This window comes from uncultured Martelella sp. (genome assembly GCF_963677965.2).
In the GTDB taxonomy this organism is placed as follows: domain Bacteria; phylum Pseudomonadota; class Alphaproteobacteria; order Rhizobiales; family Rhizobiaceae; genus Martelella; species Martelella mangrovi.
The window spans coordinates 224,143-281,813 of record NZ_CAXXFM010000002.1; the positions used below are offsets into that span (position 1 = coordinate 224,143).

Consider the following 57,671-nt stretch of genomic DNA (forward strand, 5'->3'; position numbering starts at 1 on the left):
CAAAAAGGTTTCGCCCGAGGTCGTCGGTGCTGCCGGCCAGATCGAGGACTATTCGAAGCTTGCCGACACGGTTGCCTCGCATCTTGCGATCAAGCTGACGGAAAAGCAGGAAATGCTGGAGACCACCAGCGTGAAGGAACGCCTCGAAAAGGCGCTCGGCTTCATGGAAGGCGAGATTTCCGTCCTGCAGGTCGAAAAGCGTATCCGCACCCGCGTCAAGCGGCAGATGGAGAAGACCCAGCGCGAGTATTATCTGAATGAGCAGATGAAGGCCATTCAGAAGGAACTCGGCGAGGGCGAGGACGGCCGTGACGAAATGGCCGAACTGGAAGACCGCATCAAGAAGACCAAGTTCACCAAGGAAGCACGCGAAAAGGCCGATGCGGAGATGAAGAAGCTCCGCAACATGAGCCCGATGTCGGCGGAAGCGACCGTGGTGCGCAACTATCTTGACTGGCTCACCGGCCTGCCGTGGAACGCGAAGTCGAAGATCAAGCGTGACCTGAAGCATGCCGAGAAGGTGCTCGAGGAAGACCATTTCGGCCTCGAAAAGGTCAAGGAGCGGGTCGTCGAGTATCTTGCCGTGCAGGCGCGCGCCAAGAAGCTCAAGGGGCCTATCCTCTGCCTCGTCGGCCCGCCCGGCGTCGGCAAGACCTCGCTTGCGCAGTCGATCGCCAAGGCGACGGGGCGTGAATATGTGCGCATGGCGCTTGGCGGTGTCCGTGACGAATCGGAAATCCGTGGTCATCGGCGCACCTATATCGGCTCCATGCCCGGCAAGATCGTTCAGTCGATGAAGAAGGTCGGCAAGAGCAATCCGCTGTTCCTGCTCGACGAGATCGACAAGATGGGCGCCGATTTCCGCGGCGATCCGTCCTCGGCCCTGCTCGAAGTGCTGGACCCGGAACAGAACTCGACCTTCATGGATCACTATCTGGAAGTCGAATATGATCTGTCCAACGTGATGTTCATCACCACGGCCAACACGCTCGACATTCCCGGCCCGCTGATGGACCGTATGGAGATCATTCGCATTGCCGGCTACACCGAACAGGAAAAGCTGGAAATCGCGAAGCGTCACCTGCTGCCCAAGGCAATCCGTGAACACGCGCTCAAGCCCGAGGAATTCTCGGTCGACGACGGCGCGCTGGAACGCACGATCCAGCAGTACACCCGCGAGGCGGGCGTGCGCAGCCTGGAGCGTGAGCTGATGAAGCTGGCCCGCAAGGCCGTGACCGAGATCGTCAAGGGCGACAAGACCGCGGTGCATGTCACGGCGGATAACCTTGAGGATTATCTCGGCGTCCAGCGCTTCCGCCATGGCGAGGCGGAAGGTGACGACCAGGTCGGTGTCGTGACCGGTCTGGCGTGGACGGAAGTCGGTGGCGAGCTTCTGACGATCGAAGGTGTGATGATGCCCGGCAAGGGCCGCATGACAGTCACCGGCAATCTGCGCGATGTCATGAAGGAATCGATTTCTGCGGCGGCATCCTATGTTCGCTCGCGTGCGGTCGATTTCGGCATCAAGCCGCCTATGTTCGACAAGACTGACATTCACGTCCATGTTCCCGAAGGAGCAACGCCGAAGGACGGACCGTCTGCCGGTGTCGCCATGGCAACGGCGATCGTTTCGGTGATGACCGGTATTCCGGTGAACAAGAACGTGGCCATGACAGGCGAGATCACGCTGCGCGGCCGGGTTCTGCCGATCGGCGGTCTGAAGGAAAAACTTCTGGCAGCACTTCGCGGTGGCATCACCAAGGTGCTGATCCCCGAAGAGAACGCCAAGGACCTTCCGGAGATCCCGGACAACGTGAAGAACGGTCTGGAAATCATTCCCGTGTCACGCATGGGCGAGGTGCTGCAGCATGCGCTGGTCGAGGCGCCGCAGCCCATCGAGTGGGATCCGGAGACTGATCCGGTCTCGATTCCCGCTGATGAATCAGACGGTGACTCGAACAAAACAGTGGCGCATTAACGCCGAATTCTCGCCATTTTTCAGGGGCTCCTGTGGAAAAGGGGCCCCTGAGGTCGTCCTTTGGTCGTCCTTTTCCCCACAAATTGCCGTAAGCCTATTGCAATTCCTTGAAACGCAAGGCTTTTGGATGTCAGCGGGTAGCGGTGTAAGCCTTGCCGAGGCCCCTGGGAAAAAATTGATCCGTTTCGAACCATTTGAGAAAGGGTGGAAACATGAACAAGAGTGAACTCGTAGCTTCCGTTGCCGAAAAGGCCGGTCTGTCCAAAACCGATGCGGCTTCCGCAGTCGACGCCGTGTTCGACGCCGTACAGGGTGAACTGAAGAACGGCGGCGAAGTTCGCCTCGCCGGTTTCGGTGCCTTCACCGTGTCGCACAGCGCTGCGCGCAAGGGCCGCAACCCGTCGACGGGTGCAGAGGTCGATATCCCGGCCCGCAACGTTCCGAAGTTCACGGCTGGCAAGGGCCTCAAGGAAGCTTGCAACTCCTAAGTTCCGCCTTCTCATGAATGGCACGAAACCCGGGGCCCTGGCCCCGGGTTTTTTGTTGCCTGTTTCGTTGACGCTCAGTTACCGACGTCCCCGTCAGAATTGACTTGCCGCGGACCGGCGATGTCACTACTTGTTGCACAACAAACCATGCCGGAGACAGAACTCTGCCGACGGCACATTCTCGGGGCGGGGTGAAATACCCCACCGGCGGTAAGCGTCTTTCACGCAAGCCCGCGAGCGCCTTTCCGGTCAGTCTCGGAAAGGGTCAGCAGATCCGGTTGAAATCCGGAGCCGACGGTTACAGTCCGGAAGAAAGAGAATGCGGGTTGCCGGATGTCTCGGCTTTTGCCGATTGCCGCCGGCGCCATGCGTCGTCCGTCCCCTTATTGCATGCGCCCCGGGCGCCATGAAGGATCGAGACAGGCATGAGCAAGGCAATCTATCGTTCTCCCGCGTTGACCGGTGCATTCTGGATGGTGCTCGCCGGTGTGGTTTATGCCGCCGGCAATGTGCTGATCCAGCAGCTCACCATGAAGATGGGTTTTGCGGCCTCGTCCATTGCCTTCTGGCAATATGGCATCGCCTTTCTGTTTGCCATTCCCTATCTCTGGCGCACCGGGCTTGCGGTGATGCGCACCGCCTATCCGTGGCAGCATATCGCGCGTGTTGCGCTCTCCGCGCTTGGCGTTCAGGCCTGGGCCATCGGTCTTGCCTCCGTTCCGCTCAGCCAGGCGATTGCGTTGGTGATGACGTCACCCTTCTTTATCATTGTCGGCGCCAGGATCTTTCTGGGCGAGCGTGTCGGGCCGTCGCGGTGGATTGCCACGGCTGTCGGCTTTACCGGCGCTGTGCTGATCCTGCAGCCATGGTCGTCGGGTTTCACCTGGGCGGCGCTGCTGCCGGTGCTGTCTGCGCTTTTGTGGGGCGGTACATCGCTGATCACCAAGAAGCTGACGGCGCACGAAAAGCCGGAATCGATCACCGTCTGGCTGCTGATGCTGCTGACGCCGATCAATGCCGTGGTGGCGATCGGTGGCGGTTTCGCCGTGCCCACGGGCGATGCCGTGTGGATCATGCTGGCGCTGGGGCTGATGACCGTGCTGGCGCAGTATTTTCTCACGCTGGCCTATTCCAGCGCCGATGCCGCCTATGTCCAGCCGTTCGACGACCTGAAACTGCCGCTCAATGTTCTCGGCGGCTGGCTGGTGTTCGGCTATGCGCCCGATATGCTGTTTTGGCTCGGAGGTATGATGATCGTGGCGGCCTCCTTGTCGATCCTGCTGATCGAGCGGCGGCGTGAGCGATGACGGCGATGGTGTCACACCGGCGTCATCGGGACGTAATCATCCTGTCACAGCCGTGACGCACAACCCTCCGGTGTTTCAACCTCAGGAGGGAAACCTATGAAACTCCGTCTTACCGGCGCGGCGCTGTCTGCCGCACTTCTGGCTTCAGCCGCGATCCCCGCGTCCGCAGAGCCGGTCTTCAACCGCATCGCCGTTTTCAACGTCGCCGAAAACCTTCCGTCAGATATGGACGTCATGAGCGCCACGTCCGCGGAAATCATCACGGCAACCGAAGACGGCAATATGCTGGTCTATTCCGACAGCCCGCTTGAAGCCGTCGGTTTCGTCGATATCACCGACCCGCGCGCACCGAAGGCCGCCGGTACCGTCAAGCTCGACGGCGAACCGACCTCGGTGGCTGTTTCCGGCGCGAAAGCCTATGTCGGCGTCAACACGTCCGAAAGCTTCACCGCGCCCTTCGGCTTCCTCGGCGTGATCGACATTGCATCGCAAACGCTTGAGGCAAAATGCGATCTCGGCGGCCAGCCCGACTCGGTTGCCGTATCGCCCGATGGCGCGATCGTGGCCATTGCCATCGAAAACGAGCGCGACGAAGACCTGAATGACGGTGAAATTCCGCAGATGCCCGCCGGCGATCTGGTGATCATCGCGCTGAACGACGGCGGCGCCGACTGTGCAACGACGAAACATGTTGCCATGACCGGTTTTGACGAGATGACCGCGCCGAGCGATCCGGAACCGGAATTTGTCGACATCAACGATGACAACGAGATTGTCGTCACGCTGCAGGAAAACAACGGTATCGTCATCGTCGACGGCAATACCGGCGAGGTGAAGAACCACTTTGCCGCCGGCACGGTCGATCTTGCCGGCATTGATACCGAACGCGACGGTCGCCTCGATTTCACCGGTTCGCTGACCGGTATTCCGCGCGAGCCCGACACCGTAAAATGGCTCGACAACGATCGCTTCGTGATCGCCAATGAGGGCGACTACAAGGGCGGTTCGCGTGGCTTCTCGATCTTTTCCGATACCGGCGAGCTGCTGTATGAGGCCGGTGCCTCGTTCGAACGTGCCGTCGCCTCCATCGGTCACTTCCCGGACAAGCGTGCCGGCAAGAAGGGCGTTGAGCCGGAAGGGCTGATCACCGGCCGGTTCGGCGACAACAACTATCTTTTCGTCATGTCCGAGCGCGGTTCCGTTGTCGGCGTCTACAATGACGATGTCCAGGACGCTCCGGAGCTGATGCAGCTTCTGCCCTCGGGTATCGCACCGGAAAGCGGCGTTGCCATTCCCGCCCGCAACCTGCTGGTGACGGCCAATGAGGAAGACCTCGGGCCCGATGGCGGCGTGCGTGCGCATGTGATGCTCTATGCCTATGAAGAGGGCGAGGCCGATTATCCGCAGATCGCCTCTGATGTGAACCATGATCCGCTGATCGGGTTTGGTGCGCTTTCCGGTCTTGCCGCCGACCCGGAAGACGCCAGCAGGCTCTACGCGGTCAATGACAGCTTCTATTCGGCGCAGCCGTCCGTCTTCATCATCGACGCTTCCAGAAAGCCGGCGCTGATCACCGACGCCATCCGCGTGACGCGCGATGGACAGCCGGCGGAAAAGCTCGATCTCGAAGGCGTTGCCGTGGACGGCAATGGCGGCTTCTGGCTGGCTTCCGAAGGTCATCCCGACAAAGAAGTGCCGCACAGGGTTCTGCACATCGACGGGACCGGTGAAATCACCGAAACCATCAACCTGCCGGATGAACTGCTCGCCAACCAGACGCGTTTCGGCATGGAAGGCATCACCACGGTGGGCGAGGGCGATGATCTGACGCTGTGGATGGCTGTCCAGCGCGAATGGGGCGACGACGAGAAGGGCTTCGTCAAGCTTCTGGCCTACACGCCGGCGACCGGTGAGTGGGGCGCAGTCTCCTATCCGCTGGAAACCCCGGAGAAGGGCTGGATCGGCCTTTCCGAAATTTCCGTCAATGGCGACAATGCCTACATCATCGAGCGCGACAACCAGATCGGCGAAGCCGCAAAGGTCAAGAAGCTCTACAAGGTTGCGCTTTCGGACATGAAGCCGGCGCCGATCGGCGCGGAGCTGCCGGTTGTGCAGAAGGAAGAAGTCACCGATCTGCTGCCGCTGATGAAGTCGGCCACCAATGGCTATGTTGTCGACAAGATCGAAGGCTTCACCATCGCCGCCGATGGCACGGCCTATGCCGTGACCGACAATGACGGCGTGGACGACAGCTCCGGCGAAACGCTGTTTTTCAAGGTTCCGATGACGCAGTAACGCATAACAAGTCCGGGCGGCAGGAATGCTGCCCGGGGAGATGTCCTGGAGAGGCCGCGGTGCAAAATGCACTGCGGCCTTTTTATATCGCCGGTATTTCTCCACCTGCGCCATGCTCGGGGCGAGCTATCGGGACAATAATGGCCTGCAAATAAAAAAATTGGCCGGTCTAAGGACCGGCCTGTCTCAGACTGCTGACAAACCCGAAGACGTAGGGTTGTTGCCTCCACCAGCCGTTCCCACAGGTTTCATGCTCGGACGTGATCCGAGCATCCATTCAACTCAACCCTTTGATAAAAAAGGGTTTAAAGTGAGCGTATATCGTTTGGCCCTGGATCCTCGGGGCGAGCCCGAGGATGACCCCAGAGTGAGGGGCTGCTTTGTCTACAAATCGAGACAGGCCGGTCTGACGACCGGCCTGTCTTTTCAACGTTTCGAACTGTGTATTGACCGATCAGCGGTCGGCAACGGCGACGAAGTCGCGTTCGGCAGCGCCTGTGTAAAGCTGACGCGGGCGACCGATGCGCTGTTCCGGATCTTCGATCATCTCGTTCCACTGGGCGATCCAGCCGACCGTACGGGCGAGCGCGAACAGCACCGTGAACATGGTGGTGGGGAAGCCCAGCGCCTTCAGCGTGATACCGGAATAGAAGTCGATGTTCGGATAAAGCTTCTTCTCGATGAAGTATTCGTCCGTCAGCGCAATTCTTTCCAGTTCCATGGCGACATCGAGAAGCGGATCGTCCTTGATGCCGAGCTCGCCAAGAACCTCGTGGCAGGTCTTCTGCATGATCTTGGCGCGCGGATCGTAGTTCTTGTAGACGCGGTGGCCAAAGCCCATCAGGCGGAAGGGATCATCACGGTCCTTCGCACGGGCGATGTATTCCGGAATCCGGTCAACCGAACCGATTTCCTGCAGCATGTTGAGCGCGGCCTCGTTGGCGCCGCCATGCGCCGGGCCCCACAGGCAGGCAATGCCGGCGGCAATGCAGGCGAACGGATTGGCGCCCGAAGAACCGGCAAGACGCACCGTCGAAGTCGAGGCGTTCTGCTCGTGGTCTGCATGCAGGATGAAGATGCGGTCGAGCGCGCGCGACAGGATCGGGTTGACCTTGTATTCCTCGCACGGCGTGGCAAAGCACATATGCAGGAAATTGGCCGCATAACCGAGATCGTTGCGCGGATACACGAAGGGTTCGCCGACATGGTACTTATAAGCCATTGCCGCGATCGTCGGGATCTTGGCGATCATGCGGACGCTGGCGATCTCGCGCTTGTAGGGATCGGAGATGTCGATCGAGTCGTGGTAGAAGGCCGACATGGCGCCGACAGCGCCACAGATGATGGCCATCGGGTGAGCATCACGGCGGAAACCGGTGAAAAGCCGTGTCATCTGCTCGTGAATCATCGTGTGATGGGTGACGCGGAAGTCGAAATCCTTCTTCTGCGTTGCCGTCGGCAGTTCACCGAACAGCAGCAGGTAGCAGATTTCGAGGAAGTCGGCATTTTCGGCCAGCTGGTCGATCGGATAACCGCGGTGCAGCAGAATACCGTTGTCGCCATCGATGTAGGTAATTGCCGATTTGCACGATGCCGTCGAGGTGAAGCCGGGATCGTATGTGAACATGCCTGACTGTTTGTACAGGCTGTTGATGTCGAGCACTTTTGGACCGAAGGTGCCTGCTTCGACGTTCAGTTCCAGTTCCTGTCCGTCCAAGGTGAGTTTGCCAGTTTCCGTCATGCTATCCTCCAAATCTTCCAGCGCGGGACGCGTGATAAACACGATCAAAGGTACCAACTAGGTATAGGATCGATGCGCCGCTGCCAAGCCGCTGAATGGTTCATGTTGCGGTGCGGGTGATGATTTATAATTTGCGTTTAGCAAGTTTTTTGAGCTTCTGAAAAGGAAATTTTTCCGCAAGCTGCGTTCTGCAACGTTGCTTTTTGCTCCAGGTAACCACACGATACCTTAGGTTGTGGCGGGGCGGTTTTGATGGGAGAGGGCGAGAAACAGGTTACGGAACGTCCAAAGCGGCACGGGGGCGGCGCCGTTCGTGGCCGCTTGCGCAGATGGCGAACGAAAGCCGCTTCCGGCAGCGATACGGTCTGGAATCCGCCAACTTCTGCGGGGCAGCCGGAGGGCAGGGACGTCGGCACGCTTTTTTCCGAAGAACTTGCCTATGGACGCAGCTTTCTGTTTGCGCCGTTTGTGATGGCTCTGGGGGCCGCGTGGTGGTTTTTTCGGCCCGCAGCGCCGTTTTCGTGGGGGCTGTGGCTCTATTGGGCGGTCGCCCTTGTTGCCGCCGTTTCGTTGCGCAATGCCGGTCCGGTGAAACGGCTGGGCGCCGGTCTGGTTGCGCTCTTTCTCAGCGGCGCATTTCTGGCGCAGCTTGAGACGGGCCGGCTTGCCACGGTGATGCTCGACTCACCGGTGACAACCCACGTTACCGGCGTGGTGGACGCGCGAGAGCCGACCGAAAATGGCTGGCGTTATGTGGTGCGCGTCATCGCCACCGACGATCCGGTGATCCACCGTCCACCTGAGCGTGTCACCCTTGTTGCCCGCGGCAAATCGCCGCCGGTCGATATCGGCGGTGCTTTCACCGGCCTTGCCCGGCTTTCACCGCCCTCCGGACCGGCGCTGCCGGGCCTCGTCGATTTCGGATTTCTTTCCTATTTCGACGGGATCGGCGCGGTGGGGTTCTTCTATGGCGCGCCGGAAGCGCTTGCCGGTGATCTTCACGCGCCTGGAAAAAGCCACCTTCAGTCCATCGGCCTGTTCATGCGCCACAGGGTCGAAAGCCTGCGCGACACGATTGCCGGGCGCATTCGCGCTGTCCTGCCAGACGAATCGGGGGCTTTCGCGAATGCGATCATCACCGGGCAGCGTCGCGCCATGAATGATGACACGCTGGACGCGTTGCGCAATGCCGGCCTTGCCCATGTCATTGCCATTTCGGGGCTGCACATGGCGCTCGCCGCCGGTATCTTCTTTTCAAGCCTGCGTCTTTTCCTGTCGTTTTCTCCAAAGGCGGCAGAAGCGATTGCCACCAAGAAGCTCGCTGCTGTGGCCGCGATCGGGGCTGCCGGGTTCTATCTTGCGATTTCGGGCATGCAGGTCTCGGCGCAGCGCGCTTTCATCATGCTGGCGATCATGCTGCTTGCCGCCGTCGCCGACCGTCCGGCCATCAGCATGCGCAATGTCGCTCTTGCGGGGCTCGTCATCCTCGTCGTTTCGCCGTCGGAAGCAGTCGGCCCCGGCATGCAGATGTCGTTTGCCGCAACACTGGCGCTTATTGCGGGCTACAGCTTCTGGCAGCGTCGCGAATATGCTCGCCCGGCGTCGATGCCGGTCGGCACAGTGGTCCGCATCGTCATGCTGGGGGCTTTCGGTATTCTGTTGACCGCACTTATCGGCGGGCTTTCGACAGCGCCGATTGCCATGGCGCATTTTCAGCGGATTGCCGGCTACGGTCTGCTTGGCAATCTGCTCGCCATGCCGATTGTCACCTTTCTGGTGATGCCCTCCGGGCTGCTGGCCATGCTGGCCATGCCGCTCAATCTGCACGGCCCCTTTCTTTTGGCCATGGGCTGGGGGCTCGACCGGGTGATTGCCATTGCGGAATGGGTCAATGGTCTTGGCGGCGCGCTCGATACCGGTGCGATGCCCCGCGGATTTCTGCTGCTTTTCCTTGTCGGGTTCATGCTGCTGGTTCTGCTGCGCACCCGCCTCAGGCTTGTCGGACTGGTGCCGATGGCAATTGCCTTTGCCTTGCCCGCCTTTTCTCAAGGCGACCGGTCGCCGCTTCTGCTTGTCTCCGAAGACGGCGCGCTGGTTGCGATTGTCACCGGTGATACGGCCGCGCTCAGCAAGCGCCGTCCGCCTTCCTTCATCTTCGATCAGTGGCAGAGCGCACTTGCCATCAACGCCACACGACCGCCGAGCGAAACCGAAAACAACGCTGCGATACTGAAAGACACGGACCGGTTCGACCGCCTGGATGCTGGACAAATCACCAATGCAAGCACCGCCCTTGCCGAGGATATAAAGGCCGCGCGGACGCAATCCGGTGTATTCATTTGTGAAAAGGGCGAATGGTGTGTGGCATCGCTTCCCGGAAGCGGTCTGACCGTAGCACAGATATTCCGGCCCGCGCTCGTAGGCCCTGCCTGCGATCACGCCGACATCATCATCAGCGTCTACCGGCCCGGTTTTCAGACATGCCGTTCGCCTGGTTTTCTCATCACACCAGCACTGCGCCGCCAAAACGGCACCTTGCAGTTTACCGTCCAAGATACCGATGGTTCAAAATCAAGAAACGGAAACACCACGTCCTCAGAGCCTAACCCGACCGGTTCCTGTGTGAGAACCCACGTTTCCGTCACGCCTGCCATCACGGCAGTAAAGCGTCAGTGGAACCAACACCGCCTCTATAGTTGGCGTTCCGATTCGTATGCTGATCCTGTCAGCCTGCCGAAAACCCTCGATTTCTTCAGTGGTAGCGGCGGATCAGGCCGACAAGCTTGCCCTGAACCTTGACCTGATCGGCCGCGAATATCCGGGTTTCATAGGCCGGGTTGGCGGCTTCCAGTGCAATCGATGCGCCCTTGCGGCGGAAACGTTTCAGCGTTGCTTCCTCGTCATTCACCAGCGCCACGACAATATCGCCCGGGGCGGCTGTGTTGATATTGCGGATGACCACCGTGTCACCGTCGAATATCCCGGCTTCGATCATCGAATCGCCCTTAACTTCCAGCGCATAATGTTCGCCGGTTCCCAGCATTTCGGCCGGAACGGCAATTGCGTGGGTGTTTTCCTGTATGGCCGAGATCGGAACGCCGGCTGCAATCCGCCCCATGACGGGGATATCGGTCGAGCCGCTGTCATTTCCGGCAGCCGGTGTCTTGCTTTCGGCAGGCGTCTTGCCGAGGCTGCCTTCAATCACGCTCGGTGAAAAGCCGCGGCGTGGCGGCTGAGAACCAAGGCTTTCCGGCATGCGCAGAATTTCAAGCGCGCGCGCCCTGTTGGGAAGCCGGCGAATGAAACCCCGTTCCTCCAGCGCCGTGATCAACCGGTGAATGCCCGATTTGGACGCCAGATCCAGGGCTTCCTTCATTTCATCGAAAGACGGGGGAATGCCTGTCTCCTTCATCCGTTCATGGATGAAATACAGCAGTTCCTGTTGTTTACGAGTCAGCATTTGCAGCCCCTTGCCTTCGAAACAAATACAGAACGTTTATATCTGTTCTATCTGTGTTCCGCAAGCTGGAAATAGCAGAGCGGCCTCGATTGCGGTCAATGGAGGCATGAAGGCGGGTGCAAAGGGGTGCGTTAGAAAGTGTTGTTTCAATTTCGAAAGGAGAAAAATTCTCGGCAAACAATGGTGAGCGCGCAGGGGTTCGAACCCTGGACCTACTGATTAAAAGTCAGTTGCTCTACCAGCTGAGCTACGCGCTCCCGAGGCCGGCGCCTGTTGAAGGGCCGGCGGAAAGTGGGCGGAACATAGAAAGGGTCTTGCAGAAGGTCAACCCGGAAATTCGGCTCCGAGGCGACAATTTGATGTTGGGGGCGATGCGCGGAAAGGTGATTGGAATTCAACGCCGCTGTGGTTTAAGGAACCGGCAGTTTACGGTCCGCCGTTCAGGCGGTTATCTGCTGGTGCCGGACGCGCTTTCGCCAACGGCCGAGTGACAAGAGGATTTCAGGTGTCGATCGGTGATATTTCCCTGTTGACGGCGCTTCTTGCCGGTGCGCTTTCGTTTCTCTCACCCTGCGTTTTGCCGCTGGTGCCGCCTTATCTTTGCTACATGGCGGGCATTTCGATCGATCAGTTCAGGGGGGACACGACCGTCCGGCCGGCGCGGGTGTTGTTGCCGGCGCTGTTCTTTACGCTCGGCTTTGCGACGATTTTCGTGGCGCTCGGGGCAGGGGCCTCGTCCATCGGTCAGCTTTTGCGTCAATATATCGATATTCTGGCCAAGGTCGGCGGCGTGATCATCATCATCATGGGGCTGAACTTTCTTGGTGTGCTGAAAATCCCCTTCCTGTCGCGCGAGGCGCGGTTTCATGGCGGCGGCAAGCCGGCGAGCATGTCCGGCGCCTATGTGATGGGGCTGGCCTTTGCTTTCGGCTGGACGCCCTGCATCGGGCCGGTTCTGGGGGCCATTCTCGCTGTCGCAGCCACACGCGATACGGTTTCCAACGGGGCGGTGCTGCTGGCGATCTATTCGCTCGGCCTTGCCGTGCCGTTCTGGATTGCGGCGCTTTTTTCCGGCGCCTTCATGCGCTTCCTGTCGCGGTTCCGCAAACATCTTGGCACGATTGAAAAAATCATGGGCGTGCTGCTGATTCTCACCGGCCTTGCCTTTCTTTTCGGCTTCATTGCCGATATGGCGATCTGGTTCCAGCAGACCTTCCCCGTTCTGTCGCAGATCGGCTAGGGCCTGCGAACCCCGGGTTTTGCGCCATGTCAGATATTCTAGGGCTTCTCTTTCCGTTCTTCGGGTTGATTGCCGTCGGCTTCATCGCCGCCAGGCTCATCCGGCAGCCGGAATCCGGTCTTGTCTGGCTCAATGTATTCATCGTCTATGCCGCATTGCCGGCCTTGTTCTTCAAGCTGGTTTCGAACACGCCTTTCGACCAGCTGACCCGGCTTGATTTCATCTCTGTCGATCTGCTGGCGACCTATGCCGTGTTTTCGCTGCTGTTTGCCGCCGGCTATTTCTGGAAACGCAACGGCGTGCGCGAGAGCACGATCCAGGCCTTTGCGGGCGCTTACGGCAATATCGGCTATATGGGGCCGGGTCTTGCCATTCTGGCGCTTGGCGAGGCGGCAGCCGTTCCCGTCGCCTTGATCGTTTGCTTTGAAAATGCGCTGCATTTCATCGTCGCACCGTCGATAATGGCGGTGGCGGATGGCGGGGCGGTGCGCAAGGCATCACTTGCCCGCCAGGTGCTGACAAAGGCGCTGCTGCACCCCTTCATCATTGCAACCGCTCTGGGGTTTGCCGTTGCCGCGAGCGGTGTTCAGCCGCCCGATGCGTTCAACCGGCTGGTGGACTATCTGGCACAGGCTGCCGCGCCATGCGCGCTTTTTGCCATGGGGGTGACGCTTGCTCTGCGCCCGGTAAAGCGCGTGCCGGTAGAGATCGGCTACATCGTTCCTGCCAAGCTTATCTTACATCCGGTGCTGGTCTATGCCTTCATGATGCTGCATGGCGGCTTCGATCCGGTCTGGGTGGAAGCCGCCGTGCTTCTTGCAGCCTTGCCGACGGCCACCAATGTCTTCGTGATCGCCCAGCAATACGGCATCTGGTACGAGCGGGCCTCCGCGACGATTCTGATCACCACAATCTGTTCGGCGGTAACGCTGGCCGGTCTTCTGCTTCTGATCGACGCTACCGCCCTGCCGCTATAGGCAAGGGCTAAAACAGGCTTCAGCCGGCGAACAGCTCCTTGATCCCCCTGAGGGGCTGAACGCCTTCGCGCATGGCAAACTGGCGCAGCGGCGGCACGGCCGACAGCATGTAGAGGCCGGCGGAGCGGGCAAGCTGCGCGGGAATGAAATCGGCAAGCAGAGAGCGGTTCAGAAGATCGACGCTGGCCGTTCTGCTCCAGACATCGGACTTGCGCAGAAAATCATAGCGTTCGCCGGTTCTGGCGGAAATCTTCGCGCCGTCGATGCCGTCCAGCATGCGGGCAAGGCGCATGATGTCGCGCAGCGAAAGGTTAAGCCCCTGTGCGCCAATCGGCGGAAAGGCGTGGGCCGCCTCGCCGACAAGAACCGTACGACCCTTGCCGAAACGGTTCGCAACCATGGAGGAAAGCGGCCATTTCTGCACCGGTCCCTCAATGGTGACTGCGCCCAGAAGCGACTGCATCCGTTCCTCGATCGCCGCCGCGATCTCGCCTTCCGGCCGCGCCGCCATGTCTTCGGCAGCCGGCGTATCCATAACCCAGACCAGGCTGGAGCGGTTCTTTGCCGGCAGCGGCACCTGCGTGAACGGACCGCCACGGGTGTGAAATTCCGTCGAGATATCGTCATGGGTAAGTGCGTGGCTGAAATTCAACACGACAGCCGATTGCTTGTAGGACCATTGGCGCACGCCGATCCCGGCATTTTCACGCACTTTCGAACGCCGGCCGTCGGAGCCGACGATAAGTTCGGCGGAAAACGTCTCGCCGCCGGCAAGCGTCACCGCAACGCCATTCTTGTCGACGGTAAAATCGTCGGCAATGGTCTCGAAACGGGTAATGTTCGGCTCACTCGCAATCGCTTCGTTCAACTTGCCGACAAGAACGGTGTTGGGAATGTTGTAGCCGAAGGCTTCGAGATCGATTTCGGCAGAGCGGAAACTGACCGTCGGCGCGCGCACCAGCCGTCCCGTGCCGTCAATGATGCGCATGGTCTTCAGCGGCGCGGCTTCCGGCCGCACGGACTGCCACAGGCCAAGCCGGGCAAGCAGTGCGATGGAATGGTCCATCAGCGCCGTTGTGCGATGATCGCCGCCGCTGGGGGACGGCGCCACCAGCGCGACCCTGCGGCCGGCACGGGCAAGCGCCAGCGCGGAAATCATTCCGGCGGGACCGCCGCCGATCACGGCAATTTCAAAATCCGACATGCCTGAAACCTCGTCTTCCTGCGATTTGTTCGTTACCGATATAATGCGACCAGGCGCATTTTGCCGTGAAAAATTCTGGAAAATCATGTTTTTTTTGTACGCGGACGCGCTTCTGGTGCATTGTAGGGGTAGAGAAAACCGGGCAATAACCGCCGACACAGTTTTACGGGAAGTGAATGGGTTTGTTCAGCCAGCGTAAAGTACCTTATGCCGAAATCCGGGCGTTCTCCGTCCACATTCTGACGGCATCGGGCTCGTTCCTTGCTTTCCTTGGCGTGGTTGCCGCTGCCGAGGGGCGATTCGTGGCCATGTTCTGGTGGCTCGGCGCCGCTCTGCTGGTCGACGGCATTGACGGGCCGATCGCGCGGCGGCTGAAGGTCAGCGAAGTGCTGCCAAGCTGGTCGGGTGTGATGCTCGACAACATCATCGATTACGTGACCTATGTTCTGCTGCCGGCCTTTGCGCTCTACCAGTCCCATATGATCGGGGAGCCGTTGTCCTTCGTTGCCGCCGCGCTGATCGTCGTCTCCAGCGCGATCTATTATGCCGACAGCGGCATGAAGACGGATGAGAACTTCTTCTCCGGCTTTCCCGTGGTCTGGAACATGGTGGTGTTCTCCTTCTTCGTCATCCAGCCGTCGTCGCTGCTTGCCATGGCGATTGTGGTGCTGTCAGTGGCCCTGACCTTCGCGCCGGTCAATTTCCTGCATCCCGTCCGGGTCAAGCGGCTGCGGCCGCTCAATCTCGGCGTTTTTGCGGTCTGGTGCGTCACCGGCTTCATCGCGCTTCTCGCCCGTTTCGATGCGCCGCTCTTCATCGAGGTGCTGTTCGTGGCGAGCGGCGTCTATCTCTACCTTATCGGCATGGTGCTGCAATTCCTGCCCAAACTCGGCTCGCGGGCGGCCGAAACCCGGGCAGAATTTTGACAAGCGCCAGCACGGCAAGCGAATAAAGTCGTTGGGAAACAGGCAAAAGTCATTGCGTTTCAATGAGGGTTCGTGCTTCATTTGTGCGCAATATAGGGGATGTTCTATTTTTTAGTCAATTTCCGGATGTGGTGCCGAAAGACTCGGTATCACCGGGTTTCGCGTTTTCGGGTGGATACCGGAGGGCAGTTTGAACCAAAATGATAATGATGTGGGCGGATCACTGCTGTCCGTTCAGGGGCTGACAAAATATTTTGGTACCTTCGCTGCCTGCGATGGCATCGATCTCGATATCGATAAGGGTGAAATTCACGCTCTGCTCGGCGAAAACGGCGCCGGCAAATCCACACTTGTGAAAATGCTGTTCGGGGTGCTGGAGCCTTCCGCCGGCGAAATTCTCTGGGAGGGAAAGCCGCAGCGCATTGAAGCACCCGCCGCTGCCCGCAAGATCGGCATTGGCATGGTGTTTCAGCACTTCTCGCTGTTCGAGGCGCTGACGGTGGCCGAGAATATCGCCCTGTCGCTCGATCCCGGCATTTCGCTTGCGAAGATCGCGGAAGAATCACGCAGGCTTTCGGTCGAATACGGCCTGCCGCTGGATCCGCGCGCCCATGTGGCCGACCTTTCGGTCGGCGAGCGTCAGCGGATCGAGATCGTGCGCGCGCTTTTGCAGAACCCGAGCCTGATCATTCTCGACGAACCGACATCGGTGCTGACCCCGCAGGAGGCGGACCGGCTGTTTGAAACGCTGGCCAAGCTGAAGGCCGAAGGGCGTTCGGTGCTCTATATCTCTCATCGGCTGGAAGAAGTGCAGCGCATCTGTGACAAGGCCACGGTGCTGCGCCACGGCAAGGTGACGGGCAATTGCAACCCGCGCAACGAGACGGCCTCTTCGCTGGCGCGGATGATGGTCGGCGGCGAAGTTTCGGAAATCTCCCGTCCGGAAGCGATGAAGGCCGGCAAGGTTCTGCTTGAGGCCAAGGGTCTGACCGCGCCGGCGCGCACGCCGTTTTCCACCGCGCTGAAGAACATCTACCTCGAAGTCAAAGCCGGCGAAATCCTGGCGATCGCCGGTGTTGCCGGCAACGGCCAGTCGGAGCTTTTCGATGCGCTCTCCGGCGAATATCCGGTCGATGACAATATCTCCATCCAGATCGACGGCCAGCCCGTCGGCGCCAAGGGCATCAATGCACGACGCAAGCTTGGCGCGGGTTTCGTTCCCGAGGAGCGCCACGGTCATGCCGCGGTCACGGGGATGACGCTGTCGGAAAACCTCATCCTCGCGCGCAATCAGGCCGAATCGGATATTTTTCTGGCCGGTGGGCCGCTCAGGGTCATCCGTCGCGCCGTCGCCCGGGCGCGCACCGGTGAGATCGCCGGCTTCATGGATGTTCGCAAGAGCGGTGAAAACCCGGCGGCAGGCGCGCTGTCGGGTGGCAATCTGCAGAAATTCATCGTCGGGCGCGAACTGGACCGCAAGCCCAAGGTCATCATTGTCAACCAGCCGACCTGGGGCGTGGATGCCGGCGCTGCCGCCCATATCCGCCAGGCGCTGGTCGATCTTGCCAGATCGGGCTCGGCCGTGCTGGTGATCTCGCAGGATCTCGACGAGATCTTTGAAATCGCCACGCGGATCGCGGTGATTTCCGAGGGGCAGTTGTCCGACAGTCATCCGGCGGAAACAATGACGCGCGAGCGGATCGGGCTGTTGATGGGCGGCATCCATGGCGAGGATGCGGACAAGGATGTGGAGACGGCTGATGCGCATTGAACTTGAACGGCGCGCCAACGCTTCGCCGCTGTTTTCGTTGCTGTCGCCGCTGATCGCGTTTGCGCTGACAGTGTTTTTCGGGGCGATCATGTTTGCGCTTCTGGGCAAGGACCCGGTCGAGGCGCTCTATCGCTTTTTCATCGAGCCATTGTTCGATATCTGGTCCCTGCATGAACTGATGATCAAGGCAGCACCCTTGATCATGATCGCGGTCGGGCTGACGGTCTGTTACCGCTCGAACATCTGGAATATCGGCGCGGAAGGCCAGTTTACCGTCGGCGCCATGGTCGGCTCCATCGTACCGGTCTATTTCTACGATTGGTCCTCGCCGCTGCTTTTGCCGATCATGCTGGTGATGGGCACTGTCGGCGGCGCGCTTTACGCCGGCATTCCCGCGCTTTTGAAAAGCTATTTCAACACCAATGAAATCCTGACCTCGCTGATGCTGGTCTATGTCGCGCAATTGTTTCTCGACTGGCTGGTGCGCGGGGCCTGGCGCAATCCCGAAGGCTTCAACTTTCCGCAGACGCGCGAATTCGTCGATGCGGCCATGCTGCCCGAAATGGTGTCTTCCGGCCGCGCGCATTACGGCTTCGCGCTCGCGATCCTGGCGGCATTCGCGGTCTGGTTCATGATGCGCTTCACCCTGAAGGGGTTTGAGGTCAACGTCATCGGCCAGTCGCAGCGGGCAGGGCGGTTTGCGGGCTTTTCCTCGCGCAAGATGATCTGGTTCTGTTTTCTGCTGTCGGGCGGTCTGGCCGGCCTTGCGGGCATCAGCGAGATTTCCGGGGCGCTGGGTTATCTGCAGCCACAAATCTCGCCGGGCTATGGCTTCACCGCCATCATCGTCGCCTTTCTCGGGCGGCTTAATCCGCTGGGCACGATCATTTCCGGTCTTGTGCTGGCGCTGACCTATATCGGCGGCGAGGGCGTGCAGTTCACGCTCGGCGTTTCCGACAAGATGACCCGCGTGTTTCAGGGCATGCTGCTGTTTTTCGTCCTCTCCTGCGACACGCTGATCCTCTACAAGGTTCGGGTGATCTTTTCGGGCAAGGCGGCCTCCGAGGGGAAAGCGTCATGATCATCGAAGCCATTCTCCTGACCGTCATCACCGCATCGACACCGCTGGTTCTGGCAGCCATCGGCGAGCTTGTCTGTGAACGGGCAGGCGTGCTGAACCTCGGTGTCGAGGGCATGATGGTGATGGGTGCTGTCGGCGCCTTTGCCACCGCACATGCCACCGGGTCGCCTTATCTCGGCATGCTGGCGGGCCTTGCCACCGGCGCGGTGTTCTCGCTACTGTTCGGTTTTTTGACCCTGACGCTGGTTGCCAACCAGGTTGCCACCGGTCTGGCGCTGACCATTCTGGGTCAGGGGCTCTCCGCGATGATCGGCGAAGGGCTGGTGGGGCGCGCGGGCGTGCGCATGCCGGCAATCGATTTTCCGGTCCTCTCGGACATTCCGGTCATCGGACCGTTGCTGTTCAATCAGGACCTGTTTTTCTACCTCTCAATCGCGATCGTCGCCGGAACCGCGTGGTTCCTGTTCAAGACCCGCAAGGGCCTCGTCCTGCGCGCTGTCGGCGACAATCATTCATCCGCCCATGCGCTCGGCATCAACGTGATTGGCATTCGCTATCTCGCCGTCATGTTCGGTGGCGCCTGTGCCGGGCTTGCGGGTGCGCAACTGTCGCTGGTCTACACCCCGCAATGGACGGAAAACATGGCGGCGGGCAGGGGCTGGATTGCGTTGGCGCTGGTGGTCTTTGCCTCGTGGCGGCCCTGGGGCGTTCTGCTCGGCGGCTATCTGTTCGGCGCGGTTACCATCGGCCAGCTGCATGCCCAGGCCTTCGGCATTGCCATTCCCTCGCAGTTCCTTTCGGCGCTGCCCTATGTCGTAACCATTCTGGTCCTCGTCATCATCTCGCAAAACCGCAGGATGACGCTGATCAACACCCCGGCCGCACTGGGCAAACCCTTTGTGCCGGACCGCTAGTCACGGTAAACTTGTCATTTGAGATCAAACCGAAAGAGGTGAACGATGAAATCCCTGAAATTCGCTCTGGCCGCCTCCGCGGCCGTCATCGCCGGCTTTGCCGCCACAGGCGCTGCCGCCCAGGAAGACGTCAAGGCCTGCTTCGTCTATGTTGGCTCCGCAACCGATGGCGGCTGGACACAGGCGCACGACATCGCCCGCCAGCAGCTTGAAAACACGCTGGAGATCGAAACCGCCTATATCGAAAACGTCCCGGAAGGCCCGGATGCCGAACGCGCCATCGAGCGCATGGCCCGTTCCGGCTGCACCATCGTGTTCACCACCTCCTTCGGCTTCATGGAGCCGACGCTGAAGGTTGCCGCCAAATATCCGGATGTGAAGTTCGAACACGCCACCGGCTACAAGACCGCCGACAATGTCGCGACCTATAATTCGCGCTTCTATGAAGGCCGTTACATCTCCGGCGTCATCGCTGGCTCGATCTCCGAAAGCGGCATCGGCGGCTATATCGGCTCGTTCCCGATTCCCGAAGTTGTCATGGGCATCGATGCCTTTGAACTGGGCGCGCAGTCGGTGAACCCGGACTTCGTGACCAAGGTCGTCTGGGCCAATACCTGGTTCGACCCGGGTCGTGAGGCTGATGCCGCCAAGGCGCTGATCGATCAGGGCGTCGATGTTCTGGCGCAGCACACCGACACCACCGCCCCGATGCAGATTGCCGCCGAGCGCGGCATCAAGGCCTTCGGCCAGGCTTCCGACATGATCGAGGCCGGCCCCGAAACCCAGCTGACATCGATCCTCGATACCTGGGCGCCCTACTACATCAAGCGCGTCAAGGCGGTTCAGGACGGCACATGGGAATCGGAACAGAGCTGGGACGGCCTGAAGGACGGTATCCTGACGATGGCGCCCTACACCAACATGCCCGATGACGTGAAGGCGCTGGCAGAGGAAACCGAAGCCAAGATCATCTCCGGCGAGCTGAAGCCGTTCACCGGCCCGGTCACGCTGCAGGACGGCACGCCCTGGCTTGCCGAAGGCGAGGAAGCCGATGACGGCACGCTGCTCGGCCTCAATGTTCTGGTTGAAGGCGTTGACGGCTCCATTCCGAAGTCGGAGTGATTTCAGCCGAAACTCATGCAGGGAAGGCGTCCGCAAGGGCGCCTTTTTTGTTGCACTGCACACAACGCGGAAAACAGATAAACTTCATTCATAATTTTTGAATACCTCTCGGGCACGATTCAGCTAAAAGCGGTAACCGGTTCGCAAATGGAGGTTTCATGTCACGCAGCGCTCTGGCCATCGTTCTTGCCGCCGGCGACGGAACAAGGATGAAATCCGACAAAACCAAGATGCTGCATGAAGTGGCAGGCCGCGCGATTGCAGCCCATGTGGCTGATACGGTTGGCCGTTCCGGTGTCGATGAAACCGTTCTGGTTGTCGGCCGCGACGGGGAAAAGGTCGCGGCAGCCTGTGCTGCAGCCGGGCGAACCATCAGGACATTTGAGCAGACGGAACGGCTCGGCACGGCCCATGCGGTGCTCGCTGCGCGCGAAGCCATTGCCGCAGGCTTCGATGATCTGATCGTGACCTATGGCGACACGCCGCTGGTGACTGCTGAAACCCTGAACCGGGCACGGGCGGCACTTGCCGATGGCAGCGATGTGGTCGTCATCGGTTTCGAGGCGGACGATCCCGCCGGTTATGGCCGGTTTTTGGTGCGCGACGGCGCGTTGACGGCCATTCGCGAGGAAAAGGACGCAAGCGATGCGGAACGCGCAGTGACGCTTTGCAACAGCGGGCTGATGGCGATCAACGGCCGCCGTGCTCTGGAATTTCTGGACGCGATCGGCAATGACAATGCCAAGGGCGAATTCTATCTGACCGATGTCGTCGAAGTGGCGCTTGCGAAGGGCGGCCGGGCCAGCGTGGTGATGGCTGATGCGGAAGAAGTGCTCGGCTGCAACAACCGCGCGGAACTGGCCGATCTCGAACGGATCTGGCAGAACCGACGCCGCCGCGAACTGATGCTCTCCGGCGTAACCATGATTGCGCCGGAAACGGTATTTTTCTCCCACGATACCCAGATTGGCCCCGATACGGTGATCGAGCCCAATGTCCGCTTCGGCCCCGGCGTGTCGATTGCCGCGCATGTCACCATCCATGCCTTCAGCCATATCGAGGGGGCAACAGTTGCCTCCGGCAGCCAGGTCGGCCCGTTTGCGCGGCTCAGGCCCGGTGCGGTGCTGCATGACGATGCCAAGGTCGGCAATTTCTGCGAGGTGAAGAACGGCGATATCGGCGCAGGCGCCAAGGTCAATCACCTCAGCTATATCGGCGATGCCAGTATCGGGGCGAAGGCCAATATCGGCGCGGGCACGATTACCTGCAATTACGACGGCATCAACAAGTTCAAGACCACGATTGGCGCAAATGCCTTCATCGGCTCGAATTCGGCGCTGGTCGCACCTGTTGCCATCGGCGACGGCGCCTATGTCGGATCGGGCAGCGTGATCACCGCCGATGTGCCGGACAATGCGCTGGCCATCGGGCGCGGACGACAGGAAAACCGGGAAGGGCGCGCCGAACGTATCCGCGCCCGTTCGCTTGCCATCAAGGCTGCAAAGCAGTCGCAGAAATAGAAATTCAGCGGAGATTTTATCGGAATGTGCGGAATTGTCGGAATTGTCGGCTGTGAACCGGTTGCTGAACGCCTCGTGGACGCGCTGAAACGGCTTGAATATCGCGGCTATGATTCCGCAGGCATTGCCGTGATTGAAAGCGACGGCGCGCTTACCCGCCGCCGGGCGCCGGGCAAACTGGAAAACCTGCGCACCCGCCTTGCCGAGGACCCGGTCGACGGCATCACCGGCATTGCCCACACCCGCTGGGCCACCCATGGCGTGCCCAATGAGACCAATGCCCACCCCCATATTGCCGGCAATGTGGCTGTGGTCCACAACGGCATCATCGAGAATTTCGCCGAATTGCGCGCCGAACTGTCCGCCAGCGGCACGGCTTTCGAAACCGATACCGATACCGAAATCGTGGCCAGGCTGCTGGAGCGGTATCGCGGTGAAGGCATGGCGCCGCGCGATGCCGTTCTGGCGATGCTGAAAAAGGTAACCGGCGCGTTTGCGCTGGTGATCCTGTTTCAGGACCGGCCGGAAACGCTCTATGTCGCGCGTTTCGGCCCGCCGCTTGCCGTCGGCTATGGCGCTTCGGAAATGTATGTCGGTTCGGATGCGATTGCACTGGCACCGTTTGCCGAGGGGATTTCCTACCTCGAGGACGGTGATATGGCCATCGTTGACCGCGACGGCGTCGAATTCTGCGATTTTTCCGGTGCGCCCGTTTCGCGAAAGCGCCAGCCGCTGCAATTGTCCTCCATGCTGATCGACAAGGGCAATCACCGCCACTTCATGGAAAAGGAAATCTTCGATCAGCCGGAAGTGATTTCCCATACACTCGGTCATTATTGCGATTTCGCCCATCAGCGCATCCTGACGGATAGCGATGGCATCGACTTTTCCAATGTCTCGCGGCTTGCGATTGCAGCCTGCGGCACCGCCTATCTTTCAGGCCTGATCGGCAAATACTGGATCGAGCGTTTTGCCCGGCTTCCGGTCGAAATCGATGTGGCCTCCGAATTCCGCTATCGCGAAATGCCGCTGTCGAAAGACCAGCTTGCGCTGTTCATCTCGCAGTCCGGCGAGACCGCCGACACGCTCGCCTCGCTGCGCTATTGCAAGGCCAATGGCGTGAAGACCGGCGCGCTGGTGAATGTTACCGGCTCGACGATTGCGCGGGAATCGGATGCGGTTTTCCCGATCCTCGCCGGGCCTGAAATTTCCGTCGCCTCGACCAAGGCCTTTACCTGCCAGCTTGCGCTGATGGCATCGCTAGCGCTGCGTGCGGGCCGCGAACGCGGAACGCTGACGGTCGAGGATGAACAGGCGCTGGTCCATCAACTGTCAGAAGTGCCGCGGTTGATGAACAAGGTGCTGCATACCGTGCAGCCGGAGATCGAGCGGCTGGCGCGTGAATTGTCGCGCTTCCACCACGTGCTCTATCTCGGCCGCGGCACCAGCTATCCGCTGGCGCTGGAAGGCGCGCTGAAGCTGAAGGAAATCACCTATATCCACGCCGAAGGCTATGCCGCCGGAGAGCTGAAGCACGGGCCGATTGCGCTGATCGATGAGAACATGCCGGTGATCGTGATTGCGCCGCATGACCGGTTCTTCGAAAAGACCGTGTCCAACATGCAGGAAGTCGCCGCCCGCGATGGCCGCATTGTGTTCATCACCGATGAGGCCGGCGCTGCCGCCTCCAATCTGAAGACCATGGAAACCATCGTGCTGCCGGACATGCCGGAATTCATCGCGCCGATGGTGTTTGCGCTGCCGATCCAGTTGCTGGCCTATCATACGGCCGTGTTCATGGGCACCGATGCCGATCAGCCGCGCAACCTGGCCAAGGCGGTGACGGTGGAGTGAGGCGGATCAAGATTCGCACCCCGGATTTGTGATAGTCTCTGCTGAAGGGAGGATCACGTCATGGAAATACGTCGCGAACGCCCCGATGATGTCAGCGCCGTCGACGCGCTTGTGCGGCGGGCCTTTTACGGCCACCCCCACAGCGATGGCAGCGAGCCGGCAATCATCCAGCGGCTCAGAAAGGCCGGGGCCTTGTCCCTGTCGCTGGTGGCGGACGTCGATGGCCGGCTTGTCGGTCAGGTTGCGTTTTCCCCGGTCGGCTTCTCCGACGGCACGGAAGACTGGTTCGGCGTCGGTCCGGTGGCGGTCGATCCGGATTATCAGGGAAAGGGCATCGGCTCGGCGCTGATGCTCGGCGGGATCGAGCTTTTGAAGGATGACGGCGCAATGGGGGCCGTTCTGGTCGGCGATCCCGAGTTTTACGGACGGTTCGGCTTTCGCGCGGAAAATGTCGTTTCACAGAGCGGCGTGCCGCCGGAAAACCTGCTTTTGCTGCCGTTCGAGGATGAAATGCCGTCCGGCGAGGTTGCCTTTCACCGCGCCTTCTTCGGCGAGGTCTGAAACGCGTCAGCCGGCATTCAGATAACGGATCGCCTCATCGCGCCGGAAGAGATAGAGCAGCATGCGCAGCCCCTGGCCGCGCTCTCCGGCAAGCTCGGGGTCGCGGTTGACGACATAGGCGGCGTCCTTGCGGGCCAGTGCCAGAATATCGCTGTGGGCTTCCATGTTGGCGAACCGGAAGCCCGGCATGCCGGACTGGCGCGTGCCCAGAAGTTCGCCTTCGCCGCGCAGCTTCAGGTCCTCCTCGGCAATCCTGAACCCGTCATTGCTTTCGCGCAGCACCGAAAGCCGCGCCCGGCCGGTTTCCGACAGCGGTCCCTTGTAGAGCAGGATGCAGGATGAGGCCTCGTTGCCGCGCCCGACACGGCCGCGCAACTGGTGGAGCTGGGCGAGACCGAAGCGTTCGGCATGCTCGATGACGATGATCGTGGCATCCGGTACGTCGACGCCGACCTCCACCACCGTGGTTGCCACTAGAAGTCGGGTTTCGCCGCTCTTGAAGGCTTCCATCGCCGCTTCCTTGTCGCCGGACGACATCCGCCCGTGAACCAGGCCGACATGTTCGGGGCCAAGCGCCTTTGCCAGCGTTTCGCGCCGTTCCTCGGCGGAAACGAGGTCCACGGCTTCCGATTCTTCCACCAGCGGGCAGATCCAGTAGGCTTTTTTTCCTTCGTCGAGCGCCTGCCGCAGGCGACCGACCACATCGCCGATCCGCTCCGTGGGTATGGTGACGGTCTGGATCGGCTTTCGGCCCGCCGGTTTTTCCGTCAGGTTCGAGACATCCATGTCGCCGAAGGCTGCCAGCACCAGCGTACGCGGGATCGGCGTCGCCGTCATCACCAGAAGGTGCGGCGCCATGCCCTTGGCGGTCAATTTCAGCCGCTGGTGAACGCCGAAACGATGCTGCTCGTCGACGATGGCCAGCCTGAGGTCGTGATATGTGACATTGTCCTGAAACAATGCGTGGGTGCCGATGATGATCCGCGCCGTGCCGTCGGCGATTTCTTCCTCGATGACGCGGCGCTCGCGCGCTTTCGTCTTGCCGGTCAGCAGCTTGACCTCGACACCGGCCTTTTCGGCAAGACTTGCGATCCCCTCATAGTGCTGGCGGGCGAGGATTTCCGTCGGCGCCATCAGTACGGCCTGGCCGCCGTCCTCGACCACGGCCAGCATTGCCATCAGGCCGACGACCGTCTTGCCGGACCCGACATCGCCCTGAAGCATGCGCAGCATGCGCGTGTCGTGGCCCATGTCGGAGAGAATGGCGGCAATGGCGTCTTCCTGTCCGCTGGTCAGCGCAAAGGGCAGGGCGGAACGCACCTTGCCCGATAGTGCGCCGCTTGGATGAACCGGCCGCCCCTTGGAGCGGCGCATCCGGCTTCTGACCAGCGCAAGCGAAAGCTGGCCGGCCAGCAGTTCGTCATAGGCAAGCCTGCGCCGGGCGGGCGCCTGCGGATCGAGATCGGTCTCGTCGCGCGGATTGTGCAAGGCGAGAAGCGCGTCCTTCAGCGGTGGAAACCCCTGCCGCCTGACGATTTCCGCATCGATCCACTCGGGAAAGGCGGGAAGCCGCTCGGTGGCATTTTCAATCGCGCGGCGCAGCACCTTTGGCGACAGTCCCGCCGTCATCGGATAGACCGGTTCGCAATCCGGCAGGGTGTCGGCCTTGTCGGCGCTGACGATATAGTCGGGATGCACCATTGACGGGCGGCCGTTGAACCATTCGGCGCGGCCGCTCACCAGAACCGTTTCGCCGACGGGCAGCGAGCGTTCCAGCCAGTCGGCCCTGGCGTGGAAGAAGGTCAGCGTCAGTTCGCCGGTATCATCATGCAGAAAGACGCGGTATGGCGCGTTTGAACGGGCGGGCGCCGGCTGGTGACGGTCGACGCGGCCTTCGACGGTGACAATCGCGCCCTCGGGCAGGTGTGCAATGCCCGGCCTCAGCCGCCGGTCGATCAGCGAGGACGGCGTGTGAAACACCAGATCGACCACGCGCACCTCGTCATCGCGCCCGGTCAGGCGGGCGAGCACTTTTTCAAGCTTCGGCCCTATCCCCGCAAGCGCGGTGACGGGCGCGAACAATGGATCAAGCAGAGCCGGTCGCATTATTCCCAATTGGACCGGAAGAAGGGCTTTGGCAAGGCTGACAAGCGCGAAACGAGCGGTTATAGAGACCAATCAACAAAGAAGGTTTTTTGAAATGACCGGTTTGAAACGTTCGAGCGCCGATCTCGACCCCCGCCGCCGCCGCATGCTGTTTCGCTGCTGGCATCGCGGTATCCGCGAGATGGACCTGATCCTCGGACAATTTGCCGAGGAAAACCTCGCCGACATGGACGATGACATGCTCGACGTTTTCGAAATGATCATGGCCGAGGAAGACAATGATCTGATCCGGTGGATCAACGGCGCCGATCCCGTGCCCGAACATCTGCGTATTCCGCTTTTCGACAGAATTTGTGCCTACAAGCCGGATTTCGACCCGGTCGAAAAAGACATCTGAAGATTTAAAAAACATGATAGCCGGATTTAACCCGAAAAAGCTGGATGGCCTCGGCGGCGCCGTCACGATTGCCAACGCCGTGCCGGGCACCGAACCGCTGGTGCTGGCGGAAATGGCGCGTGCGGGGCAATCGGTGGCCTATGTGCTCTCCGATGGCCAGCGGATTGCCGATTTCGAGCAGATGCTCGGTTTCGCGGCCCCCGATATTCCGGTGCTGACGCTGCCGGCCTGGGACTGTCTGCCCTATGACCGGGTTTCGCCCGGCGCCGACACCTCGGCGCGGCGTCTTTCGGCCCTGTCCGGCCTGATTGCACATGCCGAAAAGCCGCATCCGGCAATCATCCTCGTCACCGTCAATGCGATGCTGCAGAAGCTACCGCCGCGCGATGTCGTTTCAACGCTCGGCTTTTCCGCGCGTGCCGGTCAGGTGATCGACATGGAGGTGATTGTCCGCAAGCTTTCCGACGCCGGTTTCGAGCGTGTGCCGACCGTGCGCGCCGTTGGCGAATATGCCGTTCGGGGCGGCATTCTCGATGTTTTCGTGCCCGGCGCCGACAATGGTCTCCGCCTTGATTTCTTCGGCGACACGCTGGAATCGATCCGGTCCTTCGATGCTGCCAGCCAACGCACCACCGGTTCGGTCAAGGCCTTCGATCTCAACGCCATGAGCGAAGTGACGCTGAACGACGCGAATATCGCGCGCTTTCGCAAGAACTATCTGTCGCTGTTCGGGGCATCGACCCGCGATGATGCGCTCTATCAGGCCGTTTCCGAAGGCCGCCGCTATGCCGGCATGGAACACTGGCTGCCGCTGTTTTACGAGCGGCTCGAGACCATGTTCGACTATCTGTCCGGTTTTAACATCGTCTTCGACCACACCGCGCGTGAGGCGGCAGGAGAAAGAGCCGAACTGATCGAGGATTATTACCAGGCCCGCCGTTCCAATCTCGGTGTGGGCCAGGCCGGGCAGGGCGCGCCCTACAAGCCCGTGCCGCCGGATATGCTCTATCTCGACCAGAACGCGTTTTCAGCCGGGCTTGATGCCATGCATGCGCTCCGCCTGTCGCCGTTCAACGAGGCGTCGGCCGTCGGCAAACCGGTGGTTACGCTCGAGGCCCATGCCGGGCCGCGCTGGGCGGTTGCCGCGCAGGCGCGCAAGGCCGATGACGGCGAGCGCGCCAATGTATTCGAGGAGGCCGTTCGCCATATTGCGGAGACGCGCGCGAAGGGCGGCAAGGTTCTGATCACCGGCTGGTCGGAGGGGTCCCTCGACCGGCTGTTGCAGGTGCTGAAGGAACACGGTCTTGCCAAGGTCAAACCGGTCAAGGCGCTGGCCGATCTGGAACGTCTTGCAAAGGGTGAGGCGGCGAGCGCCGTTCTGTGCCTCGAAGGCGGTTTTGAAACCGGCGATCTTCATGTCATCGGCGAACAGGACATTCTCGGTGACCGGCTGGTCCGCAGGACCAGAAAGAACAGGAAAGCCAGCGATTTCATATCGGAAGTTTCCGGTCTGGATGAAGGCGCGCTTGTGGTTCATGCCGAACACGGGATCGGTCGGTTCGCGGGCCTGAGAACGATCGAGGCCGCCGGTGCGCCGCGCGATTGCCTCGAGCTGCATTATGCCGATGATGCCAAGCTGTTTCTGCCGGTCGAGAATATCGAGCTGTTATCGCGCTATGGTTCCGATTCCGCCGATGTGCCGCTGGACCGGCTGGGCGGCGGCGCCTGGCAGGCCAAGAAGGCAAAGCTGAAGAAACGCCTTCTCGACATGGCCGATGAGCTGATCGCGATTGCCGCCAAGCGGGCAACGCGCACTGCACCGCCGCTGGTGGCGACCGAGGGGCTTTACGACGAGTTCGCCGCACGGTTCCCCTATGAGGAAACCGAGGATCAGTATAATGCCATCGAAGCCGTGCGCGGCGATCTCGGCCTTGGCCGGCCGATGGACCGGCTGATCTGTGGCGACGTCGGCTTCGGCAAGACCGAGGTTGCGCTGCGCGCGGCTTTCCTTGCCGCCATGAACGGCGTTCAGGTGGCCGTGGTCGTGCCCACCACATTGCTGGCGCGCCAGCATTACAAGACCTTCGTGGAGCGTTTCCGCGGGCTGCCGATAAAGGTGGCACAGGCCTCGCGCCTTGTCAGCAGTAAAGAATTGGCCCAGACCAAGAAGGACCTTTCCGAAGGCAGGGTCGATGTCGTGGTCGGGACCCATGCGCTTCTTGGTTCATCGATCAAGTTCGCCAATCTCGGCTTGCTGATCATCGATGAGGAACAGCATTTCGGCGTGCGCCACAAGGAGCGGCTGAAGGAGCTGAAGAGCGATGTGCATGTGCTGACGCTCTCGGCAACGCCGATCCCGCGCACGCTGCAGCTTGCCATGACCGGCGTGCGCGAACTGTCGCTGATCACCACGCCGCCGGTCGACCGCATGGCGGTGCGCACCTTCATTTCGCCGTTCGATCCGCTGGTGATCCGCGAAAACCTGATGCGCGAACACTATCGCGGCGGACAGAGCTTTTACGTCTGCCCGCGCGTTTCGGACCTTGAGGAAGTGCATGCCTTCCTGCAGGCGGAGGTGCCGGAATTAAAGGTCGCCGTCGCCCACGGGCAGATGGCCGCAGGCCAGCTTGAAGACATCATGAACGCCTTTTACGACGGCAGTTATGACATTCTGCTGTCGACGACCATTGTCGAATCCGGGCTGGATGTGCCGACGGCCAATACGCTGATCGTCCACCGCGCCGATATGTTCGGTCTGGCGCAGCTCTATCAGTTGCGCGGCCGGGTCGGACGCTCGAAAATCCGCGCCTTTGCGCTGTTCACGCTGCCGGCCAACAAGCGCATGACCGATACCGCCGACCGCCGGCTGAAGGTGTTGCAGTCACTCGACACGCTCGGCGCCGGTTTTCAGCTGGCCAGCCACGATCTCGATATTCGCGGGGCCGGCAATCTTCTCGGCGAGGAGCAGTCCGGCCACATCAAGGAGGTCGGGTTCGAGCTTTACCAGCAGATGCTGGAAGAGGCTGTGGCCGAAGCCAAGGGCGATGAGGATGCCGGCGGCAGCGACTGGTCGCCGCAGATCGGGTTGGGGACATCGGTGATGATCCCAGAAAGCTATGTGCCCGATCTGAACCTCAGAATGGCGCTCTACCGGCGTCTCGGCGAACTCAACGATGCCGGCGACATCGACGCTTTCGGCGCCGAACTGATCGACCGCTTCGGGCCGATGCCGGATGAAGTACAGTCGCTGTTGAAGGTCGTGTTCATCAAATCGCTCTGCCGCACCGCCAATGTCGAAAAGCTGGATGCCGGCCCCAAGGGTATTGTCGTCACATTCCGCAATCAGGAATTTCCGAACCCGGCCGGTCTGGTGCAGTTCATCGCCGAACAGAGCGTTTCGGCCAAGATCAGGTCCGATCAGAGCGTGTTCTTCAATCGCGACCTGCCGACGCCGGACAAGCGCCTTGGACAGGCCGCGATCATCATGAACAAGCTTTCCAAGATCGCCGCGGCTGCCTGAATATTCCCTCAGCGCCCTCGGGCTTGTCCCGAGGGGCCAGTCGCGACACGCGACACCACTCTCCCATACAGGGGCGTGAAGCCGCCGCTGTTATGCGGCGGCAAGCTGTTGCAGGGCGTTCTGCATGACGTCGACGGGCTGCGCGCCGCTTAATGCGTATTTCTGATTGAGGATGAAGAACGGCACGCCGGTGACGCCCATTTTCTCGGCGTTGGCGATCTCGTTTCGCACGGTTTCCACATCGGCATCACTTGCCAGCAGACGGGAGACCATCTCGCGGTCCATGCCGCTTTCGGCGGCGATATCGGCCAGCACCGCATGATCGCCGATATTGCGGCCTTCCTCGAAATTCGCCTTGTAGAGCCGGTCGATCACCACATTCTGCATCGCGATGCTTTCCGTATGCGCCCACAACAGCAGGCGGTGGGCATCGAGCGTGTTCGGGCGGATCAGGATCCGGTCGAAATTGAAGGTGATGCCTTCTTCGCGGCCCAGTTCGGTGAGATCTGCCTGCATTTCATCGCGCCGGATCGGACTGCCGAGCTTTTCAGCCAGCATGGCCTGATTGTCGACGCCTTCCGGCGGAATGGTCGAATCCAGCTCGAAGGGACGCCATTGCACGACCACTTCAACATCGCCTTCAAGTGCGGATATGGCGCGGTCGAGGCGAGCCTTGCCCAGATAGCACCAGGGGCAGACGACATCGATGACGGCGTCGATTGTTACGGTGTTCATACCGTTCCTTTCCTTGAGTCTGTAAGACATTGCTGCGCTCGGAATACGCACAGCAGCCTCATCAATTTTTGACACCAGGGCCAACCTCAAATCCGTGTCTCCCTCGGGCTTGACCCGAGGGTCCAGGCCACATTCTCCGTATTGCCTGGATGCTCGGGTCAAGCCCGAGCATGACCCGAAAGAGAGATCACCCTGGGTAACGCATTACTGCGCGGACGCATCCCACCAGGTGGGCAGTTGATAGCCGTAGATAGGTGTTTCTGCGGGCGGCACAATATCGCTCCAGTGCGCAACCCACTGGCCTTCGCGGTGATAGAGCGGCAGCATGTAGTGGCCACTGACCAGCAGACGATCGAGCGCGCGCACGGAATCCGTAAAATGCTCCGTCGAGCGTGCTTCCAGCATGTCGTCGATCATGCGGTCGACATTGTCGCTGGCCACACCGGCGAAATTGAATGTGCCCTCGATATCGCGCGAGCGCGATTCCCAGCGCCAGACCTGTTCCGCGCCCGGAGACAGCGACGATTTGTAGTAGAAGCCCGGCGCGATCAGAACGATCATGTCATAGTCGAAAGTGTTGAGGCGCTTTTGATACTGGGCGTCATCGACCGTGCGGATGCTCAGCCCCACACCGATCAGGTTCAACGAGTGCTGATAGGCCAGTGCCAGTTTTTCCTGCGCGGCATTGGTTGTCATCAGCTCGAAGGCGAGGTGGTTGCCGTTAGGCCCGATCATCCTGCCGTCGCTGATCCTGTACCCGGCCTCGGCCAGAAGCCGCACCGCAGCCCCCAGTACCTTGCGATCGGCGCCGGAACCGTCGGTTACCGGCATTTTGTAATCGCCGGCCAGAATTTCGGGATCGATGATGTCGACAGCGTCTTCCAGCAGCTTGCGTTCGGTCTCGGTCGCCGGGTTGCCATAGGCGCCGAGATCGGAATTCTGCCAGTAGCTTTCGGTGCGGACATAGGCGTTGTCGAACAGCGTGCGGTTCACCCACTGAAAATCGAAGATGTCGGACAGCGCCTTGCGCACCCGCACGTCTTCGAATTTCGGTCTTCGCGTGTTGAAGACGAACCCCATCATCCCGGTCGGTGTCTGGGGATGGAACTCATCCTTCACCACACGGCCTTCATTCGCGGCGGGAAAATCATAGGCGCGGGCCCAGTGGCCGGGATCTTCGTCGATATAGGCATCGACGGCGCCTTTCTTGAAGGCTTCGAACAGCGTCGAATCCTGAAGATAATAGTCGATCGTCACCTTGTCGTAATTGGCGAAACCGACCATCGAGGGCGTGTCCTTGCCCCAGTAATCGTCCCGCCGTTCGTAAACGATGCGCTGGCCGGGGTCGATGGAGGCGATCTCGTAGGGGCCGGAACCGACCGGCGTGGTCATCGTGGCGGTATCGAAGGTCTCGGGATCGATCGCATGTTCCGGCAGCACCGGCATCAGGGCGAAGATCAGCGGGGTTTCGCGGTTGGCATCGGCGTTGAAGGTAAAGCGCACGCTGTTGTCGCCGACTTTCTCCATCTTTTCGACGAGCGCGAGGCGTCGGTTATAGGGCGGGCGGCCCTTGTCCTTCAGCAGGTTGAAGGTGAAGATCACATCATCGGCCGTCACCGGCTCGCCGTCGGACCATTTCGCATCCGGGTTCATGTTGAACTGGACAAAGGTGCGGTCCTCGTCCCATTCAACGGTTTCGGCGAGCAGGCCGTAGAGCGTGAACGGCTCATCGCGCGAGCGCTGCATCAGCGGTTCGTACACGAGATTGCCGAAAATCTCGTCCCAAAGCCCGCGGGCCGACGAGCGCATGCCCTTCAGCACGAAGGGGTTGAGCGCGTCGAAGGAGCCGACCACGCCATAGGTGATCTCGCCGCCCTTCTTGACATCGGGGTTCACGTAGCTGAAATGCTGATAGTCCGGTGCAAGGGCAGGGTCGCCATGCATGGCGATACCGTAGAGCGGATCGGCCGCAGCGACGCCCGCCCATGCCGCCGAAACGAGGAGAGGAACAATTAAGCGCATTGATTCGTCCTGTCGTGATCCTTTGACGGTGGAAACTAGCATGAGGGCCGCCATTGACGAAATACCAGCGCGATTTTGCCTCTTGAGGCAATTTAGACGTTTTCGGGGGTGGATCATGGCCCTGTGTGACGATATCAGGGGAAACACTGGCGGTTGAGGCCCGAAACAGGGACGGTCTGCCGCATTTCGGTAACATTAGGCATGCAGGTTCCAGCACCACTAACCTCATGCAGACGAACCAGGAGAGATTTTTCATGCTTTCACGCGCCAGATTTATGAAGCATGTCGCGGTTTGCGCTTTCACGATTGCCGGCATTTCGGCTGGCGGCGCTATGGCTCAGGAACAGCAGCCCGCGCAGCAGCAGCCTGCACAGCAGCAGGGCGGCGGACTGCCCACGCAGGGCTGGTTCAAGACCTGTAACGACAACGGCCAGTCCGGAGTCTGCATCGTTCAGAATTACGCGCGTGCTGAAAACGGCCAGGTCCTGACCGCTGTGGGGCTGATCCAGCCGCAGGGCGGCAACGGCCAGGCAATGCTGCAGGTCACGGTGCCCACGTTCAGGGTCATCCCGGCCGGCGTAACCATGCAGATCGACACGTCCAGCCCGCAGCGCATCGAATACGCGCTTTGCACCAACGAGCAGTGCATTGCACAGGCGCCGCTGACCGATACGCTGGTCAACGCCATGAAGCGCGGCGGCAACGTGACCTTCACCTCCGTCAATGTGCGTCAGCAGCCCAATCCGGTCGAAATCACGCTGAGCGGTTTCACCGCGGCCTTTGACGGCGACCCCGTCAGCCAGTCCGACCTCGTTGAAAGCCAGCGCAATCTTGACGAGTCGATCCAGAAGATGGCCGTCGACCGCCGCAAGAAGATCGAGGAAGCGCAGCAGAACGCAACCGGCAACTGATCGGTTTTCCGAAACTGAACACAAAAAGGCCCGGCCGCTTCAATGCGACCGGGCCTTTTTTCATATCCGGACCGGCAAACCGCCGATCATTGTTCAGTCAGTGCGATACCGTATAGCGCGGCGCCAGCTGGCCATTGTCCGTCACCGTGAAAACCTCGCCGATCTGCGGATTGCGCAGCGGTTCACCGCTCATATCCGGTTCAAGATTGGCTTCCGACACATAGGCGACGTAGCCTTTCTCCTCGTTTTCAGCGACGAGATGGTAGAATGGCTGATCCTTGTCCGGCCGGATTTCAGGCGGGATGGAATTGTACCATTCATCCGTACGGGAAAACTCCGCATCGACATCGAATACCACGCCCCGAAAGGGAAGCGTACGATGGCGCACGATATCGCCGATATTGTATTTCGCTTCGCGTATTTTCATGAGCATTTCCTTTCGGACATTATATGGAACTGCACCGGTGCGACTGCAAGGGCTGTATCGACTTCGCCGCAAAACCCGTTGAAACCCATGAAAAAACCGGCCGCCCGAGGGCGACCGGTCATCAGGTCGAAAATACCCGATACGATCCGGGATCAGACCGAGTAGTACATGTCGAACTCGACCGGGTGCGGCGACATTTCGAAGCGCAGCACTTCTTCCATCTTCAGTTCGATGTAGGCGTCGAGCTGGTCGTCGTCGAACACGCCGCCGGCGGTCAGGAACTCGCGATCCTTGTCGAGGCTCTCGAGCGCTTCACGCAGCGAGGTCGCAACGGTCGGGATTTCCTTCAGCTCTTCGGCCGGCAGGTCGTAGAGGTCCTTGTCCATGGCATCGCCGGGGTGCAGCTTGTTCTTGATGCCGTCGAGGCCGGCCATCATCAGTGCTGCGAAGGCGAGGTAGGGGTTGGCGCCCGGATCGGGGAAACGGACTTCAACGCGCTTGGCCTTCGGCGAGGAGCCGAACGGGATACGGCAGGATGCCGAACGGTTGCGGGCGGAATAGGCCAGCAGAACCGGAGCCTCGAAGCCCGGGACCAGACGCTTGTAGGAGTTGGTCAGCGGGTTGGTGAAGGCGTTGATGGCCTTGGCGTGCTTGATGATGCCGCCGATGTAGTACAGGCAGGTTTCCGACAGACCGGCATATTCATCACCGGCAAAGGTCGGCTTGCCGTCTTTCCAGATCGACTGGTGAACGTGCATGCCCGAGCCGTTGTCGCCGTAAACCGGCTTCGGCATGAAGGTCGCGGTCTTGCCATAAGCATGGGCAACCTGGTGAACGCCGTACTTGTAGATCTGGGTTTTGTCGGCCATGCGCGTCAGCGTGTCGAACACCATGCAGAGTTCATGCTGGGCGGATGCCACTTCGTGGTGATGCTTTTCAACGGTGATACCCATTTCGGCCAGAACCGTCAGCATTTCCGAGCGCATGTCCTGGACGCTGTCGACCGGGGGAACCGGGAAGTAACCGCCCTTGGTGCGGGGACGGTGGCCCATATTGCCGGTTTCATATTCGGTGAAGGCGTTCGACGGCAGTTCGGTGCTGTCGAGCTGGAAACCGGTGTTGTAGGGCTCGGCGGAGAAGCGAACGTCGTCGAAGACGAAGAATTCGGGCTCGGGACCGAAGAAGGTGGTGTCGCCGATACCGGTCGACTTCAGGTAGGCTTCGGCCTTCTTGGCCGTGCCGCGCGGGTCGCGGTTATAGGCTTCGCCGGACAGCGGCTCGAGAACGTCGCAGAAAACAGCCATGGTGGACTGTGCGAAGAAGGGGTCCATGTGGGCCGTCGCGGTGTCGGGCATGAGAACCATGTCGGACTCGTTGATGGCTTTCCAGCCGGCAATCGACGAACCGTCGAACATGATGCCGTCGGCGAACATGTCTTCATCGACAGCCGAAACGTCCATCGTCACGTGCTGCAGCTTACCCTTGGGATCGGTAAACCGCAGATCGACGAATTTGACGTCGTTGTCTTTGATTTGTTTCATAATTTCAGCAGCTGTCGTCATTTAACGTTTTCCTTGCATAAGAAGATGACGATAGGGATTCCCCGACTTTTCGGACGAAAAGAGGAGGGATGGATCAGATGGCGTCAACGCCGGTTTCGCCGGTGCGGATGCGCACGACGCCCTCGACATTGGAAACGAAGATTTTTCCGTCGCCGATGCGCCCGGTCTGCGCGGCATTGCGGATGGCATCGATGACGGCATCCACATTGTCGTCTGCCAGCACGACTTCGACTTTGACTTTGGGAAGAAAGTCGACGACGTACTCGGCGCCACGGTAAAGTTCCGTGTGACCCTTCTGGCGCCCGAAGCCTTTCGCCTCTGTGACAGTGATGCCCTGCAGGCCGACTTCCTGAAGGGCTTCCTTCACTTCGTCGAGCTTGAAAGGCTTGATGATCGCTTCGATCTTTTTCATGAGAAAATTGCTCTCCGCTTCTCCCGTTGGAACAGGCGTTGGCCCGCTCGGAACTTCAGATGCACATTGCATGCCAACTCGATAGAATTCCTTATAAAAGATGTCAAAATGAAAGTCATTTTTCCGAATGCCGCGATGACATGCCTGTGCGTCGGAATTCAGGTTTGGCCAAAAGGCCGGGTTGCGTCAAGGCCGTTGCATTCCATTCACCGACACTGCCTTATGCTTGGCGTTTAAGCAGTCAATAATGTTCAAATTATAGGCAATTGCTTACTGGATGAACAAAGCCGATCCGCACTTGCGCTGCCTTCCGGTTTGGCGTTCTACTCGTCCGCAACACACGGAGGTCGAAAAATGCTGCTTCTGACACCGGAAGAGATGGGCAATGCCGACAGGCTGGCGGCGGCAAATGGGATCGACAGCTATGGACTGATGATCAAGGCCGGTCATGCCGTTTCGGCCGCCTTCCTGCGGCTGTTTCCCGGCGCCTCGCGGGCAACGGTTTTCTGCGGGCCGGGCAATAATGGCGGCGACGGCTATGTCGCTGCCGAGGCCCTGAAGGCGGCCGGTGTGCCGGTGGCGATCTTTCATCTTGGCGATCCCGAAAAGCTTGCGGGCGATGCCCGTCGCGCCCGGGCCGATTGCGCCATCGAAAGCCGGCCGATGCCGGACTATCGGCCTTATCCTGGTGAGGTGGTTATCGATGCGCTGTTCGGCGCGGGTTTGCAGCGCCCCCTGTCAGACAATCTCTGTGAAATCATCGAAGCCGTCACCGATGCCGCCGTTCCCGTGATTGCGGTCGATCTGCCCTCAGGCGTCAGCGGGCTCACCGGTCAGGTGCTTGGCGGCGCGTTTCGGGCTGCGCATACCGTCACCTTCATGCGGGCCAAACCCGGTCATTATCTTTTGTCGGGGCGGGCACATTGCGGCAGTCTGGAGGTGTTCGATATCGGCATCCCGCAACGCATTCTGGCAGAGGCGGGCGGTCAGCATTGTCTGAACACGCCGGCGCTTTTCAAGGCCAGCCTGCCGGCGCTTTCAGCGTCTTCGCACAAGTTCCGGCGGGGCCATCTCGGGGTGTTCAGCGGCGGTCCTTCGGCCACCGGGGCCGCACGGCTTTCGGCGATGGCCGGGCTCAGGGCCGGCGCCGGACTGGTTACGCTGGCCGTACCCTCCAATGCCGCGCTTGTGGCCGCAACCCATCTCACCGCCGTCATGATGAAACCGGTTTCCGACGTGGCTGCGCTTGAAGACTGGCTTGCCGACAAGCGCCTGTCCGCCTTTGTGCTGGGGCCCGGTTTCGGCGTCGGGGAAAAGGCGCGCACCTTCGTTGAAGTCCTTGCCGCACGGCCGTTGGTGCTCGATGCCGACGGCATCACATCCTTTGCCGAAGCGCCCGAACAGCTGTTTGACCTTCTGGCCGGGGCGGAGCCGCATTGCGTTTTGACGCCGCATGAGGGCGAATTCGCGCGGCTCTTTCCCGATATCGCGGAGGACGACACCCTCGGAAAGCCGGAAAAGGCAAGCCGCGCGGCCAGACGCGCCAATGCCGTCGTGCTTTACAAGGGCGCCGATACCGTGATCGCCGCGCCCGACGGCCGGATTGCGATCAATGCGGATGCGCCGCCATGGCTGGCGACCGCCGGTTCGGGAGACGTGCTTGCCGGCATTATCGGCGGGCTTCTGGCGCAGGGCATGCCGACCTTCGAAGCGGCTGCAGCCGGTGCCTGGCTTCACGGGGATGCGGCAAATCGGGCAGGCGAGGGACTGACGGCCGAGGACCTGCCCGGCCACCTGCCGCGCTTCAGCGCGATCAGCTGAATTTCTGCTGCAAGGCCATGGCGCCGGCTGGCGCGCGGACCTTGCCATTGGTGATGAAGAAGGCATAGACGTCGCGCGACGTCTTCTTCTGCGCAGTGTCATCGAGGCGCGGCAGGTCGTCCGGCGTGCCGCCTTCGGCCCAGGAACGCAGGCGCCCGGCCCAGACATCCATATCCGCATCACGATAGCAGTGCGGATTCTCATCCGCGCCCTTCTGCAGGCGGGTATAGACGAAATCGCCGGTAACATCAGCAATCATCGGATATTCCGGATGATCCGCACAGACGATCGTTGCGCCATAGCGGCGCACCAGCCCGACAAAATCCGGCGTCAGAAAGGAAGGGTGCCGGACTTCAATTGCGTGAGAAAGCTTAATGCCGTCACGTGTTTGCGGCAGCAACCTCAGAAAGTCCTCAAAGTCGTCCGGCTCGAACTTCTTTGTCGGCATGAACTGCCACAGGATCGGCCCGAGCCTGTCGCCCAGTTCGGTGATGCCCTGACCGAGAAACTTTTCTATCGAACCTTCCGCCTCCGCCAGCTTCTTGCGGTTGGTGCAGTAGCGGCTGGCCTTCAGGGAGAACACGAAACCATCCGGCACGCTTGCCGCCCACTTGGCGAAAGTGGCGGGTTTCTGAGAGGAATAATAGGTACCGTTCACCTCAATGACCCGAAGCTGACCGGCGGCATATTCCAGCTGCCGGGTTTTCGGCAGCTTGTCGGGATAAAAGGATTCATTCCACGGATCGAAGGTCCATCCGCCGATTCCGACGCGCACTGTTCCTGTCTTTGACATTATGTTCCCCCAAAGCTGGCAGTCAGTCGACCGGCATTGTCATATCGACGATCGTGAATTGCGGTCGTTTCGGATTGGGCCGACGGCCTGTTTCCGTGAACCCGAAACGCTTGTAAAGCGCGATATTCCGCGTCATCAGCGCATTGGTATAGAGCCGGATCTCTCCAAGGCCCTCCTCTCTGGCCCGCGCCTTCAGCCACCGGAGCATGGCAAGTCCGTAGCCTTCGCCCTGATGTGAAGGCGACACCGCGATGCTGAACAGCATCAGATGGTCAGCGTGCCGTTCAACCACGCAAAGCCCCGCCGGGTCGGGACCGTCCCCGAACAGCCAGACCTCGCCGCGCGCAATGCGTGGCCCGTAATCCTCGCTCATCGGAAGCGGCGGATGACCGAGCACCGGAAGATAGACGGCATAGGCCGCTTCCGTCAGCCGCTCGACGGACTTTATATCGGAAAGCCGGGCCTGACGCGGCGGCATCATTCCGCAGCTTCGGTCTTTTTCGGCGGCCGCCTTTCCAGAAGCTCCTGCAGATAGTGCCCTGTGTAGGAGCGTTTTTCCTTCACGATATCCTCGGGCGTGCCGGTCGCAACGATTTCGCCGCCGCCATCGCCGCCCTCGGGACCGATATCGATCACCCAGTCAGCCGTCTTGATTACTTCGAGATTGTGCTCGATCACGACAACCGAATTGCCCTGTTCCACAAGCTTGTGCAGCACATCGAGCAGCCTGTCGACATCCTGGAAATGCAGGCCGGTGGTCGGCTCGTCGAGAATATAAAGCGTCTTGCCGGTCGAGCGCCGCGACAGCTCCTTGGCGAGCTTGACGCGCTGGGCCTCGCCGCCGGACAGCGTATTGGCCTGCTGGCCGACCTTGATATAGCCAAGCCCGACATCCTGCAGCGTTTGCAGCTTGTCGCGCACCGACGGCACGGCGGAGAAGAACTCCACGCCTTCCTCGACCGTCAGTTCGAGAATATCGGCGATCGACTTGCCCTTGAAATGAACTTCCAGCGTTTCGCGATTATAGCGCTGGCCGTGGCAGACGTCGCAGGTGACGTAGACATCGGGCAGGAAGTGCATCTCGATCTTGATCAGCCCGTCGCCCTGGCAGGCCTCGCAGCGCCCGCCCTTGACGTTGAACGAAAAACGCCCCGGCTGATAGCCGCGGGCCTTGGCCTCCGGCAGGCCGGCGAACCATTCGCGGATCGGCGTGAAGGCGCCGATATAGGTCGCCGGATTGGAGCGCGGCGTGCGGCCGATCGGCGACTGGTCGATATCGATCACCTTGTCGATGAACTCCAGCCCCTCGATACGATCATGCGGCGCCGGATTTTCACGTGCGCCCATGATCCGCCGCGCGGCCGACTTGTAGAGCGTTTCAATCAGAAAGGTCGACTTGCCGCCGCCGGAAACGCCGGTGACTGCGGTGAATACGCCGAGCGGAATGGTTTCCGTGATGTTCTTCAGATTGTTGCCGCGGGCGCCGACAACCTTCAGCGCCTTGCCCTTTTTCGGCTTGCGTCGTTCGGCCGGCACGGCAACGGCGCGCGCGCCGGTCAGATATTGCCCAGTCAGCGATTTCGGATTGGCCATGATTGCCGATGGCGGCCCTTCGGCGATCACCTCGCCGCCATGAATGCCGGCGGCCGGGCCGATGTCGAGCACATAGTCTGCCGCAAGAATCGCGTCCTCGTCATGCTCGACGACGATTACCGTATTGCCGATATCGCGCAGATGCTGCAGCGTTTCCAGAAGCCGGGTGTTGTCGCGCTGGTGCAGGCCGATGGACGGCTCATCGAGCACATAGAGCACACCGGTAAGCCCGGAGCCGATCTGGGATGCCAGCCGGATGCGCTGGCTCTCGCCGCCGGAAAGCGTGCCGGAATTGCGCGACAGCGTCAGATATTCAAGGCCGACATCGTTGAGAAAGCGCAGCCGCTCGTTGATTTCCTTGAGGATGCGCACCGCAATGTCATTCTGCTTTTGCGAAAAATGCTCGGGCAGGTTTTCGAACCAGTCGCGCGCGGCGCTGATCGACATTTCGCTGACATGACCGATGTGGCGGTTATCGATCTTGACGGCAAGCGCCTCGGGTTTCAGGCGGTAACCGTTGCAGGCCGGGCAGGGGGCGGCCGACATATAGCGCTCGATTTCCTCGCGCGCCCAGGCCGAATCCGTTTCCTTCCAGCGCCGTTCGAGGTTCGGCATGATGCCCTCGAAGGTCTTGGTGGTCTTGTAGGAGCGCGCACCATCGGCATAGTGGAACTCGATCTTTTCATCCGTGCCGTTCAGGATCGCGTCGGTTGCCGTCTTTGGCAGCTTGTCCCAGCGGTCGGTCATCTTGAAACCGAAATGCCCGGCGATCGCCTCGAGCGTCTGCTTGTAATAGGGCGACGAGGACTTGGCCCAGGGCGCAATCGCGCCATCGGAGAGCTTCTTCGCGCGGTCCGGCACGACAAGCCCCTCGTCAATCTTCTGCTGGAACCCGAGCCCGTCACAGGTCGGGCAAGCGCCAACGGGATTGTTGAATGAAAACAGGCGCGGTTCGATCTCGGAGATCGTGAACCCCGAAACCGGACAGGCGAATTTCTCCGAAAAAACAAGTCTCTCGTGGGTTTCGTTGAGAGATTTGTTCTTTGAGCCGCCGGCCGCGGTTTCACCTTCCGGCAGCGGCTTGTCGGCAAATTCGGCAATGGCGAGGCCATCGGCAAGCTGCAGGCAGGTCTCCAGACTGTCGGCAAGCCGGGTGGCAAGATCGGCGCGCACGGCAACGCGGTCGACCACGATATCGATATCGTGCTTGTATTTCTTGTCGAGCTTCGGCGCCTCGGCGATCTCGTAGAACGTGCCGTCAATCTTTACGCGCTGAAAGCCCTTTTTCATCAGCTCCGCCAGTTCCTTGCGGAATTCGCCCTTGCGGCCGCGCACCAGCGGCGCCAGCAGATAGAGCCGCGTGCGTTCTTCCAGCGCCAGAATGCGGTCGACCATCTGGGTCACCGTCTGACTTTCGATCGGAAGGCCGGTCGTCGGTGAATAGGGCACGCCGGTGCGCGCAAACAGCAGGCGCATATAGTCGTAGATCTCGGTGACCGTGCCGACGGTCGAACGCGGGTTCTTCGAGGTCGTCTTCTGCTCGATGGAAATGGCGGGCGACAGACCGTCGATCCGGTCGACATCCGGCTTTTCCATCATTTCGAGGAACTGGCGCGCATAGGCCGACAGGCTTTCCACATAGCGGCGCTGCCCCTCGGCATAGATCGTATCGAAAGCCAGCGACGACTTGCCCGAGCCCGAAAGCCCGGTCATCACGATCAGCGAATTGCGCGGAAGGTCGACATCGACGCCCTTCAGATTGTGCTGGCGGGCACCGCGAATGGAGATATTTTTGAGTTCGCTCATAGCTTTCGGCTTCTCGGCAAGGGAAAATCGGTTCTTATGTAGTTCGCAGGAGCTGGCTGTCGAGGTTTTAATGAATTACGGCGCCGGAAATGAATCGGTTGACGGGATCATAGCAGCGATATAGAACAAATAAAGAACATTTTAATTGTGGATTTCATGCCCGCGATTGGTCGTCACGCGGCGGATCGTCTATGCTGGCCCGAAATTCTTACAAGAGCCGCTTTCGCGGCCAAAGCAGGTGGTTTCATGGCAGGTAGTGTAAACAAGGTCATCCTCGTCGGCAATCTCGGTGCTGACCCGGAAATCCGGCGGACCCAGGACGGCAGGCCGATTGCCAATCTGCGGGTGGCGACATCGGAAAGCTGGCGCGACCGCAATTCCGGCGAGCGCAAGGAGCGCACGGAGTGGCATCGGGTCGTGATCTTCAGCGAAGGCCTGTGCAAGGTCGCCGAGCAGTTTTTGCGCAAGGGGTCCAAGGTGTATATCGAGGGCCAGCTGCAGACCCGTAAATGGACCGACCAGAGCGGCCAGGACCGGTATTCGACCGAGATCGTTCTGCAGGGCTTCAATTCCACGCTGACCATGCTCGACGGGCGCGGCGAAGGCGGCGGCCAGGGTGGCGGCGGCAACTTCGGCGGTGGTCAGGGCGGCGGCTATGACGACTATGGCTCCCAGCCGGCGTCCGGTGGTGGCGGTAGCCGCAGCGGCGGTGGCGGCGGCGGTTTCTCGCAGGATCTGGACGACGACATTCCGTTTTGATCTCGGGGTGGTGGAAGGGCCTCAACGCATAGGGCGGAAGAGGTCTGTTTCCCGATTGCCGCACGTTCGGTGCCTTGAACCGGCGCGTCCCCTGATCGGGCCGCGCCGCTTTATTTTCATGTCGCAGCCGCTGTCAGGTTGAAGGCGGTCTGCATGCCGTCGATGACGAATTGCACGGCCAGCGCCGTTAGCATCATCCCCAGAATGCGGGTCAGGATATTGCGGCCGGTTTCGCCCAGAAACCGGTCGATCAGGCCGGCCGTCAGCATGGCGCCCAGCACCACCAGCGAGGCGACGAGGATCACGAACACCAGCGCCAGCTTGTCCAGCACCGTTTCCATTTTCGAGCCCAGCAGGATGGTGGCCGAGATTGCGCCGGGACCGGCAATCAGCGGCATGGCCAGCGGAAAGGCGGCAAGATGGGCGATATTGTCCTTGGTGATCGCGGTTTCGGTGGTCTTTTCCTTGCGCTCCTGACGCTTCTCGAAAATCATCTCGCAGCCGATCCAGAACAGCAGGATGCCGCCGGCAATCCTGAAGGCGCTCATCGAAATGCCGAGCGCGCCAAGAATACGGTCGCCGATGAGCGCGAAGGCAACGAGCAGGCAGAACGAAATCAGCGCGCCGCGCACGGCAACCCGGCGGCGCTGGCCGCGGGTCATGCCCACCGTCAGCGCCAGGAAGATCGGCACCATGCCGGGCGGGTCCATCGTCACCATCAAGGTGGTGAAGCCGCTCAGAAGTGTTCCCACTTCATTCATCGATTTTTCCCGGTTCTGCTGGTTTCAAAAACATCGGGAACGCCAATATTCATTTAAAATCCGGGGCGTTGCGCCTTCTGTTTTGCCACCCTGCCACAACTATGCCGTCAAATACGAATTAATTTTGTTTAAAGCCCTGTCTCCCGCCGCCAGACGGCCTGCAAAATTGGCGTTCGGGACCGGATTCGGCTATAAACACGCGATATGATTCTAGCTTGAGATCGTGATTCATTTTGACTGATCAAACGACACCATCGGGCGGGAGCCTCCCGCCGGGCATCGAGCCCATTTCCATCGTGGAAGAAATGCAGCGTTCCTATCTCGATTACGCCATGAGCGTGATCGTCAGCCGTGCGTTGCCGGATGTGCGTGACGGGCTGAAACCGGTTCATCGGCGCATTCTCTACGGCATGTCCGAGCTCGGCGTTGACTGGAACAAGAAGTACATGAAGTGCGCCCGTATCACCGGCGACGTCATGGGTAAGTTTCACCCGCACGGCAATGCCGCGATCTACGACGCGCTGGCGCGTATGGCGCAGGACTGGTCGCTGCGCCTGCCGCTGATCGACGGGCAGGGCAATTTCGGCTCTGTCGACGGCGACCCGCCGGCGGCCGAACGCTATACCGAGTGCCGGCTGCAGAAAGTCGCGCATACCATGCTCGACGATCTCGACAAGGAGACCGTCGACTTCCGCGAGAACTATGACGGCACGCTGTCGGAGCCGGTCGTGCTGCCGGCGAAGTTCCCGAACCTGCTGGTCAATGGCGCAGGCGGCATCGCCGTCGGCATGGCGACCAATATCCCGACCCATAATCTCGGCGAGGTTATCGACGGCGCGATTGCGGTCATGGAAAACCCGGCGATCGAACTGCCGGAACTGATGCAGATCATTCCGGGGCCCGACTTCCCAACCGGGGCGCAGATCCTCGGTCGCGCCGGAATCAAGTCGGCTTACGAGACCGGGCGCGGTTCGGTCATCATGCGCGGGCGGGCCACCATCGAGCCGATGCGCGGCGACCGCGAGCAGATCATCATCACCGAAATTCCCTATCAGGTGAACAAGGCGACGATGATCGAGAAAATGGCCGATCTGGTGCGTGAAAAGCGCATCGAGGGCATCTCCGACCTGCGTGACGAGTCCGACCGCGAAGGCTACCGCGTCGTTGTCGAGCTGAAGCGCGACGCCAATGCCGATGTCATCCTCAACCAGCTTTATCGCTATACCCCGCTGCAGACCTCGTTCGGCTGCAACATGGTGGCGCTGAACGGCGGCAAGCCGGAACAGATGAACCTGCTCGACATTCTGAAGGCCTTTGTCGCCTTCCGCGAGAATGTCGTCAGCCGCCGCACCAAATATCTGCTGCGCAAGGCGCGTGAACGCGCTCATGTGCTGGTCGGTCTTGCGATCGCGGTTGCCAATATCGACGAGATCATCAGCCTGATCCGTCGCGCGCCCGATCCGCAGACGGCCCGAGAGCAGCTGATGGAGCGCCACTGGCCGGCACAGGATGTCGAGGCGCTGATCCTGCTGATCGACGACCCGCGTCACAAGATCGGCGAAGACGGCACCTATCAGCTGTCCGAAGAACAGGCCCGGGCCATTCTGGAACTGCGCCTGTCGCGCCTGACGGCCCTTGGCCGTGACGAAATCGGCGACGAACTCAACAAGATCGGCGACGAGATCAAGTCCTATCTTGAAATCCTGTCTTCGCGTGTGCGGATCCAGGAAATCATCAAGGAAGAAATGGTCGCCGTGCGCGATGAATTCGGCACGCCGCGCCGCACCGAAATCCTCGAGGGCGGCCCCGATATGGACGATGAGGACCTCATCGCCCGCGAGGATATGGTCGTCACCGTTTCGCGCAACGGCTACATCAAGCGTGTGCCGCTCAATACCTACCGCGCCCAGCGGCGTGGCGGTAAGGGGCGCGCCGGCATGGCAATGCGCGACGAGGATTTCGTGACCCGCGTGTTCGTGGCCAACACCCACACGCCGGTGCTGTTCTTCTCCTCGCGCGGCATTGTCTACAAGGAAAAGGTCTGGCGTCTGCCGATCGGCACGCCGCAATCGCGCGGCAAGGCACTGATCAACATGCTGCCGTTGCAGCAGGGCGAGGCGATCACCTCCATTCTGGCGCTGCCGGAGGATGAGGACAGCTGGTCCGAACTCGACGTGATGTTCGCCACCACGCGCGGAACCGTGCGCCGCAACAAGCTGTCGGATTTCGTGCAGGTGAACCGCAACGGCAAGATCGCGATGAAGCTCGACGACGAGAATGATCGCATCCTGTCGGTCTGGACCTGTACGCCGGATGACGACGTGCTGCTGACGACGGCGATGGGCCAGGCGATCCGCTTCCCTGTTCCCACCATCCGCGTCTTTGCCGGCCGCAATTCGATCGGCGTGCGCGGCATCGGCCTTGCGGAAGGCGACGAGGTGATCTCGATGACCATCGTCAGCCATGTCGATGCCGAACCGTGGGAACGTGCCGCCTATCTCAAGCGCGCCGCGCTCGAGCGCCGCTCGGAAACCGGGGAGGGCGAGGATATCGCCCTTGTCGGCGAGGAGGTCTCGGAAGAGGGCACGCTGGGCGATGAACGGTTCGAGGAACTGAAATTCCACGAGCAGTTCATTCTGACGGTCACGGAAAAGGGCTTCGGCAAGCGCTCGTCGTCCTATGATTTCCGGATTTCCGGCCGTGGCGGCAAGGGCATCCGCGCTACCGACACGTCGAAGACCGATGAAATCGGCCGGTTGGTCGCAGCCTTCCCGGTTCTCGACCGTGATCAGCTCATGCTGGTGACCAATGCCGGACAGCTGATCCGCGTGCCGGTGGACGATATCCGTATCGCCAGCCGCGCCACCAAGGGTGTCACCGTCTTCAAGACCGGCGCCGACGAAAAGGTGGTGTCCGTCGAGGTCATCAGCGAACCGGAGGAGGCTGAACCCGTTGAAGACGGTGAAGAGGTCGCCACCGACGCACCTGCCGCAGAGGCTGGCGAGGGCGACGGCGAGGTCTGATCATCAGTCTCATACATACAATAAAGGAAGCCGGGCCGTTGTGCCCGGCTTCTGCGTGAGCGGAGCACTTTGGAGAAGGACACCAGCATGACACAGGAATCGGCGGCCAAGTTCGATCAATCGCGCGCCGGCGAATATGCCCGCCAGAGCCGTATCGGGCTGGCCGGTTATGACGCCTGCCATGAACTCTCCGCCTGCATGCTGTCGGCGGCAATAGGCGCGGGGCACGCGGCCAGGGTGCTCGTGGTTGGCGCAGGCGGAACGGCTGGCGAGATCATCGCCGCGGCAAATCTTGAGCCGCAATGGCATTTTGTGGCCATCGATCCGTCGGAGCCCATGCTCGACCTTGCGCGCACGCATATCAAAGACGCCGGCCTGTCGGTACGGGTCGAGACCGTTCTCGGAGCGGTTTCTGACATTGATCCGGATACGCCGTTTGATGCGGCGATCATGATCGGCGTTCTGCATCATTTGCCGGGCGATACCGCCAAAAAGGATATCCTGGCGCAAATTTCCACGCGTCTGAAACCCGGCGCGCCACTGGTCGTTGCCGGCAATTACCGCACTTACGCTTCCGAACCCCTGCTGATGGCGGCATGGGCGAACCGCTGGCGCATGCATGGTGCTGCCGATGACGAAGTGCAGGCCAAGATGGGCAGGCTGATGCAGGGCGCCGAACCGCCGCCGTCGGAGGACGCGGTGTTTTCGCTGCTGGCAGATGCGGGGTTCGTCAGTCCTGTCCGCTTCTTTGCCAGCCTCTTCTGGGGCGCCTGGCTGGCGCGCCGCAATGATATCGACGGTCGGGATCGCGGCTGAACCGTTTTTAAGCGGCTTGCGGCCTGCCACATTCCATGACAAAAGGCCGGGACCGAAACCGAGGCGCGACGAATGGCAACGGCATTTTACCCCGGCTCTTTCGACCCGATGACCAATGGCCACCTTGATGTGGTGCTGCAGGCGCTCAACATTGCCGACAGGCTTGTGCTGGCAATCGGCATCAATGCCGGAAAGAAGCCGCTGTTTGAATTCGAGGAGCGCGCGGCATTTCTGCAGCGCGCCGTGGCCGAGCACCTTCCGCACCGCAGCGGCGATGTTTCCGTGGTGGCCTTTACCGGGCTTGCCATCGATGCTGCACGGGAAAACGGCGCAGGCATGATCATTCGCGGACTGCGCGATTCCACGGATTTTGCCTATGAGATGCAGATGGCCGGGATGAACCAGACCATGGCGCCGGACGTGCAGACCGTATTTTTGCCGGCAATGGCACTTTCCCGTCCGATATCGGCCACATTGGTGCGGCAGGTCGCTGCCATGGGCGGCGACGTGGAACGCTTTGTGCCGGATTATGTGGCAACCGCGCTGAAGGCAAAATTCCCGCGCTAGAGCCCGGGTGAGAAAATGATTTTCAAGGAGAACATCATGAGGAAGACCATAGCAGGACTGGCTGCCGCCACGATGATGATGACGGCGTCGATTGCCGGCATGGCCCAGGCCCAGGACGGTGAAGACCTTCTGACGCTCAACACCACGGAAGGCCCGGTCGTCATCGAGCTTTTCGACGAGGACGCGCCGCAGAATGTCGCCCGCGTCAAGGCGCTTGCCGCAGACGGCGCCTATGACAATGTGGTGTTTCACCGTGTGATCGACGGCTTCATGGCCCAGACCGGCGATGTCCAGTTCGGCGATACCGAAAACGGCTATAACGCCAGCCGCACCGGCATGGGCGGTTCGGATATGCCCGATCTGCCGGCAGAATTCTCCGAAATTCCGTTCAAGCGCGGCGTGGTCGGCATGGCCCGCTCGCAGAACCCCGATTCCGCAAATTCGCAGTTCTTCATCATGTTCGACGATGCTCCGCATCTCAACGGCCAGTACACCGTTATCGGCGAAGTCGTTGAGGGTATGGACAATGTCGACAAGATCAAGAAGGGCGATCCGGCGCAGAACGGCAAGGTCAGCGATCCCGACCGGATCCTGAGCGCCACTGTCAGCCAGTAACCCTCCTCCCATTTCGACCAAGCTCAGCCACAGGAGAACCAGATGGCCGAAATCAAAGATCCGGAAAACACCTTCATCATGGAGACGACCAAGGGAAAGGTCGTTATCGAAGCGTTTCCGAATGTTGCCCCCAAACATGTTGATCGCATTCGCGAACTGACCCGCGAGGGCGCCTATGACGGCGTCGTCTTCCACCGCGTCATTTCCGACTTCATGGCCCAGGGCGGCGACGTGAAGCATGGCAAGAAGGGCTCCGACAGCTTCAATCCCGGTCGCGCGGGAACCGGCGCCTCGGACAAGCCCGACCTTCCGGCCGAGTTTTCGTCGGTGCGCCACATTCGCGGCACCTGCTCTATGGCGCGTTCGCAGAACCCGAACTCGGCCAACTCCCAGTTCTTCATCTGCTTCACCGATGCCCCCTGGCTGGACAAGCAGTACACCGTCTGGGGTCAGGTCATCGAAGGCATGGACGCCGTCGACGCCTTCGAACGCGGCGAGCCCGTGCGCGAGCCCGACCACATCATCACGATGAAGGTTGCCGCGGACGCCTGAGCCTTAAGGGGCCTCACCTACCGCTGCTGCGTCATCCTCGGGCTTGCCCCGAGGATCCATGCACGGTTCGTCACGACGAGAGACGGTGTTGGACGGCCCCGATGGCGCAGGCTTTTGGGCGCATTAACCTCGCTCATGTCCTCTGTGATTGGATGCTCGGGTCAAGCCCGAGCATGACACCGTGCAAGTGAAAACGCCATAAACCCGCGCGGCACAGGCCGGCGGGTTTTCAGATTTTCTGGAGTTGTCTTGATACAATGCGCGTAGACCTCTTCGATTTTGATCTTCCGGATGAAAACATTGCGCTTCGCCCCGCAAACCCGCGCGACAGTGCGCGCTTGCTGCTGGTGCGACCCGATCGGGACGAGGGCGTGCTCGAAGATCATGTCGTTTCCGATCTGCCGTCCTTCCTGCGGCCGGGCGATGCACTGGTGTTCAACGATACCAGGGTGATCCCGGCGCAGCTTGAGGGGTTTCGCCACCGTGCCGGCGGCGAGGCGGTTGCGGTCTCCGCGACGCTGCATCTGCGCAAGGCGGACAATATCTGGCATGCTTTCGCGCGGCCCGGAAAACGGATCAAGCCGGGGGACCGGCTGCGTTTTACGGCCCCCGACGGCTCGGCTGTCCTTGAGGCCGACGTTGCGGAAAAGCGGGAAGGGGGCGAGGTCGTGCTATCCTTCAACGCCCGCGGAGCCGCCCTCGACGAAGCGCTGATGCGCGTCGGCCATGTGCCGCTGCCGCCCTATATTGCGTCCAAACGCGCCGAAGACGGCAAGGACCGGGACGATTACCAGACCGTCTATGCCCGCGAGAACGGCGCTGTTGCCGCACCGACGGCCGGGCTGCATTTCACCCCACGGCTTCTGCAGGCGCTGAAGGAAGCCGGGGTCGAGCAGCATTTCGTCACGCTTCATGTCGGGGCGGGCACGTTCCTGCCGGTCAAGGCCGATGATACCGACGACCATACGATGCATTTCGAACGCGGCATCGTGACGCCGGAGACGGCCGAAGCGCTGAATGCCGTGAAGGCGCGGGGCGGGCGCATCGTCTCGGTCGGCACGACGTCGTTGCGGCTCCTGGAAAGTGCCGTGACAGACGATGGCGAAATCGGCGCGTGGGAGGGCGAAACCGGCATTTTCATCACGCCGGGCTATAGCTTCCGCGCCGTCGACATGCTGATGACCAATTTCCACCTGCCGAAATCGACGCTGTTCATGCTGGTTTCGGCTTTTTGCGGGCTGGAGACGATGCGCGCGGCCTATGCCCATGCCATCGAAACCGGCTATCGTTTTTATTCCTACGGCGATTCCAGCCTGCTGTTCAGGAAAGACTGATGAGCGAAGACTTCCGTTTCACGCTGAAGAACACCGACGGCGATGCCCGTCTCGGTGAAATCACGATGCCGCGCGGACAAATCCGCACGCCGGCCTTCATGCCCGTTGGCACCGCCGGCACGGTGAAGGCGATGTATCTCGATCAGGTGCGCGATCTCGGCGCGGACATCATTCTCGGCAATACCTATCATCTGATGTTGCGGCCCGGTGCGGAGCGGGTGGCGCGGCTTGGCGGCCTGCATTCGCTGATCCGCTGGCCGCATCCGATCCTGACAGATTCCGGCGGGTTTCAGGTGATGTCGCTGGCAGCGCTCCGGGAAATCGACGAGAAGAAGGGCGTGACCTTCAAATCGCATATCGATGGCAGTGTTCATCATATGAGCCCGGAGCGGTCGATCGAGATCCAGGGGCTGTTGGGCTCCGACATCCAGATGCAGCTGGATGAATGCGTGCGCCTGCCGGCGGAACGGCCGGAAATCGAAAAATCGACGGAAATGTCGCTGCGCTGGGCCGAGCGCTGCCGCGAGGCCTTCGGCGATCAACCCGGCAAGGCCATGTTCGGCATTGTTCAGGGCGGCGATATTCCCGACCTGCGCATCCGTTCGGCACGCGGACTGGCCGGGCTCGACCTCAAGGGTTACGCCGTCGGCGGCCTTGCGGTGGGAGAACCGCAGGATGTCATGCTGGATATGCTGGAGACCACGCTGCCCGAACTGCCGGCGCAAAAGCCGCGCTATCTCATGGGTGTGGGAACGCCGGACGATATCCTGAAATCAGTCGCGCGCGGTATCGACATGTTCGACTGCGTGATGCCCACAAGGGCAGGGCGCCACGGTCTTGCCTTCACCCGTCGCGGCAAGGTGAACCTCCGCAATGCCCGACACGCCGAGGATCTGCGCCCCCTCGATGAGGAAAGCGACTGCCCGGCCACCCGCGACTATTCCCGCGCCTATCTGCACCACCTTGTGCGCTCCAATGAATCGCTTGGCGGCATGCTGCTGACCTGGAACAACCTGCATTATTACCAGTATCTGATGCAGGGCATCCGCGCCGCGATTGCAGAGGGGCGATATGCGACGTTCATGGCGGAAACCCAGAACGACTGGGCAAGAGGCGATATCCCGGCGCTTTAATCTCGAAGCCTCGGCAGCTGAGTTGAGGCCAAACCAGGCATTATTGAATTCTTCTGGTTGGAACGGACTGCGTTCTTCAGCCTTTCTGCGGCTGCCCGGAAACATCCGGGCGGTCTATGTCTATGAGATAATCCGAAATTAGAGATACATGTATAAAATGATTTATACATGATATATTAAAATATATTACTTTAATAAAACAAAATATAAGTGTTATTATTGCAACAATAATAACTATAAATCCTTTTAAGTAGAAATTTTATCAAATAAAACTTCCTCCCGAAACGATAATACAACACGATCAGTATGCGCTTGCTTGCGCGTAATTTATGACCCGACTGGTTTGCCCCGATGGGGACTGCATGCGGCAGGGCAACACCCGCTGCAGGGGCGCAGGGCGGGTTACCGTCGGCGCGCTGTGTCGTCGGCCGTTTCTGGGAGACAGCAATGACCACTGTGAAATCGAGATTTCTGCAATCCTCCGCCTATGCGGGGGTCCTGTTGTGCGGGCTGGGGAATGCGGCGCTCGCCGACAAGATCGAATATTATCCGATCAGCACGGACCCGAATGACTGGGACGTGGACCGTCATCCGACCACGTCCTTCACACTGCTGGGCGACTATATGGGCCGGACGAATGTTCTTGCGCTGGAAACGGTCGGCGCCGATGCCGGCGGCACAAGCTACCATCAGTGGGAGGGATATTCGCAGACCACGATTGTTCCACCGGGCGATTCATTCATCGGTGGCGATCTCTATGTGGCAGATGGCTGGCAGAACGGCAGCGACACCGACTATATCCGCACGAGCATGTGGGGCTCGGCCATGACCGACGAAGAGGTCGCGACCGGAAACTATAATGACAATGATGCGGTTTTTCCGATCATCCAGTTTACCAACCGTGACGGGCAGGGGCGGCTTGAAGTCTGGGATACGAACACCAGCAATGGCTGGGTCGACCTTCCCGAAACGGCCGGTCTGATCAATTATGCCGGCTGGAACACGCTTGATATGCGGGTCATGACTAATGTCGACGGGCAGGGCGGCAGCGCCGTTCAGTATTTTTTCAACGGCGAACTGATCTATACGTGGGAACCGGCCCTTTCGGCAGACAGTACAAGCCCCGAACAGTTCTTCGCCATGTATCTGAAGAACCGCAATCACGGTCAAACGGATTTCACGTCTTACTGGTCACGGTTGCTGACCGGCGTGTTTCTGCCCGAAGATATCAACGAGATCGGCAATACGCCTTACGATCTGGCAATCATCAATAATAACGGTCCCGTCACCATTACCCAGGGGGCGGTGCTGAGCGGTTCCGTAACGAGCAGGGGAAATGCGCAGACGCGCCAGGTGCTGAACTTCGAACCGCAGACAACCGTTGAAGGGCATTTCTACGCACAGAACAGCCAGTTGAATTTCGAATCCGGATCCGGCCTGCCCAGCACCACATTCAACAGCGACCTGAACCTCGAAAACTTCTCTGCGACAAGCGGCGGCAGCCTTGAGAACCAGATCCGTATCGGCGGCAATCTGAATGTCGATGGAACCTCCAGGGCCGGCGGCAACCTTGCTGTTTCAGGCAATGCGAACATCGCGGGCACGATTGGCGCCGGAAACTCGATCGGCACGATCACCGTTGGCGGCGATCTCAACCTGGCCTCAAGCTCCTTTGTTGAGGCGGAGGTTGATCTCAGCGGCAATGCTGACCTGATCGCGGTCGGCGGCGTTGCCAATCTGGCCGGCGCAGTCGTGGTCGACACGATCGACGGTTACATTCTGAACCATGACTATGTCATTCTCACCGCAACCGGTGGGCTGAACGGCACGTTCTCGTCATCAGACTCATTGTGGAACAATATCGACAATTATGCCTTTGTTTCTCCTGTTTTAAGCTACGGTCCCAACACGGTGTTCCTGACGATCGAGCGCAATGGCCATTCATTCGCCAACGTTGCCGAAACGCCGAACCAGATTGCCGTGGCCAATGCGCTGGAAACGCTCGGCAGTCTGGCAACGCCGCCGGCGCTTTACAGCGACATCATGCTGAAGATGACCGTCGATGATGCGCCGACGGCCTATAACAGCCTGTCGGGTGAAATCTACGCCTCGAACCAGACGGTGATGATCGACCAGACCCGCTATATTCGGGATGCGGTTTACGGACGTCTGCATCAGGCCTTCGGCGGCCTGTCCGCCTCTTCGGTCGAGGTCATGGCCTATGGACCGAACGATGCCGACATCACCGACGACACCAGCATGGCGCCTGACGATGTCTTCGGCGCCTGGGGCTATGCCTATGGCGGCTGGAGCGATTACGACGGTGACAGCAATACCGGCCCGCTGAAATCTTCGACGGGCGGATTTCTGGCTGGTATCGACGGTGCCATCGGCGACAGCTGGAAGGTTGGTGTTCTGGCCGGCTACGGCTACACATCCTTCGACAACAAGGGGCCGGCCTCCGGCGATACCGACGCCTACACCATCGGCGCTTACAGCGGCGGTGAATGGCCGACGGGCGAAGCGAGCGCCTTCGCTCTCCGCTCGGGCCTGTCCTATACGTGGAATTCGGTATCGGCCGACCGCATCGTCAGTTTCCCGGGCTTCTACGATACGATGTCGAGCGATTACGATGCCGGCGCATTCCAGATCTTCGGCGAACTCGCCTATCGCACCGAAACGGCTGAAAATACCGAAGTCGAGCCTTACGCCAATATCGCCTATGTCGGCTTGAATGCGGACAGCTTCTCCGAAACCGGGGCAACGGCAGCGGCTCTCGGCGTCGCCTCGCAATCAACGAACAGCTATTTCACCACGCTTGGTCTGCGCGCCGCGGCCGCATTCGAAATGATGGGCCAGGGCGGTTCCGAAGCCTATTTCGATATCGGCTGGCGCCATGCCTTCGGCGATATCACACCGACATCGACGGCGGCCTTCGTCGGCAGCGCGCCATTCACCGTTTCCGGTGTTCCGCTTGCCCAGGACGCAGCGCTGATCGGGGCAGGGGTCGACTTTGCCCTCTCCGAACAGGCAACGCTCGGTTTCGGCTACACCGGCCAGTTTGGCGACGGCGTATCGCAGAACAGCATCAATGCACGCCTTGATGTCAGCTTCTGACGGACCCGGCCGTCGAACCTGAAATCGATTCAGTGAGCTGGTTCCACGCGGAAGCAGCTCATTCTTTCTGATGTCAGGCATTGCAGGCAGGTGCTGCAGCGACCGCCGGTCCTGTTTCAAGCAGTCCGCCATAAAATCCTCATCAGGTGGTATTCTCCAACCATTTCAGGAGTTTTCTGACGGCCGGGCTTGGCTCAGGTGGAACAACTGCATGATATCCAAGGGTTTCGGAGGGTTCTGCATAGAGCACAGAAAGGAGCCCGCTATCGATATCGCGTTGAACGAGCGCTCTTGATTGCAGGGAAATACCTTGACCTGCCCTGAGTGCCGAAAGCACCAAAGAATTTGTTGGGTAATGTCGGTGCGTTGCGGCGTTAAACTCGATCCCATGCTTTTCCACCCAACGCATATGCTCCATGCGTCCGGTTTCGAAGAGCCAGCATTGCTCTTTCAAGGATGCAGGATCGTCGCATGTTTTGTCTGAGAACGTGTCAGTCCTCGCGACAACAAGATACTCGCCGGATACGAGATACCGACTTTCGCAATCATCCCAATCGCCGTGTCCATAGCGGATTGCCAGATCCAGCCGCTCATGTTTCATATCCAACACATTCAGGCTTGGAACGAGTTCAATCCGTATCTCCGGATGATCAGACCAGAATTCAGCAAGCCTCGGCATGAGCCAGTTTTCTGCGAATGAGGGCGGTACGGTGACTCTCAGCGGGCGCATCGTCTCTTCGGCAAGCAACAATTCGACAGCGGAGTGGATCGTGCCGAATCCTTCGTGTGTCGCATCAGCCAACTTTTGACCGACTGGTGTCAGCTTGATATCGCGTCCTGTCCGCTCGACAAGAGCCAGTCCCAAACGATTTTCAAGCCCTCTCACATGCTGCCGTATGGCCGCCTCCGTGACATTCAATCCGGTGGCTGCCCTCGAAAAACTCCGATGTGTGGCGACCGCATCAAAGGCGCGCAAAGCAGAAAGCGACGGCATTTTACCCCAATTCATATCGTAGTTTTCCTTTCATAGAGGAAAAATATTTGCCGTGAAATTGGCAGAAAACGACGTAAAACTGAAGATATATCGAAGTTTGAATTCGGAGAGCTTTCATGGAAATACAGACCTGGTTCGCCTTTGCCGGCGCAAGTATTGCCTTGCTGGCCATCCCTGGGCCCGTAGTCATGTTGCTACTGGGCTATACGCTTGGTTATGGACCGAGGGCGGCGGTGGCCGCCGTGCCCGGCGTCATATTGGGCGATTTCACCGCGATGTCGCTGTCGTTACTTGGAGCAGGGGCAATCCTTGCTGCCTCGGCAAGCCTGTTCCTGACGCTGAAACTGGTTGGTGCCGTCTATTTATTGTGGCTGGGTATCAAGCTCTGGAGGGATGATGCGAAGCCCATGACAGCAGTTGGTCGCGCTCCGCTTAAAGGATGGAAAGCATTTGGGAGCGCCTATTGGGTGACGGCACTAAACCCAAAGGACATCGTTTTCTTTGTCGCTTTTCTACCGCAGTTCATCTCTCCGGAACAACCGCTTGTCCCGCAGATCGTCATTATCGAAGCCACATTTCTTAGCCTCGTCTTGTTCAGCAACGCAGTATGGATTCTGCTTGGATCAAAATTATCCCGGTATTTTGGACGGCGCAGTCATATCCGGATCGCAAATAGGGTGGGTGCAGGATGGCTTGTGGGCGCAGGACTGCTTACAGCGGTCAAAGGTTGATTGTGTACCAGCCGTTTCAGGGGGGTGCGTTGGCTAGCATCCGGGATGAAGCGCGCACCTAGCGATCTCAGTATCCCGTCGACTTGCCAACGCTCAGAACAGCGCGTTTCCATTGCCATACATAAATCACATAATGTAGATTATGGAACTTATGTACACTTTGCTGAGTGGATATTTAGGCCTGAAACCGCGTTCACGTGGCTTGTCTGAAGTTGGTAGTCGATTAGACGAAAGCAGATGTGATTGTCAGCGTCTTATTGTCGGCGTCTAACGTTGCCTCAGTACCAATCGGGATCGCCAGCGCGTCAGAGCCGTGTCCTAACGGCAGGCCGCCGAGTATTGGAACGCCAAGCACGCCCAGACGATCCCGTAACACATCAATCACCGTCAATCCTTTGGAAGGCGCAAATTTAGAAAACTGTCCGACAGCAACACCCGCAACACCTTCGAGACATCCAGATTTAATAAGACGGGTCAACGTTCTGTCGATATGGCCGAGGCCTTTCTCGACATCTTCGATCAGCAAAATGGCACCGTCCAGGCTTGGAAGTGCCCAACCGGCCGCTGTTGCTATCATATCCAGATTGCCACCCAGCAGTGCGCCTCTAACCTTTCCGGAGGTTGTCAGCCCAGCGGTGAGTTCGGCTTCATCTGAACGAACGATGGTATCTTCTATGGACGAGATAGCCCGTTCGAATGATTTGGAAGAGGTCTTTCCTGATTGG

General features: G+C 60.1%; 43 protein-coding genes, 1 tRNA gene, 1 pseudogene and 1 riboswitch (2 of these 46 only partly in view). Of the genes and pseudogenes, 29 read left to right on the forward strand and 16 right to left on the reverse strand.

Translation table 11 applies throughout. The features are described from left to right. The 4 genes and pseudogenes from lon to ACHZCU_RS18385 form a co-directional block, all read left to right on the forward strand. Positions 1 to 1,910: pseudogene (lon, locus tag ACHZCU_RS18370) on the forward strand (endopeptidase La); its annotated part reaches 440 nt to the left of the window's first position; the annotation flags it as partial. Positions 1,911 to 2,172: 262 nt separating this feature from the next. Beyond that, complete coding sequence (locus tag ACHZCU_RS18375; protein ID WP_319520003.1) at positions 2,173 to 2,466, forward strand: HU family DNA-binding protein; 294 nt, start codon at positions 2,173 to 2,175, stop codon at positions 2,464 to 2,466. Between the two features lie 173 nt (positions 2,467 to 2,639). Then, positions 2,640 to 2,791: riboswitch (FMN riboswitch) on the forward strand. Positions 2,792 to 2,891: 100 nt separating this feature from the next. Then, positions 2,892 to 3,773 (forward strand): DMT family transporter, encoded by an 882-nt coding sequence (locus ACHZCU_RS18380; protein WP_319520004.1) that lies wholly within the window; start codon positions 2,892 to 2,894, stop codon positions 3,771 to 3,773. Positions 3,774 to 3,869: 96 nt separating this feature from the next. Beyond that, complete coding sequence (locus ACHZCU_RS18385) at positions 3,870 to 6,068, forward strand: esterase-like activity of phytase family protein (RefSeq protein ID WP_319520005.1); 2,199 nt, start codon at positions 3,870 to 3,872, stop codon at positions 6,066 to 6,068. Positions 6,069 to 6,522: 454 nt separating this feature from the next. Here the strand turns inward: ACHZCU_RS18385 and gltA are convergent, their stop codons facing one another. After that, the gene (gltA, locus tag ACHZCU_RS18390) at positions 6,523 to 7,809 is read right to left on the reverse strand and encodes a citrate synthase (RefSeq protein WP_106312520.1); all 1,287 of its coding nucleotides are present in this window, start codon (positions 7,807 to 7,809) and stop codon (positions 6,523 to 6,525) included. Between the two features lie 321 nt (positions 7,810 to 8,130). Between gltA and ACHZCU_RS18395 the strand changes: the two genes are divergently transcribed. Then, positions 8,131 to 10,608 (forward strand): ComEC/Rec2 family competence protein, encoded by a 2,478-nt coding sequence (locus ACHZCU_RS18395; RefSeq protein WP_319520006.1) that lies wholly within the window; start codon positions 8,131 to 8,133, stop codon positions 10,606 to 10,608. Here ACHZCU_RS18395 and lexA read toward each other — a convergent pair. After that, positions 10,562 to 11,269 carry a transcriptional repressor LexA gene (gene lexA / locus ACHZCU_RS18400; RefSeq protein WP_319520007.1) on the reverse strand — a complete coding sequence of 236 codons (708 nt, stop codon included), beginning with the start codon at positions 11,267 to 11,269 and terminating at the stop codon, positions 10,562 to 10,564. The genes ACHZCU_RS18395 and lexA overlap by 47 nt on opposite strands. A 181-nt stretch (positions 11,270 to 11,450) precedes the next feature. After that, positions 11,451 to 11,526: transfer RNA gene (locus ACHZCU_RS18405), tRNA-Lys, on the reverse strand. Positions 11,527 to 11,774: 248 nt separating this feature from the next. Between ACHZCU_RS18405 and ACHZCU_RS18410 the strand changes: the two genes are divergently transcribed. After that, positions 11,775 to 12,509, forward strand: coding sequence for a cytochrome c biogenesis CcdA family protein (locus ACHZCU_RS18410; protein WP_106312511.1), 735 nt, complete (start codon positions 11,775 to 11,777; stop codon positions 12,507 to 12,509). Positions 12,510 to 12,535: 26 nt separating this feature from the next. Beyond that, the gene (locus ACHZCU_RS18415; RefSeq protein WP_319520008.1) at positions 12,536 to 13,486 is read left to right on the forward strand and encodes an AEC family transporter; all 951 of its coding nucleotides are present in this window, start codon (positions 12,536 to 12,538) and stop codon (positions 13,484 to 13,486) included. A gap of 19 nt (positions 13,487 to 13,505) precedes the next feature. Here the strand turns inward: ACHZCU_RS18415 and ACHZCU_RS18420 are convergent, their stop codons facing one another. Then, entirely contained in the window at positions 13,506 to 14,690 is a 1,185-nt protein-coding gene (locus ACHZCU_RS18420) for a UbiH/UbiF family hydroxylase (protein ID WP_319520009.1), read from the reverse strand. Positions 14,691 to 14,866: 176 nt separating this feature from the next. Here ACHZCU_RS18420 and pcsA point away from each other — a divergent pair, with 176 nt between their 5' ends. From pcsA to ACHZCU_RS18460, 8 genes are all read left to right on the forward strand, one after another. After that, the gene (gene pcsA / locus ACHZCU_RS18425) at positions 14,867 to 15,616 is read left to right on the forward strand and encodes a phosphatidylcholine synthase (RefSeq protein ID WP_319520010.1); all 750 of its coding nucleotides are present in this window, start codon (positions 14,867 to 14,869) and stop codon (positions 15,614 to 15,616) included. A gap of 190 nt (positions 15,617 to 15,806) precedes the next feature. Next, on the forward strand, positions 15,807 to 17,387 hold the full coding sequence (locus ACHZCU_RS18430) for an ABC transporter ATP-binding protein (protein WP_319520011.1): 1,581 nt from the start codon (positions 15,807 to 15,809) through the stop codon (positions 17,385 to 17,387). After that, entirely contained in the window at positions 17,377 to 18,468 is a 1,092-nt protein-coding gene (locus ACHZCU_RS18435; protein WP_319520012.1) for an ABC transporter permease, read from the forward strand. Before ACHZCU_RS18430 ends, ACHZCU_RS18435 begins: the two co-directional genes overlap by 11 nt. Beyond that, the gene (locus tag ACHZCU_RS18440) at positions 18,465 to 19,382 is read left to right on the forward strand and encodes an ABC transporter permease (RefSeq protein ID WP_106312496.1); all 918 of its coding nucleotides are present in this window, start codon (positions 18,465 to 18,467) and stop codon (positions 19,380 to 19,382) included. The genes ACHZCU_RS18435 and ACHZCU_RS18440 overlap by 4 nt, the downstream gene beginning before the upstream one ends. A gap of 45 nt (positions 19,383 to 19,427) precedes the next feature. Beyond that, entirely contained in the window at positions 19,428 to 20,504 is a 1,077-nt protein-coding gene (locus ACHZCU_RS18445) for a BMP family ABC transporter substrate-binding protein (protein WP_319520013.1), read from the forward strand. A gap of 158 nt (positions 20,505 to 20,662) precedes the next feature. Beyond that, complete coding sequence (gene glmU / locus ACHZCU_RS18450; RefSeq protein ID WP_319520014.1) at positions 20,663 to 22,024, forward strand: bifunctional UDP-N-acetylglucosamine diphosphorylase/glucosamine-1-phosphate N-acetyltransferase GlmU; 1,362 nt, start codon at positions 20,663 to 20,665, stop codon at positions 22,022 to 22,024. Positions 22,025 to 22,048: 24 nt separating this feature from the next. Then, positions 22,049 to 23,878: a glutamine--fructose-6-phosphate transaminase (isomerizing) gene (gene glmS, locus ACHZCU_RS18455; RefSeq protein ID WP_319520015.1), complete on the forward strand. Its 1,830-nt coding sequence runs from the start codon at positions 22,049 to 22,051 to the stop codon at positions 23,876 to 23,878. A gap of 60 nt (positions 23,879 to 23,938) precedes the next feature. Then, positions 23,939 to 24,439: an N-acetyltransferase gene (locus ACHZCU_RS18460; protein WP_319520016.1), complete on the forward strand. Its 501-nt coding sequence runs from the start codon at positions 23,939 to 23,941 to the stop codon at positions 24,437 to 24,439. A 6-nt stretch (positions 24,440 to 24,445) separates the two neighbouring features. Here the strand turns inward: ACHZCU_RS18460 and recG are convergent, their stop codons facing one another. Continuing rightward, positions 24,446 to 26,545, reverse strand: coding sequence for an ATP-dependent DNA helicase RecG (gene recG / locus ACHZCU_RS18465; protein ID WP_319520017.1), 2,100 nt, complete (start codon positions 26,543 to 26,545; stop codon positions 24,446 to 24,448). A gap of 94 nt (positions 26,546 to 26,639) precedes the next feature. Here recG and ACHZCU_RS18470 point away from each other — a divergent pair, with 94 nt between their 5' ends. Next, complete coding sequence (locus ACHZCU_RS18470; protein ID WP_319520018.1) at positions 26,640 to 26,942, forward strand: succinate dehydrogenase assembly factor 2; 303 nt, start codon at positions 26,640 to 26,642, stop codon at positions 26,940 to 26,942. Positions 26,943 to 26,955: 13 nt separating this feature from the next. Beyond that, entirely contained in the window at positions 26,956 to 30,462 is a 3,507-nt protein-coding gene (gene mfd, locus ACHZCU_RS18475; protein ID WP_319520019.1) for a transcription-repair coupling factor, read from the forward strand. 90 nt (positions 30,463 to 30,552) lie between these two features. On the opposite strand, the gene ACHZCU_RS18480 is transcribed toward mfd, so the two are convergent. Both ACHZCU_RS18480 and ACHZCU_RS18485 read right to left on the reverse strand, forming a co-directional pair. Continuing rightward, positions 30,553 to 31,197 (reverse strand): DsbA family oxidoreductase, encoded by a 645-nt coding sequence (locus ACHZCU_RS18480; protein WP_319520020.1) that lies wholly within the window; start codon positions 31,195 to 31,197, stop codon positions 30,553 to 30,555. Positions 31,198 to 31,401: 204 nt separating this feature from the next. After that, positions 31,402 to 33,219: an extracellular solute-binding protein gene (locus tag ACHZCU_RS18485; RefSeq protein ID WP_319520021.1), complete on the reverse strand. Its 1,818-nt coding sequence runs from the start codon at positions 33,217 to 33,219 to the stop codon at positions 31,402 to 31,404. Between the two features lie 254 nt (positions 33,220 to 33,473). On the opposite strand from ACHZCU_RS18485, the gene ACHZCU_RS18490 reads away from it, so the two are divergent. Next, a complete protein-coding gene (locus tag ACHZCU_RS18490) occupies positions 33,474 to 34,130 on the forward strand; it encodes an invasion associated locus B family protein (RefSeq protein WP_319520022.1) in 657 nt (218 codons plus the stop codon). Positions 34,131 to 34,227: 97 nt separating this feature from the next. Here the strand turns inward: ACHZCU_RS18490 and hspQ are convergent, their stop codons facing one another. The 3 genes from hspQ to ACHZCU_RS18505 form a co-directional block, all read right to left on the reverse strand. Continuing rightward, positions 34,228 to 34,557, reverse strand: coding sequence for a heat shock protein HspQ (gene hspQ / locus ACHZCU_RS18495; protein ID WP_106305280.1), 330 nt, complete (start codon positions 34,555 to 34,557; stop codon positions 34,228 to 34,230). A 152-nt stretch (positions 34,558 to 34,709) separates the two neighbouring features. After that, complete coding sequence (glnA, locus tag ACHZCU_RS18500) at positions 34,710 to 36,119, reverse strand: type I glutamate--ammonia ligase (RefSeq protein ID WP_319520023.1); 1,410 nt, start codon at positions 36,117 to 36,119, stop codon at positions 34,710 to 34,712. 73 nt (positions 36,120 to 36,192) lie between these two features. Next, entirely contained in the window at positions 36,193 to 36,531 is a 339-nt protein-coding gene (locus ACHZCU_RS18505; protein WP_024707846.1) for a P-II family nitrogen regulator, read from the reverse strand. A 354-nt stretch (positions 36,532 to 36,885) separates the two neighbouring features. Here ACHZCU_RS18505 and ACHZCU_RS18510 point away from each other — a divergent pair, with 354 nt between their 5' ends. Then, on the forward strand, positions 36,886 to 38,352 hold the full coding sequence (locus tag ACHZCU_RS18510) for an NAD(P)H-hydrate dehydratase (RefSeq protein WP_319520024.1): 1,467 nt from the start codon (positions 36,886 to 36,888) through the stop codon (positions 38,350 to 38,352). Here ACHZCU_RS18510 and ACHZCU_RS18515 read toward each other — a convergent pair. The 3 genes from ACHZCU_RS18515 to uvrA are packed head-to-tail and all read right to left on the reverse strand — an operon-like array spanning position 38,345 to position 42,544. Further along, positions 38,345 to 39,145 (reverse strand): DUF72 domain-containing protein, encoded by an 801-nt coding sequence (locus tag ACHZCU_RS18515; protein WP_319520025.1) that lies wholly within the window; start codon positions 39,143 to 39,145, stop codon positions 38,345 to 38,347. The two genes, ACHZCU_RS18510 and ACHZCU_RS18515, sit on opposite strands and share 8 nt — an antisense overlap. 22 nt (positions 39,146 to 39,167) lie before the next feature. Next, positions 39,168 to 39,623 (reverse strand): GNAT family N-acetyltransferase, encoded by a 456-nt coding sequence (locus ACHZCU_RS18520; RefSeq protein WP_319520132.1) that lies wholly within the window; start codon positions 39,621 to 39,623, stop codon positions 39,168 to 39,170. After that, complete coding sequence (gene uvrA, locus ACHZCU_RS18525) at positions 39,623 to 42,544, reverse strand: excinuclease ABC subunit UvrA (RefSeq protein ID WP_319520026.1); 2,922 nt, start codon at positions 42,542 to 42,544, stop codon at positions 39,623 to 39,625. The genes ACHZCU_RS18520 and uvrA overlap by 1 nt, the downstream gene beginning before the upstream one ends. A 246-nt stretch (positions 42,545 to 42,790) precedes the next feature. Between uvrA and ACHZCU_RS18530 the strand changes: the two genes are divergently transcribed. Next, positions 42,791 to 43,303 carry a single-stranded DNA-binding protein gene (locus tag ACHZCU_RS18530; protein ID WP_106305295.1) on the forward strand — a complete coding sequence of 171 codons (513 nt, stop codon included), beginning with the start codon at positions 42,791 to 42,793 and terminating at the stop codon, positions 43,301 to 43,303. Between the two features lie 116 nt (positions 43,304 to 43,419). On the opposite strand, the gene ACHZCU_RS18535 is transcribed toward ACHZCU_RS18530, so the two are convergent. Continuing rightward, positions 43,420 to 44,064, reverse strand: coding sequence for a MarC family protein (locus ACHZCU_RS18535; RefSeq protein WP_319520027.1), 645 nt, complete (start codon positions 44,062 to 44,064; stop codon positions 43,420 to 43,422). Between the two features lie 233 nt (positions 44,065 to 44,297). Between ACHZCU_RS18535 and gyrA the strand changes: the two genes are divergently transcribed. The 8 genes from gyrA to ACHZCU_RS18575 all read left to right on the forward strand — a co-directional run bounded on the left by gyrA (position 44,298) and on the right by ACHZCU_RS18575 (position 55,221). Further along, positions 44,298 to 47,087 carry a DNA gyrase subunit A gene (gene gyrA / locus ACHZCU_RS18540; RefSeq protein ID WP_319520028.1) on the forward strand — a complete coding sequence of 930 codons (2,790 nt, stop codon included), beginning with the start codon at positions 44,298 to 44,300 and terminating at the stop codon, positions 47,085 to 47,087. Positions 47,088 to 47,174: 87 nt separating this feature from the next. After that, positions 47,175 to 47,903 carry a class I SAM-dependent methyltransferase gene (locus ACHZCU_RS18545; RefSeq protein WP_319520029.1) on the forward strand — a complete coding sequence of 243 codons (729 nt, stop codon included), beginning with the start codon at positions 47,175 to 47,177 and terminating at the stop codon, positions 47,901 to 47,903. A 72-nt stretch (positions 47,904 to 47,975) separates the two neighbouring features. Next, the gene (gene coaD, locus ACHZCU_RS18550) at positions 47,976 to 48,470 is read left to right on the forward strand and encodes a pantetheine-phosphate adenylyltransferase (RefSeq protein ID WP_106305306.1); all 495 of its coding nucleotides are present in this window, start codon (positions 47,976 to 47,978) and stop codon (positions 48,468 to 48,470) included. A gap of 36 nt (positions 48,471 to 48,506) precedes the next feature. Next, on the forward strand, positions 48,507 to 49,085 hold the full coding sequence (locus ACHZCU_RS18555; RefSeq protein ID WP_106306037.1) for a peptidylprolyl isomerase: 579 nt from the start codon (positions 48,507 to 48,509) through the stop codon (positions 49,083 to 49,085). Positions 49,086 to 49,127: 42 nt separating this feature from the next. After that, the gene (locus ACHZCU_RS18560) at positions 49,128 to 49,637 is read left to right on the forward strand and encodes a peptidylprolyl isomerase (RefSeq protein ID WP_106305309.1); all 510 of its coding nucleotides are present in this window, start codon (positions 49,128 to 49,130) and stop codon (positions 49,635 to 49,637) included. Positions 49,638 to 49,894: 257 nt separating this feature from the next. Continuing rightward, on the forward strand, positions 49,895 to 50,971 hold the full coding sequence (gene queA / locus ACHZCU_RS18565) for a tRNA preQ1(34) S-adenosylmethionine ribosyltransferase-isomerase QueA (RefSeq protein ID WP_319520030.1): 1,077 nt from the start codon (positions 49,895 to 49,897) through the stop codon (positions 50,969 to 50,971). After that, complete coding sequence (tgt, locus tag ACHZCU_RS18570; RefSeq protein ID WP_319520031.1) at positions 50,971 to 52,104, forward strand: tRNA guanosine(34) transglycosylase Tgt; 1,134 nt, start codon at positions 50,971 to 50,973, stop codon at positions 52,102 to 52,104. Before queA ends, tgt begins: the two co-directional genes overlap by 1 nt. 447 nt (positions 52,105 to 52,551) lie before the next feature. Next, on the forward strand, positions 52,552 to 55,221 hold the full coding sequence (locus ACHZCU_RS18575; protein WP_319520032.1) for an autotransporter domain-containing protein: 2,670 nt from the start codon (positions 52,552 to 52,554) through the stop codon (positions 55,219 to 55,221). A gap of 142 nt (positions 55,222 to 55,363) precedes the next feature. Here the strand turns inward: ACHZCU_RS18575 and ACHZCU_RS18580 are convergent, their stop codons facing one another. Further along, entirely contained in the window at positions 55,364 to 56,230 is an 867-nt protein-coding gene (locus tag ACHZCU_RS18580) for a LysR family transcriptional regulator (protein WP_319520033.1), read from the reverse strand. A 101-nt stretch (positions 56,231 to 56,331) separates the two neighbouring features. Between ACHZCU_RS18580 and ACHZCU_RS18585 the strand changes: the two genes are divergently transcribed. After that, complete coding sequence (locus ACHZCU_RS18585; RefSeq protein ID WP_106305324.1) at positions 56,332 to 56,946, forward strand: LysE family translocator; 615 nt, start codon at positions 56,332 to 56,334, stop codon at positions 56,944 to 56,946. 223 nt (positions 56,947 to 57,169) lie between these two features. Here ACHZCU_RS18585 and ACHZCU_RS18590 read toward each other — a convergent pair whose 3' ends face one another. Continuing rightward, a protein-coding gene (locus ACHZCU_RS18590) for an LD-carboxypeptidase (RefSeq protein WP_319520034.1) crosses the window boundary here: on the reverse strand, positions 57,170 to 57,671 show its 3' portion. Its footprint extends 434 nt past the window's final position; only the last 502 of its 936 coding nucleotides appear in the window; its start codon lies beyond the right edge, outside the window; it ends in the stop codon at positions 57,170 to 57,172.

Excerpts from the sequence above, each read along its gene's own strand:
- ACHZCU_RS18460 (WP_319520016.1), top strand. The coding sequence starts at position 23,939 with ATGGAAATACGTCGCGAACGCCCCGATGATGTCAGCGCCGTCGACGCG.
- uvrA (WP_319520026.1), bottom strand. The coding sequence starts at position 42,544 with ATGAGCGAACTCAAAAATATCTCCATTCGCGGTGCCCGCCAGCACAAT.
- hspQ (WP_106305280.1), bottom strand. The coding sequence starts at position 34,557 with ATGAAAATACGCGAAGCGAAATACAATATCGGCGATATCGTGCGCCAT.
- ACHZCU_RS18490 (WP_319520022.1), top strand. The coding sequence starts at position 33,474 with ATGCTTTCACGCGCCAGATTTATGAAGCATGTCGCGGTTTGCGCTTTC.
- mfd (WP_319520019.1), top strand. The coding sequence starts at position 26,956 with ATGATAGCCGGATTTAACCCGAAAAAGCTGGATGGCCTCGGCGGCGCC.
- ACHZCU_RS18555 (WP_106306037.1), top strand. The coding sequence starts at position 48,507 with ATGAGGAAGACCATAGCAGGACTGGCTGCCGCCACGATGATGATGACG.
- ACHZCU_RS18380 (WP_319520004.1), top strand. The coding sequence starts at position 2,892 with ATGAGCAAGGCAATCTATCGTTCTCCCGCGTTGACCGGTGCATTCTGG.
- ACHZCU_RS18535 (WP_319520027.1), bottom strand. The coding sequence starts at position 44,064 with ATGAATGAAGTGGGAACACTTCTGAGCGGCTTCACCACCTTGATGGTG.
- ACHZCU_RS18415 (WP_319520008.1), top strand. The coding sequence starts at position 12,536 with ATGTCAGATATTCTAGGGCTTCTCTTTCCGTTCTTCGGGTTGATTGCC.
- ACHZCU_RS18505 (WP_024707846.1), bottom strand. The coding sequence starts at position 36,531 with ATGAAAAAGATCGAAGCGATCATCAAGCCTTTCAAGCTCGACGAAGTG.
- ACHZCU_RS18530 (WP_106305295.1), top strand. The coding sequence starts at position 42,791 with ATGGCAGGTAGTGTAAACAAGGTCATCCTCGTCGGCAATCTCGGTGCT.
- tgt (WP_319520031.1), top strand. The coding sequence starts at position 50,971 with ATGAGCGAAGACTTCCGTTTCACGCTGAAGAACACCGACGGCGATGCC.
- glnA (WP_319520023.1), bottom strand. The coding sequence starts at position 36,119 with ATGACGACAGCTGCTGAAATTATGAAACAAATCAAAGACAACGACGTC.
- ACHZCU_RS18480 (WP_319520020.1), bottom strand. The coding sequence starts at position 31,197 with ATGAACACCGTAACAATCGACGCCGTCATCGATGTCGTCTGCCCCTGG.
- ACHZCU_RS18585 (WP_106305324.1), top strand. The coding sequence starts at position 56,332 with ATGGAAATACAGACCTGGTTCGCCTTTGCCGGCGCAAGTATTGCCTTG.
- lexA (WP_319520007.1), bottom strand. The coding sequence starts at position 11,269 with ATGCTGACTCGTAAACAACAGGAACTGCTGTATTTCATCCATGAACGG.
- ACHZCU_RS18575 (WP_319520032.1), top strand. The coding sequence starts at position 52,552 with ATGACCACTGTGAAATCGAGATTTCTGCAATCCTCCGCCTATGCGGGG.
- glmU (WP_319520014.1), top strand. The coding sequence starts at position 20,663 with ATGTCACGCAGCGCTCTGGCCATCGTTCTTGCCGCCGGCGACGGAACA.
- recG (WP_319520017.1), bottom strand. The coding sequence starts at position 26,545 with ATGCGACCGGCTCTGCTTGATCCATTGTTCGCGCCCGTCACCGCGCTT.
- gltA (WP_106312520.1), bottom strand. The coding sequence starts at position 7,809 with ATGACGGAAACTGGCAAACTCACCTTGGACGGACAGGAACTGGAACTG.
- ACHZCU_RS18520 (WP_319520132.1), bottom strand. The coding sequence starts at position 39,623 with ATGCCGCCGCGTCAGGCCCGGCTTTCCGATATAAAGTCCGTCGAGCGG.
- pcsA (WP_319520010.1), top strand. The coding sequence starts at position 14,867 with ATGGGTTTGTTCAGCCAGCGTAAAGTACCTTATGCCGAAATCCGGGCG.
- ACHZCU_RS18420 (WP_319520009.1), bottom strand. The coding sequence starts at position 14,690 with ATGTCGGATTTTGAAATTGCCGTGATCGGCGGCGGTCCCGCCGGAATG.
- queA (WP_319520030.1), top strand. The coding sequence starts at position 49,895 with ATGCGCGTAGACCTCTTCGATTTTGATCTTCCGGATGAAAACATTGCG.
- ACHZCU_RS18580 (WP_319520033.1), bottom strand. The coding sequence starts at position 56,230 with ATGAATTGGGGTAAAATGCCGTCGCTTTCTGCTTTGCGCGCCTTTGAT.
- coaD (WP_106305306.1), top strand. The coding sequence starts at position 47,976 with ATGGCAACGGCATTTTACCCCGGCTCTTTCGACCCGATGACCAATGGC.
- ACHZCU_RS18435 (WP_319520012.1), top strand. The coding sequence starts at position 17,377 with ATGCGCATTGAACTTGAACGGCGCGCCAACGCTTCGCCGCTGTTTTCG.
- ACHZCU_RS18560 (WP_106305309.1), top strand. The coding sequence starts at position 49,128 with ATGGCCGAAATCAAAGATCCGGAAAACACCTTCATCATGGAGACGACC.
- ACHZCU_RS18385 (WP_319520005.1), top strand. The coding sequence starts at position 3,870 with ATGAAACTCCGTCTTACCGGCGCGGCGCTGTCTGCCGCACTTCTGGCT.
- ACHZCU_RS18440 (WP_106312496.1), top strand. The coding sequence starts at position 18,465 with ATGATCATCGAAGCCATTCTCCTGACCGTCATCACCGCATCGACACCG.
- ACHZCU_RS18515 (WP_319520025.1), bottom strand. The coding sequence starts at position 39,145 with ATGTCAAAGACAGGAACAGTGCGCGTCGGAATCGGCGGATGGACCTTC.
- ACHZCU_RS18445 (WP_319520013.1), top strand. The coding sequence starts at position 19,428 with ATGAAATCCCTGAAATTCGCTCTGGCCGCCTCCGCGGCCGTCATCGCC.
- glmS (WP_319520015.1), top strand. The coding sequence starts at position 22,049 with ATGTGCGGAATTGTCGGAATTGTCGGCTGTGAACCGGTTGCTGAACGC.
- ACHZCU_RS18470 (WP_319520018.1), top strand. The coding sequence starts at position 26,640 with ATGACCGGTTTGAAACGTTCGAGCGCCGATCTCGACCCCCGCCGCCGC.
- ACHZCU_RS18510 (WP_319520024.1), top strand. The coding sequence starts at position 36,886 with ATGCTGCTTCTGACACCGGAAGAGATGGGCAATGCCGACAGGCTGGCG.
- ACHZCU_RS18545 (WP_319520029.1), top strand. The coding sequence starts at position 47,175 with ATGACACAGGAATCGGCGGCCAAGTTCGATCAATCGCGCGCCGGCGAA.
- ACHZCU_RS18485 (WP_319520021.1), bottom strand. The coding sequence starts at position 33,219 with ATGCGCTTAATTGTTCCTCTCCTCGTTTCGGCGGCATGGGCGGGCGTC.